Genomic DNA, 57671 nt, shown 5'->3' on the forward strand with positions numbered 1-57671 from the left:
ATCACGCCTTCAAAGGTGTTACTTGCGTTAGTCAACTGAAGTCCGGTGCCTTCCGCGCCGAGCCAAATCACGGCATCTTGTGGTTTACTGATTTCAGTTGTGTTGGTAAAGGCATCTTCAAACCAAGCTTGCCCCGTGCCAGAGGCGTTTACATTGATGGTGTTCGCAACGCCTGTTTCAGTGCTCGACAACATGAAATGCGTTTGACCGTTTGAGCGCACTAATGTGGCGTTGACACCGGGATTGTCAGCATTGTTATTGATAGCACTGACTAAATCAGTCACGGTTGCTTTGCCATCCCCATCGGTATCAACAGTTGATAGATCCAACGTCATGGTTTCGCCATCAATGGTGAATTCCAATGTGCCTGTAGTCGGTATTTCTGTTGTGGCATCCAAATTTGCTGGCATGCCTGTAGAGAGCTGATGTGAGGTCGCGACTTGCTCAACGAAAATTTGGTAGTTGCCCGACATGGCGTTGGCATCGGCGTTAGCCGAGAAGTACCCATCTTGAGAGAGCGTCGCCGTGTTCTTGATGATGCTATTGGTGCTGCTGTTCATCTCATTGACGGCTGTACGGAAATCACGCAGCGCGCTTTCTACTTTTCCTAGTGCTGTCAGTTGAGCTTGGTATTTATCCGCTTGAAACTGGTAGCGTTGTTGAAATGGCTGAACATCTAACGTGGCGAACTGGGTTGCCATGGTGATTGGATCTAATGAACTCATGAGGTCGCTCCCTCTCTCATCTGTATTTGGCGTCTTGTGCCAGTAATAAATGAACAATCGCAAGATGCGTGCCTGTTATTTATTTGTATATATAACAGCATCTTGCAGTGGTTTTTGCTATTTGAGAGGAAGCGCTTTTTCCACCTTGATGGTTCCGCTTTCCCCTTGGTAATTCCCAGGGTTTCCCAAAGAGAAAAGGCGACCAGAATAAGCAAATGATTTAATTAAATAGGAGAGAAATGACTGGCTATGCTGATGTACGCATAGCGAGCAGATTTCGGTGTTTACTGCTAAAGGATTCGGATTTTTCTGACCCTGTCGGAAGGTGAAGTTTTGTTATCTTATGCCCCTGCAATTTTTGTGGTTGCTTACGTCTGGCGATTTCCCCCAATTAAAAATTAAAAGAACGACAGTAATGAATGAATTTGTTTTACGACTGATGAAGTGTGCACGTGCTTACGAGGCATTTATTGGAACCAAACTGCGCAGTAAACAGAACATTAATGCCGAGGAGCTGGCAAGCATCCGTATTGAAGCGGTTTCTCGTTTCCCTGAGTTAAAAAGCTACCAACGTGACCGTGGTGTTGAATCGGCTGAATTGGAGCTGTTTAATAAGGTGCTACATAACACCATGCTCAAAGCGGGTTTTCGTGTCCCAACTGCGAACCAAACCCGTGATGCTAGCGGTATCTATATTCGTCGCTAAGTGTTTGGCATCATTAAGAACAAAAAAACCTCCCAAATACTGGGAGGTTTGACTTTCGGACGGATTAAATCAACAGCCTTATTGGGGGCTACTGAGCTTAATCGTTGATTAACGAAGTAGCGACATTGCCATACCTGGCAATTGGTTCGTTTGAGAAAGAACCGTTGTGCCTGCTTGCATTAGCATTTGGTTCTTCGTCATGTTTGAAGACTCAACGGCAAAATCAGCGTCAGTGATACGGCCTTTCGCAGCTGACGTATTTTCAACCATGTTGCCTAGGTTTGTCATTGTGTGCTCAAGACGGTTGATGTTCGCACCCAATGCTGAACGTGCAGTACCGATTTGACCTAGAAGACCTGCATCACCGGTCGCGCCAGTCAGTGCTGTCATTGCAGTTTGAGCATTTGCTTCAGATGTTAGGTCGCCAACTGCTAGTGCACCAGATGTGCCGATTGAAGCGTTGATTGCTTGCACTTGCGTTGATACGTCAACTTCAAGTTGTTCGCCTGCTTGAGTACCAATTTGGAAGTTAACAGCTGCTGCACCAAATGTACCAGCATCTTGTAGAAGCTTGTTACCACCAAAACTCGTTGAGTCCATGATGTTCGCGAGTTCTTCACCTAGCTGCTGGTATTCCTCGTTTAGTGCCGTGCGGTCGTTTGCCGATACAGAACCGTTCGAAGCCTGTGTTGCTAGGTCGTTCATGCGGTATACGATGTTTGTCATTTCATCCATCGCGCCTTCCGCAGTTTGCATCATTGAAATGCCGTCTTGCGAGTTACGCATTGCAACGCTCATGCCGCGAGTTTGAGACTCAAGACGGGTAGCAATTTGTAGACCTGCTGCATCGTCTGCTGCTGAGTTGATACGGTAACCCGTGCTCAAACGTTCCATAGACGTGTTAAGTAGGTTACTTGTATTGTTCAGCGTGTTCTGAGTTACAAGCGATGCGAAGTTAGTATGCATAGATAAAGCCATCTTGGTCTCCTTAGTTTTTCACTATTCTTTCAGGCTTCGGGATTCTCCCTTGCTCACTAACTAGAGGCGGTCGATTCGTTTTAATGATTAATTGGAAATTTAAAAATTTTATCGAAAAGCGCTAATTTGATGGTTTTTAGTGACTTACATTCCAGAATATTGACTGTTTAAGGTTAATTAGACAGAAAAAAGGGCGAATTCTTGTCTCGGAATTCGCCCTTTTGCTTTTGGGTGGTTTATTCATCATCAAACGATTTAAACGACAATGAGGTGGGAATATCACTGAAATAGCCGAAGTAATAACTCGCACCAAGTAATCGATAGCGGTTGAGTTCACTTTGACTTGCGACTCTCCCGGCAACCCAAGAAATGTGGTTACCCCTTAAAAATCGTGCAATGGGTAGAAATGCATGTTGCTCTTGTTTGTTTTCCATCGTCACGGACAGTTTGATCATATCAGGGGCAAATTCGGTGATGCGCTCGAAGTGTGTTTGATGTGTCGAGACTTCAAACCATAAAGCAAAGGCGTTCTCTTTCAATTGTTCTACCAAAGGAGTCACTCTATCGTGCAGACATAGGGTCTCATCGGCTTGAAGGGAAGGGATAACATGTTGAAAGGCCGCATTATGGAACTGAATCATCTGATTCAAGAAGTGCGCACCAGGCTGCCAGAGCAGGGCATCAATGCGGATGGGAACCACCACATTGCTGATTAAATCAGGGTGAAAGGTTTCGAGTTGGAATTGAGTCTGTCTTAGAGCTAAGTACAAGCTGTACAGATCTAAGCAATATTGCATTTGCTCTGATAACTGAAACTGATAGACACTCTGTTCGCCGCGTAGGCCAAAACGCAATGTGAGGTGTTGGTATTCCACCTCGCCAGTTTTAGTTTCACGGATGGCCTGACAGGCGTGTTGAATGTCGTTGTGCTTGAGTGCATCAAACACCAGTTGGTCGTCGTCCGTGACAATGTGTTGCAGCGCAAGGCCACATAAATAATCGTACATCGCTTTCGTTGATATGAGATTAACCAAGGTTTCCTACCACGTTGATCTGTTTATTTTCTGGGATTTCATTGTAGGACAATACCGCGAGTCCTTGAGTAAAGGTACGAGCATAACGAGCCAACAATGGGCGTAACTGAGGCATCACTAATAAGATTGGTGGTAAGCCCTGTTGCTTGAGTTGTTGACGAATTAAAGGCAAGTTTTGTTGGAACTGACCAAGAATGTTCGGCTCTATCGGGAAACTGTCTAGCATCACGGTGCCCGCAGCTTGTGCTTGTTGCAGAGAGGTCATCAACATTTGCTCTAACTCGTCTGAAAGCGCATAGACATTGAGCTCGTTCTTTTGTCCTGCGACCAAGTTCACCAAGGTACGTTTTAGTGCGCAGCGTACATCTGCTGCGAGTAAAATTGGGTCTTTAGTGTTCTCAGAAGACTCCAACATGGTGTTAGCAATGGTACGAATGTCCTTTAGAGGCACTTGATCAAGCAGAAGCTGACGGTAAACCTTAAGCTGCTGTGCTGGGGTCAGTGCAGCGGCTAAGGCCTCGGCTAATTTAGGAGCTTGTGCCGTGAGTCGTTGAGTCATAGCTTCAACATCGTCATGGGTAAACAATTCAGCCAAATTGGTTTTCATGATTTTGCTGATGTGCGTGGCGATGACAGTACCATCGTCAACGACCTGATAACCCATATTCAGTGCTTTGGCTTTATCTTGATGTTCAATCCAAACTGCAGGCAGTTGGTAGGCAGGGTCGCTGCCCAAAATACCGTCGACTTCACCGTAGGTTTCCCCCACGGCGATCGCCATTAAACGTTCTGGCTCAATCAAGCCTTGCTCAATTACTTCGCCATTTAGCGCGATGGTGTACTGGTTTGGTTTTAGGCTGAGGTTGTCGCGAATACGAACTTCTGGCAGCAGAAAACCCACTTGCTCAGACAGGTTGCGGCGTACACCGCGAATACGCTGTGCCAAAGGGGCGCCTTGCTCTTTGTTTACCAAGTGCACCAAACGGTAACCGAGCGCCAAAGATAGGGTATAGACGTGTGGAATATCATCCCAAGTCAGTGCGGCTTCTTCTTCCTGCATCGCTTGAGAAAGGGCTTCGACTTGTTCTATTTGTGGGTCTTGAACCGGTTGTTTGCTTTGTCGCCAGCCTGCAAACGCCAATACGGCAGCAAAGGTGAAGAAGGCGAGGTGAGGCATTCCCGGAACTAAACCAATCACGGTCATGATTACCGCAACGGTGAACAGAGTAGCAGGTGTTGCTAGAAGCTGCTTGTGCATGGTTTCCGACATGCCGTTATCGCTGTCGTTAATGCGAGTAACGATAATGGCGGCTGCGGTTGCCAGTAATAGCGATGGGATCTGTGCAACTAAGCCGTCACCGATGGTTAGCAGTGCGTAAGTCTTAAAGGCTTCTGATGCTGGTAAACCATGTTCGAACACACCAATGCTGATACCACCAATGATGTTGATGAACAAGATCAGCAAACCTGCGACCGCATCACCACGAACAAATTTAGACGCACCATCCATAGAACCGTGGAAGTCGGCTTCGTTTGCCACTTCTTTACGACGTTGACGGGCGGTTTCTTGGTCAATCAAGCCAGCGTTTAAATCGGCATCGATGGCCATCTGTTTACCCGGAAGAGCATCCAAGGTAAAACGTGCCGATACTTCGGAAATACGCTCACCACCTTTGGTGATCACGACAAAGTTTATGATCATCAAAATGATGAACACCACCATACCGACTACGTAGTTTCCGCCGATCACCACTTCACCAAAGGCTTGGATGACTTTACCTGCGGCATCGCTGCCGTTATGGCCTTCTAACAAGACGATACGGGTAGATGCGACGTTTAACGTAAGGCGAAGTAGCGTGGCGACCAAAAGGATGGTTGGAAAAATCGAAAAGTCGAGCGGTCGCTTCGCCGTGGTGCTGACCAGCAATACCAAGATCGCTAAGACAATATTGAAGGTAAACAGCGCATCCAGCAGTAGTGGCGGTAGCGGCAATATGACCATTGCCAACACCATCAACAAGACGATTGGAATACCAATGTAGCCTTTGGTGGAGGATTGAAGTTGTTTTAACCGGTTAAGCATACTTTCGTGTCCTTGGGTAAACGCGGGTTAATCAGTGCTGCAAATGCTTTGGAATTGAAAAATGAGGCAAAGGCGTCGGCGCTTGTCCGTCGCCTTTACGAAAGGCTTTCAATTGCAAAACATACGTAAGAATGTGTGCAACGGCGATAAAGAGCTGGCTCGGAATAGCTTGCTCAATCGCGGTTGTGTGATAAATCGAACGAGTCAGTGGCGGCGAGTTGATGATCTCGACTTTGTTCTCGCGTGCGATGCGTTGGATGTGCATGGCCGTTTTATCGACGCCTTTTGCGACCACAAATGGGGCGTCTGAAAGTGAAGGTTCGTATTTCAATGCGACTGCGTAGTGGGTTGGGTTGGTGATGACCACATCTGCAGTGGGCACCATCTTGTCGATTTTACGTCGCGCGAACTGTTGTTGAATCTGACGAATACGCTGTTTGACCTCTGGGCGGCCTTCGTTATTTTTGAACTCTTCTTTGAGCTCCTGCTTCGTCATGCGCAGTTCTTTTAGGTGCTCCCAACGTTGGTAGGGAATATCAATCACACCAAACAGAAGTAAGGCAAACCCCATCAGTAATAAGCCTTCAAACAGTATCGACATGACCATTGAAAAGCCTTGGCTAAGCGGCAAGTTTTGCATACCAAGTAAAGGTTGGAGATGATTATCTAAGTAGCCATAGAGAATGCCAAAGATGACCGCGACCTTGAATGTCGATTTCACCAGTTCTACAACTGAGCGGGTTGAGAAAATACGTTTGATGCCCGAAATAGGATTGAGTTTGGAGAGCTTTGGTAACACATTGGCTGGTCGGAACATCCAACCTCCCAAGATCATGCTGCTGCCAAATGTCACGATAATGATGACTGTGAAGAGGGGCAATAGCATTTCAATGATGACCGCCAAACTCTGCCCAAGTTGCTCTACCATTTGTTTTGGATTGTCTAAATCAGCACGGGTTAAGGCCATGTTGTAACGGAATATACCTGTCATGCTTTCCCAAATACTGCTGAGCTGAGAGTAAAAGTACAAGGCGACCGCTAAGAAAATCACGGCGGTGGTGAATTCTTTTGCACGAGGAATTTGTCCTTCCTGGCGAGCTTTTTTGACTTTCTGGGGGGAGGCTTTTTCGGTTTTGTCTTGTGATGACTGATCGCTCATGCGCCCCCCAACATAAAGTTATTCAAGTGGCGAATGGTGTCATGCACTAATGCGGTGTAACGGCTAGGGACACCGGAAACGGATATCAAGACGCTGAACAAACCGAGCAGCATAGTCATAGGGAAGCCCAGAGCGTAAACGTTTAATGAAGGCGCGGCGCGATTCATCACACCAAAGCTAATGTTTGCAAGCAGCATGGATACAATGGCAGGTAGAGCCAAAGCAAGTGAAGAAGCGAACATCCAGCCGAAAATACTGACCACGCCTTTCAGCGAGAGTGCGGTTAACCCAGAGCCAACGGGCCAGACGACAAAGCTTTGTATGACGATGTCGATAACCAACAAGTGCCCCTCCAGAGCGAGAAATAATAAGGTCGAGAAGATTAAGAACATGCGACCAAGAATCGCCACGGAAAGGCCGTTGACCGGGTCATTCATCATTGCCATGCCTAATCCCATTTGCAAAGAAACGATTTGACCAAGCATGGTAAAAACATTAAATAGCATGTGCAGAATAAGGCCAAACATCAGCCCCCATATCGCTTGTTCGAATGCAAGGAACAAGGAAGTCATAGAAAACAGTTCGACTGCTGGCATGGGTGGCATCAGTGGTGCGGTGATCACCACGATAGAGAAGGCGAGTAAGCTACGGACCCAAACTGGAATCAACGCATCGCCAAAGAATGGCATGGAAATAAAGACCGCACCGATGCGAAAAAACGGCCACCAAAGTTGACCGAGAATCACAGACAGTTCTGCAAACGTGATCGCCATTAGCCGATCATTCCCGGAATGTTATGGAACAAGAAATCAAACAGCTCCATGATTTTTCGTAGCATCCAATGCCCTGCAAAAATCACCATCAACAGGGTGACCAGTAGACGTGGCAAAAAACTTAAGGTTTGTTCGTTGATTTGGGTTGCGGCTTGAAATACCGCAATGCCAAGACCGACGATCAATCCCGGAACGACTAAGACTGCTACCATTAAAATGATCAGCCATACTGCGTCAGAAAACAGTGTAACGGTTAACTCAGGTGTCATATTGCCTCCTGCTAACCGAAACTGGCGGAAAGCGTGCCAACCGTCATTGCCCAGCCATCGACAAGAACAAATATCACCAACTTGAATGGCAATGAAATGATCAGAGGTGAAAGCATCATCATACCCATTGCCATCAATACACTGGCAACCACAAGGTCAATGATCAAAAACGGAATGAACAGCATGAAGCCAATTTGGAAGGCGGTTTTCAGTTCACTGATGACAAACGCAGGGAGTACAACGGCGAAAGAAATATCCTCGACGTTTTGGTCGATGGGTTCATTGGCAATGCGTAGCATCTGCTCTAACGAACTTTGATGCGTTTGCGCCAGCATGAAGTTTCTGACCGGTTTTTCTGCAACGGAGAACGCCTGTATCAAGGTAATTTCACCGTTGTCGTAAGGTTGGAAAGCATTATCGTAAATGTCAGTCCAAACCGGACGCATGATGAGCAGAGTGAGTGTCAATGCAATGCCAACCAGCACGCGGTTCGGTGGGCTTTGTTGCAGGCCCAAGGCTTGGCGTAAGATCGCCAAAACAACAATGATTCGCGTGAAGCTGGTGGCCATCAAAACAAAGGCTGGTAAGAAACTGAGTGCGGTCATGAGCAACAGAATTTGGAGCTTAACGCTGTATTCTTGTTGCGTGTCCCCATCGGACACTGACAAAATGGTCAAGCCGTTATCTGCCGCCATGGCTGGGAAGGCAAACAACAGCACGCCAACCAACCCCAATACTAGTAACGGCAAACGACGCTGCCAAACACTCAGACAATTCATTACGCAACCCACCGGAATTTAGCGTCCAACACCGCTCAACGCTGAGTCGTGTACATCAATAAGACGAAGACCATATTTGTCGTTAATGACCACGACTTCCGCTTGCCCCATCAGAGACCCGTTTACTTTTACATCTAAAGGCTCGCCATTGAGTTTATCCAATTCGATCACTGTTCCTTCGCCCGCTTTCATCAAATCCCCCAATGGGATTTCTTTGCTAGCGACTTCCAAGGTCACAGTGACGGGAATGCTTTTGAAAAAGCTTAAATCGCGCTCAGCGGCAGGCTCCGGTTTGAAGGCTTGCTCCGTTTCAAAGTCCTCTAACTGAAAGTCGTCAAAATTTAATTCATCGGCGTCGAATGCTTGGTTCTCTTGCGCTTCGCTCATCGCTGCGATTCCTTATCTGGGTTAAAAATCAATACAAGCTGGCCGTCTTGTTCTGCAACACGACCAGTGAAAAGAGGTTGATTACCGATGCTGACTGGTACGGTATTGAGCAGCTCGATAGGCAGAATATCGTTAGGCTGTAAGCCCGCTACATCACTGAGCGCCATGGTCTTTTTGCTCAGTACGACATTGAGGCGAACAGGCGTCGTTTCCAATGAACGACAAAACGGTTGATAGAGATCAACATCGGTATGAAGCTCAAGCTGCTCAATTAAGGTTTGGATTAATGTGCTATCGAGTTTGAGATGAATGGCACCTTGGTAGTCTTCGAATGTGATCGCAAGCTCCGCATGCAAACCAATTCCGCGCGGCGTTTCGTACTCGCAGGTTTGCCACATCTCTTGGGGGGCAAGCCAGTTGGTAATGATACGGCTGATACGTTCTTGAAGGCGAAGATCACTGGCCGTCAACGTGGTCGAGGCGCGGTCGTTGCTTGCGCCATAAAAGCGGTCGGCGAGTTTGACTAAGGTATGGGCATCACTGTGGATAAAGACCATGCCTCCCTCTTGATGCAGATAGCTCGATGTTTGGTCTTTATCCAACAAGGTTGGTGAGAAGCGATGTAGATCTACCGACGTTAAGGTCGCCTCAATTTTGTTGGAGCTGAGCCAATTTTGTAACTCGTTGGTCAGGCTAGTACAAGATTCTGAAATTAAAATTTCGAGCTTTTCACGAATGATATGAATTGGCTTGCCTAGCAGTTCTACATCAAGCAATTTGATGTCAGAAATAGGCTCATTAACTCTACTTTTCATTTATATTTTACCGTGCCTTAACAAACGAAACTGTTTTAACTTAATTGCGCACAGCATACACAGACTTTTTTAGATTCTTTTAGTTTCAACTTTAAAGATTGTGACTTTAGTTCATATGTTGATTTGAATCGAAGCATAGGCACTTTTAATAAAAATTAAAAAACGGTAGTTTGAACTAATAAATCAGTTATTAATAATTATAACAAGTAGTGAGCTAATTCGTTGTTATTTCAACCAAGTTCAGTCGGTGGTTGTAGAATAAGTTTTAGAGCTTGAGTTTTTTAACTCTTTGTTTTTATGGTGTTAAGTTCGATTTTTTAAGCATTTCTCTAAGCTTTCTTGAACGTTTAATGACCATTTTTTATATTTCAGAATAGGGAATTAATATGATTACCTATGCCGAATCTTCTAATTCAATGGCATTTTTAATTAAATCATCTAAGTCAGAGGTATGTAAGATATACCAAGGTGGAAGGTGCTTAATTATATTTTTAAAAATAGTTTTTCTGTTTGGATTATCATCAACTAATTTCACATTGGCTGGTGAGAGTGTCACAATACCTATGGATATTTCCACTTGGTCATATAAGGGTGATAAATTTGAATGCAACTTAGTGCATTCAACTGTTCCGCAGGGGAAGTTTTATTTCCGTGCAGAGCCAAACAACCGAGTTCTCTTTATTGCTGATGTTCAAGATAACAACAATAAATGGGAAAAGGCTGTGTTAGGAAGTCAGAGTGCTCCGTGGCATAAAGAGCTTTATAGAAAGGAAAAGGCATCGCATACGTTTGCGCAGCCTACTCACCGATTTGAGTTCTTAACTGGTGCAGATTCGCTCATTCTTGAAATGGCATCAGGCAATTGGGTTACACTGTCACTAAGTGGAAGCAATCCTTCCGCCATAGATAGTGTCACGTTGCCAACCATTCAAATCCAACATGCACTAGCGTCTTTCAATCAATGTCGAGAACAGTTACCTAAGCTGTCGTTTTCTCAAGCTCGAGATCTGATTCTTCCTTTTCAGTTTGGCCAACAGGCACTGAACTCATCTCAAAAAAACACATTAGCTGCTTTGCATAGTTATGTTGTTGTTGATGAGCGCGTCACTAAAATCTTAGTTGACGGTTATACCGACAATGTTGGTGCTCAATTAATTAATCTGAAGATTTCACGCCAACGAGCTCAACAGGTCGCAGATGAGCTCATTGCAAATGGCATTGCTCCTCACTTGATTGAAGTTCGTGCGCACGGAGCTCGCTACCCAATTGCAAGCAATAACACCCAAGCAGGGCAGGCTAAGAACCGCCGCGTGACGTTGCGCTTAGTTCGAGATAACGAGCGTGTGATTACCAAAAACGAGTTTGCTAACAACAACTCAGAAGTAAAACAACAATCCCAACAAGAGAAGGTAAAGGTTCAATGATGACGAAAACGGATATTTTGTTGGTTGAGCCAAATGAACGTCTTGCTCAACCGGTACTGGATGTACTGGATGTACTGGGGAGCGCAGGGTATACCGCTAGGCACAGTCGTACTGGGCGAAGTGCATTGCTGGAAGAGCGAGCGAGCATCACCTTGGTGAGCTCAACCTTGCCGGATATGTGTGTACGCGAGTTTGTTGCTTGTCATCAGAAACAGCGTAATTCGGGTGTCGTGATTGCGATTGTAGATCAAGACCAAGGTATTTTGGCCGCAGAGACTATGAAGTCCGGTGCGACTGATTACTTGCTTCGTCCTTTTGAGACCAATCAGTTACTCAATTTGCTCAAGCGTGTTGAGGCTCTGGGTAAACCTTTAGCGAACATTGTTGCAGAGTCATGGCGCAGTAAACAAGTTTTACAACTGGCTCATCGTGCAGCTTGCACCAACGCCAGTGTATTGATCACTGGCGAGTCGGGAACGGGTAAAGAAGTACTGGCTCGTTATGTCCATGAGCAATCTTCTCGCCTTGATGGGCCTTTTATTGCTGTGAACTGTGCTGCGATTCCGGAATCCATGCTGGAAGCCGTGCTGTTTGGCCACGTTAAAGGGGCGTTTACAGGGGCGACCAATTCTCAAAGCGGTAAGTTTGAAGAAGCCAACGGTGGCACCATTTTATTAGATGAGATTGGTGAGATGTCACCTGCGGTACAGGCGAAGTTGTTACGTGTATTACAAGAGCGTGAAGTGGAACGCGTTGGTAGCCACAAAGCCATTCAACTCGATATTCGAGTGATTGCTGCAACCAACAAAGACTTGCGTGAAGAAGTGCAGAAAGGTACGTTCCGCGAAGATCTCTACTACCGCTTAGATGTTTTGCCTCTGCACTGGCCACCGCTTCGTGAACGCAAAGAAGATATTTTACCGATCAGCCAATTCTTTATTGGGAAATATCAAGATGGCAGTCGGTGTCACCTTTCTCAAGATGCGATTGCTGCCCTAAGCCAATATCACTGGCCGGGCAATATTCGTGAACTCGAAAACGTCATTCAACGCGCTTTGGTCATGCGTCACGGTGATTACATCACTGCGCATGATCTGATGCTACCAATTGAATTGCTGACGCCAGTCCCTCGCACAGAGCCAACCTCAAGTTTTGGTCATGTTGAAGCGAAGAAGCAAGCTGAGTTCCAGTTCATCCTCGATAAATTACGTCAGTTTGGTGGAAACCGAACCAAAACCGCAAATGCCTTGGGTGTGTCTACCCGAGCGTTACGTTACAAGCTTGCAGCAATGCGCGAACACGGTATTGATTTACAGTCGGCGCTTGGCTCGGCTGCCTAAAAGGAGAAATGTAGATGGCAAGTCAACCTACCAATGCGGTCTCAGCAGAGCAATTAATGCTGTCGAAAATGGAGGCGATGCGAACGCATGTTCAGCCGCCAGAATTTGTAGTGAGTGCTAACCCTTTGGATCAGCAATCTTTGAATGCACCATTGTCTTTCTCGCAAGCAATGACCAGCGTTTTGGACACGGTTAACCAACACCAATCGGTCGCCAGTCAAAAAATGACAGCCGTTGAGACGGGTAAAAGTGATGATTTAGTAGGGGCAATGGTCGCCAGTCAGAAGGCGAGTCTCTCTTTCAATGCTTTGATGCAAGTGCGCAACAAAGTAGTGATGTCGTTTGAAGATATAATGAAGATGCCGGTGTAATCCATGTCAGAACTTACCACTCAAGTGGCCGGAAATTCTGCGATGCATTCCGGCACGACACAGACGCTTTCATCGAATAATGGGATGAATGATGTCACAAATAAAATCAAACAGTTGTGGTCTAGCAGCCAACGCAATCTGGTGTTGTCTGCGGTTTTAGCCGCGATTGTTGCTGCGATTATCGTGGTTGCGTTATGGAGCTCTTCCCAAAGTTTCCGTCCGCTTTACAGCCAGCAAGAGCGCTTTGATATCGGTGAGATTGTGTCGGTACTGGAAAGCGAAGGCATCAGCTACCGCATGCAAGAGCAAAATGGGCAAGTATTAGTGCCAGAAGGTGAAGTCGCTCGTATCCGCATGTTGTTGGCATCAAAAGGTGTTAAAGCGAAATTGCCTACGGGTTTAGATTCGCTAAAAGAAGACAGCTCTCTTGGCACCAGTCAGTTTATGGAAACGGCGCGTTATCGTCATGGTTTAGAAGGTGAGTTAGTACGCACTATCATGTCGCTTAATGCAGTCGCGAATGCGCGTGTGCACTTAGCGATTCCTCGTCAAACCTTGTTTGTCCGCCAGAATACAGAAAACCCTTCTGCATCAGTGATGTTAGAACTGAAACCAGGTGAAGATCTCAAGCCAGAACAAGTGGAAGCCATCATCAATTTGGTGGTGGGTAGTGTGACGGCAATGAAGGCAGAATTTGTTTCGGTGATTGACCAATATGGCCGACTATTGAGTGCAGATGTTGCCTCTACAGAAGCGGGTAAAGTTAACGCTAAATACCTTGAATACCAAAAGAGTGTCGAGAAGCAAATCATCCAGCGTGCTTCAGACATGCTAACGCCGATTGTTGGCCCAAGTAACTTCCGCGTGCAAGTTGCAGCCGATATGGACTTTAGTCAAGTCGAAGAGACGCAAGAGATCCTCGATAATGCGCCAGTGGTTCGCAATGAACATACCATTCAAAATAACTCAATTGATCAAATTGCTTTGGGCATCCCTGGCTCACTAAGCAATCAACCTCCGGTTACGGGTGAAACGCCAACTAACGATAGCCAAAACACTAACGCGCGCTCAGAGATCAATCGTCAATATGCGGTTGGCAGCAGTGTTCGTCGTACTCAATATCAGCAGGGGCAAATTGACAAGCTAAGTGTGTCAGTCCTCTTGAATTCACAAGCATCACCAGATGGTGTGGCATGGAGCGAAGCGGACAAGTCCCAAATCTCAACAATGATCATGGACGCTGTCGGCATTTCTGCGACTCGTGGCGACAGTTTGAGTTTGATGAGCTTCAACTTCACACCAATCGAGATTGATGCGCCGCCAGCACTGCCTTGGTGGCAAGACCCAACCGTACAGCAACCCTTGCGTTATGTGATTGGCGGGATGTTGGGATTAGCGATGATCTTTTTTGTGCTTCGTCCTTTGATCATGCACTTAACTGGAGCTGATAAACCGTCACAGGAACTGGAGTTTGCTGAACCGCAGGAAGAGCCGCAATATGACAATCTGCAAACGCGTGAAGAGCGTGAACGTGAAGAAGTATTGAATCGCCGACTGTCCGAGAAAGGGATTGCCGTCTCCTCTGGTTTGGACGTCAACAGCGACATGTTACCGCCAGCCGGCTCTCCATTAGAAATCCAATTGAAACACCTACAGCTTATTGCTAATGAAGAGCCTGAGCGTGTAGCCGAAATTTTGAAACAATGGGTAAACATCAATGAACACAGCTCAGTCAACGTCAAAGCAGACGCTTAGTTATGTAGAACAAACCGCGCTCGTGCTGCTGGGCATGGGTGAGGATGCCGCAGCAAAAGTGTTGCAGCACTTCAGCCGTGATGAGACCCAGCGAGTGACACGTGCGATGGCAAAGTTAAATGGCATCAAAAGTGATTCTGCTCGCGGTGTGATTCAGCATTTTTTTGAAGATTTTCGCGAGCACAGCGGCATTCGTGGCGCATCGAAAGAATACTTGTCGAACACTTTACGCAAAGCTTTAGGTAACGATTTGGCAAAAGGTCTGCTGAACAACCTGTATGGCGATGAAATTCGTAACAACATGCAGCGCTTACAATGGGTAGAGGCCGAGACATTAGCGCGATTCATTGTTAACGAACATCCGCAAATGCAGGCGATTTTCTTGGCGTATTTACCAGCAGACAGTTCGTCGGCTGTTTTGAAGCATCTGCCGCAGGACTACCATGATGAAATCGTGTTCCGTATTGCTCAGTTGCAAGATATTGACCATCAGGTTGCGAACGATTTGCACGAATTGGTGGAACGTTGTATCGAGAAAGTGTCTGCAAGTCAAAGCACCCCGTTGTCGGGCGTGAAACAAGCTGCTGACATCATTAACCGATTTGAAGGCGACCGCGCGTCCTTGATGGAAATGCTTAAGTTGCATGACGAGAATGTGGTAAACGAAATCGAAGAGAATATGTTTGATTTCATGGTGCTGGGCCGTCAGCGCGAAGAAACCATGGATGCGTTGGTGCAACAGATCCCATTGGAACTGTGGGCGGTAGCATTGAAAGGTGCCGATATCCTACTGCAACAGGCGATCAAGCGTTCTATGCCGCAACGTATGGTGAAAGCGTTGGAAGATGATATGGAGCTGCGTGGAGCCGTCGTGTTGAGCCGAGTACAGCGCGCGCGTCAGGATATTATGCAGATGGTGCGCGAGTTGGATGAAGCGGGTGAAATTCAGCTGCTGCTCTACGAAGAGCCAACAGTGGAGTAAGACCATGGCAGAAAAAGCAAATAACACCATGCGATTACCACCAAGTGGATACCGCTTACATCGTTTTCCTCCTTTGGCGCAACCTGTGAACATCGAAGACGATTTCGCGATGGAGAACCAAGGCTGGCAAGATACTCAAGCCGACGTTCAACAACAGCTGGAAGCGGGGTTTCAGCAAGGTTTGCAGCAAGGGCATGACGAGGGCATTCGCCAAGGTATTGAGCAAGGCAAGCAACAAGGTCTGCTCGATGGCCAAAAAGAAGGCTTTCAAAAAGGATTTGTGTCCGGAGAGCAATCTGGCAAGCAAGGCTTTGTGGAAGCGGCAAAACCCGTTCATGAGTTGTTCCAAGCATTATCGCGTTGGCAAAGCGAGAAAGAACAACAGCAACGCCATATGATCTGTGAATTGGTACAGAAGGTTGCACAGCAAGTGATTCGTGCTGAGCTGACTCTGATGCCACAACAGATTTTGGCTTTGGTGGATGAAACCTTATCCGCTATGCCGAGCAAAGCAGAAAGCGTTATTGTACATCTGAATCCACAAGACCTAGAGCGAATCACGCAAATCAATGCTGACTTACCAACCGCTTGGAAGCTTGTCGCAAACGCGGAGTTACCCGTTGGTGGGTGTCAGTTAGTGACTGAGGATGCAGAAGCCGATGCGAGCTGTGACTCTCGCTTACAAGCTTGTATGGATAACGTGAAACAACACTTGCTGGATGAAGCCGTATTGCCACAGGTTGATGTTGCACATGAGTAGTACTTCCAGCCACGAGTTATTGAACGAACGCTTGAGTGATGCACTCGCATCGCTCGATTCGATTCCGGTTGCACGAGTGACAGGGCGACTAATCAAAGTTAACGGCTTAATGCTGCAAGCTGTGGGTTGTCGATTCAAGCTTGAACAACGCTGCTTAGTGGAAACCGCAGAAGGCGACATGATTGAAGCGCAAGTCGTCGGCTTTGATCATACAGTTGCTTACCTGATGCCGATTCGTCGTCTAGGTGGTTTGTTTGCAGGAGCAAAAGTGATCCCGCTGGATGGCGATAGCACTGTTCAACTCAGCTCACAATGGCTTGGTCGAGTAGTGAATGGTCTAGGTGAACCTTTCGATGATGGCGCGCCGCTTAAAGGGGGAGATCGTGTTTCACTTGAACCAAAACCGATTAACCCACTTAAGCGACGCCCTGTCGATACTCCGCTGGATGTTGGTGTTCGTGCCATTAATGGTTTATTAACCGTTGGCAAAGGGCAGCGTATTGGTTTAATGGCGGGCAGTGGTGTCGGTAAAAGTGTCTTGATGGGGATGATCACTCAAAACACCGAAGCTGATGTTATTGTTGTCGGCTTAATTGGCGAACGGGGTCGAGAGGTTCGAGAGTTCATCGAACGTAACTTAACACCAGAGGCCCGTCAGAAAGCGGTCATTATCGCCGCGCCAGCCGATGAATCCCCTTTGATGCGTTTGCGCGCGACTCTGCTTTGTCACCGTGTGGCGGAGTATTTCCGTGACCAAGGTAAAGACGTGTTGTTACTGATGGATTCTTTAACACGTTATGCAATGGCGCAGCGTGAGATAGCGCTGTCTTTAGGGGAGCCGCCAGCGTCACGTGGTTATCCGCCTTCAGTGTTCAGCGTGTTACCACAGCTGTTGGAACGTGCAGGTAACAGTGAAAATCCACATGGTAGTTTGACGGCGATTTATACGGTATTGGCGGAAGGGGATGACCAACAAGATCCTGTTGTGGATTCCGCACGTGCGATTCTTGATGGGCATGTGGTGCTTTCACGTCAACTCGCAGAACAAGGGCATTATCCAGCGATCGACATTAACGCATCGATAAGCCGCTGCATGAACGCCTGTACCCATGAAGCGCACAGCACGATAGCGAACAACTTCCGTCAAATGTACTCCAATTATCTTCAAGTTAAAGAACTCTTGCCACTTGGCGGATATCAACCAGGACAAGATCCGGAACTGGATCAGTCGGTTTCTATGTATCCGCATCTTAGAGCGTACTTACAGCAGTCGGCAAATGAGTCTATTGATTACTCAACCAGTTTGACCGCATTGGCACAAATGTTCCAAAGTGAGCAGCAATGAGGTAGCAAATGGAATCAAAACTAAAAGCCGTCGGCAAGTTGCGCCAAATGGAAGAAAAGCAACGGGATAGAGTAGGGGATCAATTAAATGTGATGCGTCAGCGTCACTCTCATCTTGCCGTTCAGTTAGAACAGCTTTCCGCTCTTAAAGTTCATGCGGGACAATCGGCGTTGACAACGCCAGTGCTCAATAGTGCCACCTTGATGAACTTAAATCGTGTCGACCAGATGCTACAAAAGATGTTGCGTCACCATGAGCAAGAACAAGCGGTAATGCAGGCTGAGTGTGCTTCGGTACAAAAGCATCTTGAATACAAACATGCTCGAGTTCAAGGGTTAGACAAAGTCCTCGAACGCTGGCGCAACAAGCAGAACTACGAAAAATTGAAGAAAGAGCAAAAGCTGATTGAAGACATCATAAACTCTCGCTTAAAGCGCAAAATTTTATAGACGAAATCTGATAGCGTGAAGCATCATAATGTGACCGCTTCCGACCTTGTAAGATGTTGTCTCTGTTCTTCGATTTCAAACAATGTATTCAAATAAGCATTCATAGGTAAGGGCTTCGCGACACCATACCCTTGTGCGAAGTCGATGCCTAAGTCTCGTAGAATCCGGCTGTGTGCGGGAGTTTCGACAAATTCAGCGACGGTTTCTAAGTGCATCTCTTTAGCGACAGTCGCAATCGAACTGACGATCAAACGATCGGTCTCGCTCTCTGTGATTTCACGAACGAATGCCCCCTCGATCTTCAAGATATCCAGCGGTAGACGACGCAAGTAAGCAAAGCTTGCGTAACCGGTGCCAAAGTCATCAATTGCGATTTTACAACCGAGTTTACGTAAAAGATTCAAGGTCTCTATAGCTTGTTGTTCATTGATCAATGCTGACGATTCTGTGATCTCAAAACAAATCTTATCTAAGGGAATATCGAAGCTGTGTGCACTCTCAATGATACGAGAAGCAAGGTTTTCCGCGCTTAGTGTTTTAGCCGTAAGGTTAATAGCACAATGCCCTATCGTATCCCAGTTTTTGACTTTGTCGCTCAGCATACGGAAGGTATTCAGAATCACCCAATGATCGAGTTTGATTTCCAATCCGAATTGATTGATCAAAGGAAAAAATGCGGAAGGTGGCAGTACTTTTCCATCTTGCTCTTTTAGGCGAAGCAGCACTTCAAAACTTTGTTTACTCTCTTCAGGCCCTGAAAGTCGCATGTATGGTTGGCAGAACAGTTCGAACTGTTCTCGTTTAAACACTTGCTGAATGTGGTTCAACTTGTCGACACGGTCCATTTCAAAAGATTGCACGTTGACCCAATGAATGCTGCTGTCGCTCTGTGGTGGTTGATCGCACAGAATTGATACGACTTTTTCAATATCTTGCCCTTGGTTAACGACCGAGCAATAAACGGTTGGTGAGACCAAGGCGACAGACGTTCCACACCAGTAAAACTGGAAGCTTTCTAAATATTCCACGACTTCTTGAAGTTCTTGTTCTGCAACATCGGAATAGTGAGTGAAACTTAGCAACCCTGTGGAAAAAGGCGGACGATAGCAACGATTGATGCTTTCATTTCGCGAATATAAAAACTCGCTTAATTGCATGATGAGTTGTGATTTCCCCTCATGACCTAAGTCCGTCAGCATCGACAACGTTGGTGTCAGGTCGAGATAAATCAGCAATGAATAAGACTGATGGCTGATGTCTTCTTTTAATTGAGCGATGTTTGACAGGCCGGTGTACGGGTCAATCCTTTCTGAGCGGATTTGTCGTTGAGTCATCTCGAAGAGCTTCACTGAGTAACCGCCCAACAAATACGCGAGCGTGGTCAATACCGCAATGATGACAAGTAGGCCATAAAACTGGTCAGCATAAATTCGGTCGGCATTGTAGTGACTGATGCCGTCATGAATCACCAACAGAATGAATGGAGAGCCCACAAACAGCGGTCGAATTAATCCGTGTTTGGCTAATCCAATTACGACCAGTAAAACCGCAAAGAAGCTTAACGAGTTGAGCATAAATGAGGATGAAGAAAGAGCGGCGGCAACAAATAAAATGACGCAGCTTGCCAACCAAGCTAAATACTCCCGGCAGCGAGAGTTGGACACCCTAAGCCTTTTATCGAGTGCGAGATAAGATTGAGTGTCTGTATCGGTAATAAGGCTGACCATTACATACAAAATTGGGGTGACGAGTAATTGGGTCAAGTAATTGCCAAGTGTGGCATAAAACAAAAAATCAGCACTCAAAAAGCGCCCGTCAACGAAGGTATTCACCAGCATCATTTTTATGGTATTTGCGAACGGGAACAAGCAGCCTACGATGACAAAAAATAAGCTGATCCGTTGTGCGGCTGGTTGATGAAGTGAGCGGTTATTGAGGTAGTGGAACAAACTCGAAAAAACAAAAGGCAATAGAGGGACGGTGAGAGCGTAGAGTAAGGCATGTTCTAGACTACGCCCCGTTCCGATATAGTAAGCCAATAAACTCAGAATAATGGCAGGCAGTGCACGCCATTGATAGCGCAAGCAGCTGACGATCATCACGGAGCTGACCACAGAGATAAGCTGAAACGCATCTTTCTGGATAACAAACATTTGCGAGAGGGCAAACCCAGCAAAGATGGACAACGTGACGCCGAGAGTCAGGAACAGCATCGCACTCATATGGCGACTCGATGCGGCATTATTCATTAGTTTGATCTGAAAATAGTTGGGTAGCCGATAATAACAGGATTATCGGCATCAAATGAACTGGAATATACGTACTTTTAGAGTTTTTATTCTACAAAGTGTAACTGTGGGTGAAGCTACGTGCTACAAGGGCTGGCGGCGACGTAACCATACGAATAAGCTGCCAAGCGTCAGTAGGCCAAAACCGACAGAGCCACCATCACTGCCATTATTACCGAAGTCATTGCTTGTGGTGTCTTCTGGGTCAAACCCAGAGTCGCCTTGACTGTGATAATCTTCCCTTGCCGCTAAAGCAGCGTCGTAATTTGTCTTCGCCCCAGCACTGGTTTGGGCTTCTATCCAAGGGGTGTAATTGAGCACTTCAGTAAACACGCTTGGAATGGCAGGGGACTCACAAACCGATGAGCCGTAACTGACGATACCGATTTGTTGATAATTACCGCTACCATCTTGATACGTTAACGGGCCGCCTGAATCACCACTACATATCCCCGTGTAAGCTTGGTTTGGGAAGCCGTTCGCACACAAACTTTCTTGAGAGTTAAAACCTGAAACCAGTGAAGAACATTGTGAATCTGTAAGAGGTTGGATTTCTGCCCAGCGCAGGTAATTCGGTCCTGTCGCATCGTTGGTAGAGGTTTGACCAAGGCCAAAGATTTGGAACGCTGACCGGTTACTGTAGTCACCAAAGTCCTGTGGCAATGTGATGGATTGGACGTTGTCTGTGATAGGGCGAGTTAGTTCCAATATCGCGATGTCATTGATCCACAAGTTACTCGCGTTGTAATCGGGATGAATCGTGATAGCGCGTACGTCTTTGAATTCTTCAACAAACACATCATTCATGGTTGGGTTTTTGACTAAAACTCGAAGATCATCGATTGTCCAACCATCGGTAAACACGTCGGATTCGACACAGTGTGCGGCGGTCATGATGTATCTATCATTGACGATGGTACCACCACAGATGTTGGCAAACTGACTCGAGCCAGTACGGTGTAATATCAGGCGAGCAAAGAAAGGAAGTTGATTGGCAGTGGCTTGTTGGCCGCCAATAATAAACGTTTTTAAATCCGAGTCATTTGCACTGACTGCTTGTTCTGCGGAGCTTGTCATTGGCACAATGAGTAAAACGCCACTTATTAAGACATGATACAACCTCATAAAGCCATCCTTGGAGTTCAAAAGTACTTCTTTTACTTTATACCAATTCCGGCATTAATCTATTCATTACAGAAACGAATAAATTTCATAACGCCTATAGACGACGAAACGACGGGCTGCGTTCGAATTAGCTGAACTCTTGCCTCAACCAAGATCTCAACAAATGAAATGCCTCTTGTTTGAGCTTATGGGGTGGGCATACAAAGTAAAATTGTTGATAGGGGTTAGTGATTGGCTCACCCAATTCCACTAATTGTCCATATTTGATGTCGTCTTTCACAAACAAGCGATGTGTTACCAATAAGCCCAGCCGTCGAGTTGTGGCTTGCACAGCTTGAATCGACATGTTGAAGGTCATTGGTTTTTTGTTGGTAGGCCGCAGTAATCCTGTCTCTTCTTCCCAAACTTGCCAGTCGTGCTTTCTGCGATCGTTAGTGACTTCAATAATGGGGTAAGTTGATAGCAGTTGTTGAATGTCTCGATTATCAGGTTGCGCTAGTAACTCGGGGCTGCACACCAACACTAACTCATCTTCGCTCAACTTTTCACAATAGTAATCTTGCCACTCTTGAGGGCTGCCATGCACCACTGCGGCGTCAATGCCTTCCTGCTCTAAACGGAACTGCCCAATCAGATTGGATAGGCGGACATCTAACTGAGGAGCGAAATCTTGCAAGCTTGACATGCGTGGGATCCACCAGTGCAACGCAAGTGAGTTGACCATATTAAGTGTTATCCGTTTGGAATTTTGGTCGTGGATTAAGGCTTCGGTGGCATCAACGATTTGTTCGAGTGCCGGAGCTACTTTTCGGTAGTATTTTTTGCCTTCATTATTGAGGCGAACTTGGCGACCAACACGATCAAATAAAGGTTTGTTGACTTGGTTTTCTAGAGATTTAATGGCTTGGCTAACAGCGGAATGGCTAACAGAGAGCAGTTGAGCCGCCTCTGTCATGCTGCCAGTCTCTGCTACAGCAACAAAGGCATAGATCGACTTCAATGGGACTAATCTGCGCATAGTGTCTTCACTCCTATTACCTTTGTAGTTAGCGGTAGGTTAACTCTCAATCTGTAAGTTTTTCTTACATTAGCGTTTAAAATAACTCGCTATTTATGATTAATGCCTTTGCCTAAAATACTCCATGAATTAAGGAGTATCCAATGAACGTAGAAAACAAACCCATCGTCTTCATGTTGATGTCTACATTAAGCTTATCTGTTACTGGTTTGTTAGCAAAGCAGCTTAGCAATGATTTTTCGGTCACCATGTTCAGTTTTTTACGCTTCTTTACTCCAGCGCTCATTCTGTTAGTGATGCTAAGGTTCAAAAGACTGAGGCTACCGACAGCCAGTACGTTTAAACCCATTTTACTTCGAGCTTTTTGTATTGGGCTGTGTCAGCTTTGTTTTATTGCCTCGTTACAAACGCTAACTCTTGTTGAAGGCGTGGTCCTTTTCGCTACTGGACCACTGTTTATGCCAATCGTCGAGAAGCTATTTATGCGCGGTCAGATACGAATATCGACCATAATGGCACTTGTTATGGCATTTACTGGTGTCATTCTGTTGGCAGGCTCTGATGGTGAGTTTACATGGCGAGTCGACCTGTTATTGGGCTTGGCGGGTGGTTTGTTTAACTCGGGTTCGCAGCTGACACTTTATAAAGCCAGTAAGAGCGGCATGTCGCCACTAGAAATCAACTTCTGGACGTTCGGTTGCGCTGCTTTACTGATATTACCGCTGGTGCTCTTGAATGATTCAAATGTTTTATTGCACTCGCTTTCATTACACGAATTTGAAACACCGAATACATTGCTTGCCTTTTTGATGTCTATTTTGATCATCAATACACAGGTATTTCGTTCGAAGGCGTATCAGTTAGCTAGTAGTGGCTCTCAACTTGCACCGCTTATTTTCACCAATCTACTGTTTACCGCAGTGTGGCAATGGATGTTTTTCGATGACCAAATGAGCCACAGACAAATATTCGGAATAAGCCTTATTGTGCTGGCAACGATATTAAACACATGTTGGGTTCGGTTCTCTGCACGATCGATACCTTCAGGGCGAAGGACAGAGTTATCAAAATCACATTAAAAAACGGCAGCGTCAGTCTGCCGTTTTTATTTAATTGTTTTGGTTTCGATTAAATATGATGACTTGTTTACCTTTCTTGTAGGAAAACAGGTCATTTTTTTATTTTATGAAGATAAATAGATAAGTCTTTTTCTGTCATATAGTTAGATTTTAATCGTGAGTTTACCGGGGCTTTAAGGGTCGTACACTTTCCATTTATAACGTAGGAAACGTCTGAACTGAAGCTGAGATTGTTTTTTCTTTAATTAAATGCTGATAGTTTTACATCATGTCTTATCGGTTACGCCAGATAATATCGACATATAAAATGCAACGAGTTAGCATTTTATAATTAATGTTTAAAAAAGTGCTAATTACCATGTGTTAAAAACTGGAAAATTGTCCGTGAGTTCAAAAACAATGCATGAATTCAGTTAACAAAAATATCTAGTGTTAATTCGGTTTGTTTTCTTTTCAAAAAATAGGATTAAGGAAAGTATTTATTATGAAGATCAATAAATTGGTTGTGATCGTAGGTTCATGTTTATTTACTTCTTCTGTACTTGCTGCATCTGCCAATACCATCACTTTCCAAGGTGAGGTAACAGATGAAACATGTACAGTTTCAGTTAATGGTGAAAATGCTTCTCCAGTTGTGCTTTTGGAAACCGTGCCAAAGTCAGCGCTAGCAAGCAGTGGTGACACTGCTGGTGCAACGGAATTTGAGGTCTCGATCTCTGGCTGTACTGGTAACGCTGCAGGTGTGCCAAACATTTCAACGGTGTTTGTCGGCAACCAAGTAACAGGCAACGGTAACCTCGGGAATACGGGCAGTGCGACGAATGTAGAACTGCAAATTTTAGACACAACTGGCTCTACGATTGACCTTAAAGGCGGCTTTAAAGGTAGCAATGACCTCGCACTTGCCTCCGGTGAACAAGCAAACAGTGCGACGTACAAAGCACAGTATTACGCAACAGGTGCTGCGACGGCAGGTACGGTGAACGCGTCACTTCAATACGCGGTTTCTTACCAATAATCAGTGTTGGGAGAGAGGATTACCCCTCTCTCTAACCAAGCCAAATAACGAGGTGATAATGTTTTTGCGATTTTTTGTTGTCTTTATCACGTTAATTTTCGGCTTCGCTGCCCATGCCAATATTGTCATGACGGGAAGCCGAATTATTTACCCTGAAGGTGAACCCTTCGTTAACGTTTACCTAAAGAACAAAAGCAAAAATGTCTTTATGGTTCAATCTTGGTTTGAGAACGAAGATGGGTCCAAAGCGACACAAAATGATGTGCCATTTGTTGTGTTGCCACCATTGGCGAAAATTGAGCCACAACGGGGTCAAACGCTAAGGATAATCAAAGGGGTAGAAAAAACACTTCCCCAAGATCAAGAGTCAGTTTTTTACTTTAACTTCTTACAAATTCCGTCTAATGCCGCCATCGCTGAAGTGGCAGCAAGCAGCAATAAAATTGTGGTAACAGTAAAGCACAAAGTGAAGTTGTTCTACAGGCCAAAAAAAGTAATTAATTACAATAGAAATTGGAAAAAAGACTTTCAAGTTCAGCTCATAAATTATCAAAATGGAATCGCAAAAGTTAGGCTTATTAATAAGCAGCCGCTGCATGTATCTTTGTCTGGAAATGTTTTTATAGAACATCTAGGAGAAAAGTGGTTATCTGAAGCTAAAATGATATTACCAAATTCATATCAAGATTTTACGTTCAAAAATTTAAAAATTAAAAAAGGTGATAAAGCCGATTTTTTAATAACAACAATCAGTGACCAAGGGGCATTAATACCTAAGCGTTATTCCATTCAGTTTTAAATGTTAAGTTAGCTTTGGTGAGTAATATGTTGTTCGGCAAACGTTCGTATTTTATTTTTTCGCTTGTTGCTGCAATGTCTACTGTAGCGGAAGAGCTCGCTTTTGATCCTTCACTATTCCACGGTGATGTAGATATTCAAAAGCACATGTTATCTGGCGATACACTAAATGGGTACTCGTTTGATGATGGGCACTTAGTTGATTTGTATGTCAATGGTGAAATGGTTCTCCAAGGGAGCGTTGTTGCTGCTCGCATGAATAAAAGAACTGAGCGCAAGGAGCCTTGTTTTTCTGCCCAACAACTCAAATTGATCGGGCTTAAGCTAGATGACAAAGCGAAAGCAAATCTTGGTTGTCAGCTTTTGTCTGACGTTGCACCAATGGTGAAGTGGAAGTATAACGAATCAAGCTTTCAAATGAATTTGGATATCCCACAAGCGGCGATGGAAAGTAAACCTCGTGGTTACATTGACCCTGAAAAATGGGATGAGGGTATGACGGCTTTGTTTGTGCGTCACAACACAAATTACTACCACAATGAGTACAAACACGCAGAAGACAGTGATTACCTTTACAGCAACTTAAAAGTTGGGATGAATCTGGGCTTGTGGCAATTTCGTCACGATGGTTACTTTCGCTATTTGGACAATGAGACAGAATATACCTCGTTGAATACGTACGTTCAGCGTCCTATTTCTTCAATCCACAGTTCATTGTTGCTTGGCGAGTCGTATACCAATGGCTCCATTTTTGGCAGCTTGTCATACATCGGTATTAAGTTATCAACGGATCAGCGCATGTGGCCGCAAAGCCAGTTGGGTTATGCACCGGAAGTTCGTGGTGTCGCTGCCACTTATGCTCATGTAGTGATTAAACAGCAAGGCAAAATCATAAAAGAAACCGACGTACCACCCGGCCCTTTTGTTATCAGTGATTTGAACGATACCAAAAGTGATGGTGAGTTAGAGGTGGTCATTCAAGAAGCTGACGGTAGCGTAAGTTCTTTCAACGTACCTTACTCCTCGGTGCCTCTCTCCGTACGCCCTGGACAAATCATCTATAACACGGTTCTCGGTGATGTTAGAGGGTATGAAGACGTTAGCAATTGGTTTGCTGAAGGCTCTATCCAGCAAGGTGTAAACAACCGGATCACGCTTAACTATGGTTTGCGTATGGGGAAAGATTATCAAGCGTATCTGGCTGGTGGTGTCGTTGCGACGCCAATCGGTGCATTTGGCATGAACAGCATCTATTCATTTGCGCGTGTGTATGAGGAAGAAGAATACCAACGTGGGTGGCAAGTCGAGATGAACTATGGCCGCTCGTTTGATACTGGCACCAACTTTTCATTGCTCGCCTACCGTTATTCTTCAGAAAACTACAAAGAGTTGGAAGACGTTTTGGGCTTGAGAAAACAGCGAAAAAACAATAGCGATGAATATCAGTCTCAAACACTCAATCAAAGAAACCGTCTTACTTTGTCTTTGAGCCAATCATTGGAGAAATACGGTACGGTTAACGTTAGTGGTTCTCTAGTGGATTATTACGATGGTGAAGAGAGTATCGATTACCAAGCTACCTACAATAATCATTGGAGAAATGTGTCTTACAATATCAGCGTAGGACGTCAGTTTTATCACGAAGAGTTTGGCGAAGGTGATTATGAAAATACCGTAGCATTGAGTGTGTCACTTCCGTTCGACTTCTATGACCGTTGGTCGACGTTTGGGTTTAACTATACCCATAGTAAATCGAGTGAATCAGCGACGGCCAATGTATCGGGGACGCTCGGTAAAGATGCGCCAGTTTCTTATTCTGCCTACGGGGGGCGAGAAGGGAATAGCAACACTTACGGAGGAAGTTTGTACACTAGAACTCCTTATGGTGGCGTTTCGCTTTCTTCTGCAAATGGCGATGATTACAACCGTGTTTCAGCGGGTATTTCAGGAACGATGCTTGTGCACGATGGCGGTGTCACCCTAGGTCCTTATACCAATGATTCATTTGCTTTAATTGAAGCGAAAGGTGCGAAAGGTGCCAATGTAATGAATGGACAAGGTGCAAGAATCGATGACTCTGGCTACGCGTTATTGCCTTCGTTGATTCCTTATCGTTATACCGATGTGTCCTTGAAAAATAATGGGTTAAGTACTGGTGCGGAAATTAAAACCGGTAGTCGGAAAGTCGTGCCGTATTCTGGTGCCGTCGTAAAAGTGAAGTTTGAAACGTTGAAGGGAAAAGCAGTGCTGATCAATACCGTGCTCGATAAAGGGGGGATTCCTCCAATGGGCGCAGATGCTTTTGATCAGCAAGGGATAAAGATCGGCATGGTTGGGCAAGCTGGTCAGGTGTACGCCCGACTAAAAGAGACCAATAATGAAGTGATTTTACGTTGGGGGGCAGGGAATGAATGCAGCATCAACTATACCCCGCCGAAATCGGACCGAGTACTTCTCTTAACCGAACAAACCTGCATGATGAGGTAATTATGAAATATTCAATATGGAGCCTTTGCCTATCTATCTGGTTTGTGAGCATGTCTGCTTTTGCTACCTGTACAAAGTTGAACACAACGAACCAAGGTTATTTATCAAGCGAGGCAATCAATGCTGGTTATTATGTAAACAATAACTTTACTGGTGCTGCAGATGGGTACTTTGGAAACTATGGTTTACCTGGGGTAATTAATATCAACAGTGGCAGTCTTTTTCAGCCGGATGGCAGCGTTATTGCGACTTCAACGGCTTCGTTTTTAGGCTCAGCAAACCGAACGCCTTATGGCGATAAGCAGGTTTTATTTCGCTGCGACTTAACCGATAAAAACGATCTTTGGGAGTATTACTCAACAAACGGAGACGACAACTATGCTGGACGAAATGAAGTTCCGAGCATTTCAGGAGCATACTATTCTGACTATCGTTATGCCGCCTTTCGTCTGACTAATCTTGCAACAGGTGAGTACTATTCCCGCTATTGGAAAGCGAGAAAGCTTAACCCTGATGGCATGTTTCAAGACAGCAATTACATCTATGTACACGCAGGAGTGTTCAGTGATGTCAGCGTAGAAGTCATCAAAGTAACCAGCGGGGCGGGTAATTACGGGTTGAACTATGGTCGTTTTTCTCCCACTCGTAACGGTGTACATGGTTATATTGCATTTAAAGGTGGCGGTCGAAGTTCTGGCTTGACTGTCGGCTGTGACCATGGTGGCGGTTGTTACAGTGGATGGTATGGAGATTATCCGGGGGCATGGGGGTGGGCGAATCAGCTTACGTTTATTCGTGGTGCGTTTTGTCAAGTTTCAGATTACACACCGCACGTACTCTTCCCTACGATGACTGTCGATGCGCTAAATAGTGGTGAATCATCAAGGTTGGCGTTTAGCATCGGTTTACTGTGTGAACTTAATGCTGCATCTGGCACCACATCTAACACAAGTACCAGCCTGACAGCGACACGTCCGATTGCGATCGGCTTATTGGTGAACTCTGCCAACGCAGTCAGTAAAGCTGAGCAACTTGGGCTAAAAACATCTGCGGGCGGTTTAACGTATTTGTTAAGCAATGAATACGGCAATCCAGGCGTAGCTCAGGGGGTCGGGATCAGAATATACGATAACTCTGGGTCTCCAATGAATCTGTTGCCTAGTCGTACGACTGGAACGGGTAATGCTGGCGGATGGTATGGCTTTAAAGAGGTCACACAATTGGAATCATCCAATGCATCTTCTGAATCCTACCGAGGTCACTTTACGGCTTCTCTAGAAAAACTCAGTGGTGAAACTGTTACAGCAGGAACTGTGTATGCCCAAGCGCAAATCATTGTCAGCTTTCAATAAGTTCACTTGGTTACTTCTCAGTATTGTTTTGGTTTTTTCGATGTCTTCTGTTCATGCTGCTGTCGATATAGATCGAACTCGTATTGTCATCAATGCCAATGACTTAGAAAGTGACTTTACCCTCGCGAATTCTGGTGAGGATAACGTACTTCTTCAATTATGGTCGGACAAAGGTGACCTCACTGTTTCTCCATCGGATGAGGAGACACCATTATTCGTTATCCCTCCTATTTTTAAAATGGCGCGGGGAGAAGTGCGATCAGTACGTTTGTTACTGAATCGAGCTGATTTAGATTTTGAGGATCGTGAAAACTTACTTTGGTTAAATATCTTTCAAGTGACGCAGGTATCCGAAGAGGCAATCACTGCCAATGCTCAGCAGATTATGTTGCCTTTGAGACTTCGTTTAAAGGTGCTTGTTCGTCCAAAAGGTATCGAAGCCCCAGGAAAAAATGCGTATTCACAACTGCGTTTTGTGCGCGCAGGAGAAGGTTTGAAGGTGGTGAATCCGCTGCCTTGGTTTGCAAATTTTTTATCGATAAAAGTGGGTGACGATACCCATGAAAGAATCACTATTGCACCTTTTTCGAGCGTCACCTTACCGCTAGGTCAACGCCTAAATACACAACAAATACAGTTCGACATCATTGGAGATGACGGAAATACAACAAACTATAAAAGTACCTTAGTTAATTAGCATTTAAGTGGTGGATTTGTGAGTTACAACTTTGAAAGGGAGTTAGCTATTTGGTTAAAAGAAAAATCAATCACGAGGAAAGAACTTATCGCACTATTGCAGCAAGCCCATTATGAGGAGTTTAAAGGGCTAGATGTCATCACCTTAAGTCGATGGTTAAACGGCAAAGTGATCCCACCCTTGTATAAGCAGTTTTATATCGCACGATGTTTAGATGCCGACTTGGTTGAGATAATTCTTAATTTAGATGAAGACGAACACAAGAAGCCTGCGCGACATTCCTCAGTGTTGGCGAGTTTAATAAAAGCGTTTGATTTTTCTTTAACAGCACTCTCTTACTTTAAAGTGCCAGAGTCTATTCGAAGTGAAATTCGTTCACAAACCTATTACGAACACCTTGAGGTTTTTAAAGATTTTTATAGCAATGTTTCTGCCATTGAAGGTTTTGTTGGGGACTTGTACGCGATGAAAACGGATATTAAGTACAAATGTATTTTATTGCAGAATAAACAAGACTATATTGTTGGTCATTGGGCTGGAATTTTGAACTTAGAGAAGCTGAACAATCTACCTTCATTCATTAGTATCCCTGAAAATGAGTTGAAGCAAAGTTGCCTGGTTAAGTTAGGACACGCGATGAACTCTACTCACTTCTTTGAATTAGTAATTCAAGCTATTTGTTATTACTTACTTTATCTTTATAAGACAAAGGATTACGTCTATATCTTTATTGCTGGATATCCGATTCTTGAGTTTGCAAAGAAAGTATTTAATGCAAAAGAGGTAAAGTATTACCCGCCTACAGATAGTAGCCAGAAGGTGGGCTTGTATTTGGTTAAGTTCGATATTATTCGTTCCATTTCCAACCCCATTTTGACTCCAAAGATTAAAAAAAAGCTGCAGTGTTTACAAGAGTGTGATTCTAACGTCTGCAACCTTTGTAACTTGCGTCAGTTTTGCTCCACCCAGTCAAAATCTTGTCCGGTTTAGGCTTATAAGCTCACGGCAAGCGTTTTGTACAAGAAGCCTTGTAGCCCCCAAGCTTGGATACTATTCTCGATAATCTGCATTTGCTCTACCTGAGTTTCGACGCGCTCAATTATTAATTTTGTGCGCGTCTTTTTACTTAACTCAATCACCTTACTGTAATGGTCTGCTTCATTAGAGTGTTCCACTTTAAGAAACTGATAAAAGCCAGATAAAAGTTCTTTTTCTCGAAAATCAGAATCTAAGTCGTAGTCGTCAGCTGCTAACATAACCTTCTGTTTTTGTAGAAACTCAAATCCTTTTCTTATCTCAGAACAGCTTTTACATGAATTTCTTTCTGTAATTTCTACAACTAAGTTAGCTTTTAGCTCCTCTAAGCTCTTCTTGAGAATGACGATATCGCACAGCAGATATTTGTCACAAAGATTACTGCGCTCTAGGTTAATGAATAGATGTTTTCCTTTAAAATCATCAGAGTAACGATTGATGTAACGATCTAGCCTTGCAACTAACGCACGACTCATATGAGGATATTTGATCTCCCTAGAGTATACCTCGTCCGTTGCTTGTTTAGATAGAGTTTTGGGATCAATTAGCACTTCGAAGCCCAAGTTATTACCTTTAATATCAACGATTTCTTGTAATTTATAATTGATATCGATAAGACTTATACCGTTGCTTTTGTTTAAGTAATCTTCAATTAGAAAACACATGTTTTATTTTTCCATTTTCTTGAACATGATGGTGATAAACTCCATCTCTTCATCAGAGATAAGAGGCTCTTCATCAACCAGTTCTTTCCTTCTAAACTCGATAAAGCCTTTAATTTCCCGCAACTGCTCCGGCTTCATTTCATTAATGCATTGTTTTATATATTGAAATTCACCGTTTTTTAAGCCGTTCATGTTTTGTCCGTTGTTAGTGCTTCGCTTTGTTTCTATCTCGATCCATATGGCGAAGTTTAATGAAAAGCACCAAATATTGAGTTGGCAGAGTTGTATTTATTATGCAGCGACTGCTAAATGTCGCCTTCGTGGCTCCTTTGCATGCGAACTTGCCCCATTGATGTCGGGCTTCGCAATTCTTCTTCTGGTTACAACCGAATTGTTTGATTTTTAATCAGGATGAACTAGCGTCAAGAAAGTAGCTAAGGGAGAGAACATGCTGACTTTAAATTATCACGTCGAGATTGCAGCCACGCCGCAGCGCGTATGGAGCGTGCTGACGGATATCGAATTGTACAAACGATGGGCACAAGCTTTTTCACCGCAATCTCAATTTGATGGCGACTGGGAAGAGGGAGGGGATATTACCTTTTACGACCCAGACATGGGGGGGACTCGGGCAGTAGTGGACACTGTTTTGCCACTGCATAAACTTGAGTTTCATCATGTTGCCATCTTCAACCCAGACAATAGGCAGCAATTAGACGCTGACTTGGCTTCTAAGTGGATCGGATCACGGGAGATCTACCAGATCGATGTGCTGCAAGATCGCTTGTTGCTCAGTATCACCATTTCTACCCATAGTGATTTTGTGTCGATGTTCAATCATGGTTGGGAGAAAGCATTGCCGCTGATTAAAACGATCTGTGAGGAATAAGATTAGATTTCGTCCCAATATTGGGCTGACGATCACTGACATGTGGGTATACAATAGCCGCCAATTTGCGCACCAAGAGAGTTGATGATGGAATTTAAGGTTGATACCCACACGCACACGTACGCCAGTGGCCACGCTTATAGTACGTTGATTGAAAACGCTAAATCGGCAAAAGAGAACGGGCTGGATATGTTCTGCACGACCGACCACGCGGAATCAATGCCGGGTGCGCCTCATTACTGGTTCTTCTCTAACCAGAAAATTCTGCCTCGCTTTCTTGAAGGCGTTGCCATTATTCGCGGTGTTGAATCTAACATCATGAACACCAAGGGTGACATCGATATTCCAGATAGCGTTGATCGCAACTTGGATTGGGTGATTGCTAGCTTTCATGAGCCAGTGTTCCGCCCAGCAGATAGTGCTACGCACACTGAAGCTCTGTTGAACATCATCAAAAACGGTCGCGTTGATGCGCTAGGCCATTTAGGTAACCCCAACTTTGACTTCGATTTTGAAGCTGTACTGAAGTGCGCTAAAGAGCACAATGTCGCGATTGAAATCAATAACACCACATTGAAAGGTAACAGCCGTGTTGGCAGCGTAGACCGTTGCCATGAGATTGCCCAAATCGGTAAAGAGCTCGGTGTCTTCTTCACCACAGGCAGTGATGCGCACTTCTGCCACGATGTGGGTAACCTGAGCTTGGTGGGTGAGTTAATGGATAGAGTCGGCATCGATAGTGGTAAAGTTATTACGCACTCAGCACAACAATTCTTAGCCTTCTTAGAGCTGCGTGGCCGCACGCCAATTGCAGAGTATGACGAGATTCGCAACGCATAAACTTGATTACATTTTTGGTTATGCAAGTGTTAAGGGATTGCTTTACACTGCTGGCATTAAAAAGCCGGCTCAGAATTCGGCATTCAATGGAGAAGTGAAGATGTTACGTCCTTTAGTGTTGGGGTGTGTCATTGCGTTAGGCTCAACGTACGCAATGGCAGAAGCCGTCGACTTAAAACAAAACATGAAGCAGATGAAGATGGAATTCAAACAGGCGGCAGAAGCGTCTGATGTTGAAACCATGAAATCTGCGATTGATAGTTTGCAAGCGATCGTTGAACAATCTAAGCGTGGTAATTACCCACCAGAGAAGTTCGATATCTACTTAGAAGGCTTTAACAAGCTGACGGTAACGCTTGATAAGATTGAAGCGGATCTTGATGCAGGCAAGCTAGAAGAAGCGAAAGACCAACTGCGTGAAATCGATAGCCTTCGTGAAGAGTACCACGACAAACGCAACCCAAGTATCTGGAGCAAACTGTTTAGCTAACCGTTTATCCAACTTGAAGAAATGACCATCAGCCTGCCACTTCGGCGGGCTTTTTTGTGCCTGTCAATCGAGGTATTCAAGAAAACCTGTGAGGTAGCAGCCACTTATTGATCCTGTTTTTGAGCTACCACTCAGAATTGGTTACGCTGTGTGAAATTTGTTAAGTCACCGTTATGCGTAGATTAATTCCTTTTTACCGCTCGATGTTATTTGCTAGTGCTCTCAGTTGGGTGCTAGTGACGCTGATGCCTGTTATCAATGCTCATGGTAACAGCATGGGCGTGTGGGCGACGCTATGTACGCTTAACGGTTTTGAATTGGTTCAAATAGAAGAGGGTGACAACTTTGTCAGCCACAAAGGTAAGCCTTGTCCGTTTAGCCACTTCTCGACTTTTCATCACGATACACTTCCAACGACACCGATACTTTCAAGACAGAGCTTGGTGATTTCTGACAGCTACGCTTTTTTGGCTCTAAGTGTGCGATTTGAAACACCAGTTCCTCGAGCGCCGCCAGTTTCTCTTTTCTCATAACAAAAACCATTACACGATACCCAAGTAACCTCGAGATGCTTGGTTCAGCGAGAATGACTTGGTTTGTAGACGCGGCGGCGATTTAAAGGTCTAGTGGGTCTAAATCAAGATATCGACAACAAAGTATACAAGCCAAGGCAACTCGCCCTTCGGGAGCGTGTCATTGCTCCGATTGCTGCTTCAAACAACTTGGAAAGAGTTGTCTATTACACAGCGTTGTTTTCTTTGCACTCGAATCAATGACAACGCTCTGAATCCAGCATCTTGAAGTCACTTGGGTATATAGTCAGCAACACTGCCACTTCGAGCAGTGGTACTCCCGAATCTAAGTCAAATAGCGCCGCATACGAATGCGTATGTGCAGGATGCGTTTGGCTGAATTTGGGTGTTCAACAATGAAAAAAGGAAAATACACATGTTGAGAAACTCGGCAAAGCCTCAACTCAAGGAAGCCTCACGCGCAAAATCCATCTACTTTATGACGTGGCGATGGCACTTTTACGCAGGTTTGTTCGTCATTCCATTTATGCTCATTCTTTCCCTCACGGGGTTGGTGATGTTGTTTGATGATGAAATCGAACTGGCTCGATACGAAGCGACATTACAAGTTTCACCACAAGAGCAAATGGTTCCTGTCTCTGCACAATTGGAAACCGTAAAGCAGGCGTATCCCGATTTTAATGTCACTCAATTTGTACCTGCTAAAACGGCCGATATTGCCAACCGATTCTCGATTCAAAACCAAGAAGGCAGCTCGCTGATTGTTGCAGTAAATCCTTACACAGGAGACGTACAAGGCACCATTAACCGTAGTGATAGTATCTATGAACTGATGAACAGCATTCACGGCACGTTGCTCATCGGCGACCTAGGCGACCGTTTAATTGAAATCGCCGCAAGTCTGGGGATTTTGCTGTTGGTGTCTGGTTTGTTCCTTTGGTTACCGAGAGACAACGCCAGCCGCGCCGGCTTTTTGAAAATTCGCCTTAACAATGGCCCTCGAATTTTGATGCGTGACCTGCATGCGAATTTAGGTGGTGTGCTGTCGATTGTTTTGTTGTTCTTTTTGATTTCAGGTTTGTCGTGGGCAGGGATCTGGGGCGCGAAAATGGTGCAAGCTTGGAATACCTTCCCAACCTATTACACATGGGGTGAGAAACCGGAATCCACACTGACACACAAAGATCTTAACCACGGTGCTTCAGAAGAAATGCCATGGAACTTAGAGCTTGCTGCTGTGCCAGAATCGAAAGATAAGCCTGCTCATGATCATGCCAATATGAAGGAAGAGGTGGCATATGCAGGCAGCCATGATGCGCTCTCTATTGATGATATCATCCTCAAGGCTGAAATGATGGGCTTTACTGGCTATAAGCTGTTTTTGCCACGTTCTGAGACGGGCGTTTATACCGTTGCAGCTAACTCTATGGGCGGCGATATTTCCGACCCGAGGCAAGATCGCACCAGTCACTTTGACCAATATTCCGGTCGCTTGTTGGTGGATGTAACGTGGCAAGATTACAGTTTGTTTGCCAAGTTCATGGCGGCAGGTGTGTCACTGCATCAAGGTGATGTCAGTGTGCTTAACAAAGTGCTCAACGTAGTGTTCTGTTTGGCGCTCATCTTAATCTCAATCACAGGCGTGGTGATGTGGTGGATTCGTCGTCCTAGTCGCAGTGCTGCATTGGGTGCGCCATCTAAGTTTCAGCAAGACGGTATTTGGAAGCTTGGCTTAGTAACGTTGGTGATATTGTGTCTGGCGTTCCCGATGGGCGGTTTGGCGATTGTTACCGTTCTCGCACTGGATTGGCTGTTGTTCAACCGCGTTGAGAAGCTGAAAACGGCGTTGAATTAGTAACAGACAAAGAATGGAATAGTAAAAGAGCCAGGGACGTACTGGCTCTTTTTATTTCTGGTAAATCTCTAGCGGCAAGCCATCTGGATCTTGGAAGAAGGTAAAGGCTTTGCCTGTGAATTCGTCAATACGAATTGGCTCAACTTCAACGTCATTCGATTCTAGGTAGGCTTTCACTTGTTCAACATCATCAACCAAAAACGCGAGATGTCGTAGCCCTTGTGCTTCAGGAAAGCTCGGTCTCTCTGGTGCGCCCGGAAAGCTAAACAGTTCCACTTGGCTGCCGTCAGGTAAAGCGAGGTCAAGCTTGTAGGAGTCTCTGGTTTCACGATAGTTTTCAGCAATGACTTTCAATCCCAACACTTCAGTGTAAAAGCGTTTTGACCTGAAATAATCGCTGCAAATGATCGCGACGTGATGAATGGCATTAAACATGGTTAGCCTCCTCGGAGACTAAATGCTCCTTAACGAAGTCGATAAACACGCGCAGACGAGCAGGCATGTATTTGGTTTGTGCATACTGCATCGCGATAGCACCGTGGTAGTTACTCTTGATCATCCAATCCGGTAGCACCTCCACCACTTCACCTTGCTCTAACGCGTCTTTGATCACGAAGTCATGGAAGATCCCAATTCCCAAGCCAGACTTAACCCCGTTCAAGCGCATTTGAGAGTGGTTGACGGCATAACGGCCACTCACAGCAATCGAATGGAACGCTTCTTCTTTAAAGAACGACCAGATGTTGTCTTTGTCGTTTTCTGCAAGGTAAATACAGTCGTGCTGTTCAAGCTCGGTTGGGTGAGCTGGCATACCGTGCTTGGCGAGGTAATCTGGAGAAGCACACAACACCAGATTGGTCTTGCTGATCTCTTTGAGTACCAGATTCTCATCGGGCTTGTCGGTGAGCTTAAACGCAACATCGATGCCTTGGCGAAACAGATCAATCTCACCATCGGCAGCACGCAGTTTGAGCTGTATATTTGGGTAGCGGTCTAGAAATGGCAGCACAAATGGCTGAAGCACGGAATTAAGAAAGGCTTCGGGAGCCGCCACTGTGAGAGCTCCAGTGGGCTCAGCATGATCTTCCGCAGATAGCTCAACGGCTTGCTGCGCGGCATTCACCATTGCGATGCTTTGGTCGTAAACCTTTTGCCCAGCTTGAGTGATGATCAACTTACGAGTCGTGCGCTCAAACAGTTTGACCGAGAGGGCTTGTTCCAACCGTGTGATCAACTTACTTAAAGCCGATGGCGTTACGCCGAGTTGTTTAGCAGCAGCGGTAAAACTGCCTTCGTTTACCACCAAGATAAACGAAGCAAGATCAGGAAGTAGGGCAATGAGTTTTGGATTAACCATAATTGTTCAGTTCTGCGCAGCGGAATAACGATATTGTCTGGTACGGTTTCACGAGGTTCAAGTGTCACCGTCTCGCTTTAACGATATTTTGCCAAAAATGCATTGAGTGCAGGCAAGCCAGATTCACCAGTATGGTATTGCTGCCAACAGTGATAAATGGCCGTTTCGTGGTCTGCGATCAACTCGATAGCTTCTCGTTCAGCGATTGAATACTGCTGTGAAGCTCTCACTTCTTCATGCCACTCTCGATACTTGACCTCATAAGGTTCTACCCACTTCAGAAGAGTCGTCACCAACTCTTGCCATGGTAAACCAATCCACTTGGTTGCATCTGCTAAGCCTTTATCCAGCATCTCTTGGTGTCGACTTTCGATATCCATGCCATCTGTTAGCAGTACAGGTTTGAGCTTTTCTGCGGTGAGCTCTTCCACTTCAATCAAGGTTTGCCACAGCGTTTGTTGTTCACTTTGGGCGTAATGGCTCAAGTAGTGGTTGAAAAAAGCGATGCCGTAGATTTCGCCATAGTAGGCAGACAGAACGTTATCAATCATGGTGAGAATCGTGATTTAAACAGAGAATACCGCATTGTAGGAGGGGAGCACACGCAGTGTAAATAGCTGATTAACAGTAAAAATCGCTGCTGACAGAATTCGAACAGAACTTGTGAGAATTTTATGAGAATTCGATGAAGTTGCTGATAGATTTACTCTTCATTCTTAGAGGCAAGAACGCAAAACGTTCGAAACGTAATGCTTAACCTACTCAAGTCACGAACAAAGAAGTACACATGGGCTTGGGTAGTTCAACCCTCATTAAAGGATGGAATCACAATGAAAAAACGTACCCAACTCGGACTCGTCATGACTTCAGTCGCTATGGCACTAGGCTCTGCATCAGTGAATGCGGCGGAATTGGAAATCACCGTGACAAACGCAACCAAAGGCATCTACTTTACGCCTCTTATTGTTGCTGCACATGGCTCTGACCTTCAAATGTTCAGAACGGGTCAAGCAGCAACACCAGAACTAGAAGCAATGGCAGAAGGCGGTGATATCTCTGGTCTTGCTAGTGTGATTGGTAACGCTGGTGGTGCGGTGGTTGAGAATCCTGCTGGTGGCATTTTGAATCCGGGAGTTGCAACCACCTTCACCTTGGACAGTGGCGACCACGGTTATCTTTCTTTGAGCGCGATGCTGCTGCCAACCAATGACGGTTTCGTCGGTCTAGATAGCTGGAAGATTCCAACGGAAGCGGGTACATACCGAGCAACGCTAAGAAGCTACGATGCCGGTACAGAAGCGAACGATGAACTTGCGTCTAGCATGCCAAACCCACCTTTCATTACCTTTGGTACTGGCGGCACAGGCGTTGAAGCAACGGTAACTAACGACAAAGTTCACGTGCATCCGGGTAACCTTGGTGATAGCGACCCAACCGGCGGCATCAGTGACCTAGACAGCAGCAGCCATCGTTGGTTAAACCCAGTCGCAACCATCACAATCGTTGTGAAGTAAGGGGGATGTATGAAATACAGAATCTTACTAGTAGCAGCTTCAGTCGGCTTGCTCGCCGGTTGTCCAAGCGATGATGATAATGACGTAGTGAAATCGTACCGTTACACCGTCAACGTGGCGAACTTGACTGCGAATCAACCTATGTCTCCGCTTGCGGTACTCACTCACAATGGTGACTACCAACTGTTTGAAATTGGCCAAGCGGCATCTGTTGAACTTGAGCATCTTGCCGAAGGCGGTAGTAACGCCGAGCTGATTGAATTGATGAACAGCAATGACAGTGTCTATCAAGGTATTTCGGGTAATGGATTGGTGTTGCCTGGCGCATCGGACGAAGTCACCATCACGGTTGACCCTAGTCGTTACGGTTACTTGTCTGTGGCGTCTATGTTCGTGAATACCAACGATGCCTTTGTTGGCGAAACGGGGCTATCGCTCAAATCGCTCGCAGTGGGTGAAAGCTATGAAATGAGCATGAACGTTTGGGATTCGGGTACAGAGCTAAACGATGAGCTTGCCGCAACCATTCCGGGCCCAGCAGGTGGCGGTGAGGGTTTCAATGCCGCTCGTAATGACAGCAGTGACGTTGTTGCCTTCCATGCGGGTGTTATTAGCCAAGATGATGGATTAGCAAACTCAGCACTCTCTGCGAACCATCGTTTCTTGAACCCAGGTGCGAAAGTCACCATCACTCGAGTCGAGTAACACAGGCTCCGATGACGTCTCCTTTCCAAAGCGCTTGTAGCCGAGCGCTTTATCCCTCATAGCGTCATCGGAACCTTTTTTGAAAGAATTTCTAATTTGTTCCGGTCATGTGCAAAGTGAGGATACTCGAAGGCAAGGAAAGGACCATGGAACAACAGGCAATCAATTTAGTCGCGAACATCTTGTTGGTGGAAGATGACGATGATTTGGCAGAACTGGTTCAGATGCATCTCAAGTTTCAAGGACACCAAGTGTCGCGAGCCACAAATGTCGCTGATGCGAAAGCGCAATATCAGCAACAACCCTTTGATTTATTGATCCTTGATCGAGGTTTACCAGATGGTGATGGCCTAGATATCTGCCATTATTTGCGTCAGCAACAAGATTGGAGCCCAGTGCTTATGCTGACAGCCAGAGACGGTGAAATGGATAAGGTTGACGGTTTAGAAGCAGGCGTTGATGATTACATCACTAAGCCATTTAGCGTATTAGAATTTCAAGCACGAGTGCGAAATGTGCTACGCAGAGTCAGCCAAACCGTAGAAGCCAAAGTAGCAAATGAAGTCCTCGATGATGCGATGGATTTTGGTCCGCTGAGAATTATTCCGGAGTTGCACCAAGTATCCCTAAACGACAAAGACGTCACTCTTACCGCGACGGAGTTTACTTTGCTGCAGTTTCTCGCGACTCGTCCGGGTAGAGTCTACAGTAAAGATGAATTGCTCGATCACGTATGGAACACCAGTCATTCTGGTTATCACCACACTGTGTGTAGCACCGTAAATCGCCTACGCAGTAAGTTGTCTTTGTCTGACTCTGAGCATCACTTTATTCAAACGGTCTGGGGCGTGGGGTACAAGTTTCAGCCACGACAATAACTTTTCTCTTTCAGTCATCAGTGCTGTTTAAGGAGGCGATAGGATGAGCTTCAAATCTCGCTTAGTGGTATTTACTAGCTTGTGGTTCTGCCTCGCAGCGGTGGTGATTGCACTGACTTACAATTGGCAAAAAGAAACCATTGAGTTACGTACTAAGCAAAGCCTGCATAAAGATCTAGCTAGCCACATGCGTGACGACAATCCGCTGATGATCGGGACGGATTACAACCCTAAAGCGCTCAAGTCGATCTTTCATACGCTCATGCAGATCGGCCCTGATTTTGAAATCTACTTCCTCGATAGCCAAGGTAACATCACCACTCATGCAGCACCAGAAGGGGCGGAGATCATGGGAGCGGTGGATCTCAATCCCATTAAGCAATTCTTAAATGACCAACCCTTTCCTATTTTGGGTGAAGACCCACGCAATCGTGGTGAGTACAAAGTCTTTTCTGTCGCGGCGATAGAGGAATTAGGCTCTACGGTCGGTTATCTCTATGTGGTGATTGGCAGTACCCGACATGACGCCATTGCCAATGCTCAAGTCGATACCCCTTACATCGCGCTGGCAGGATTGGTCTTAGTTTCCATTTTAGGCTTTGCTCTTGGGGCTTATGTGCTGGTAAAACGCAGCTTACTGAATCCCATTGAGCGCGTAACCAATCAACTTGAACAACAAGCCGAGCATGACTTCCGCCTACAACCTGATTTTACTCGCCAAGTGCCAGAGCTCGTACCGATTGCGCACTCTTATCAGATGATGGCGAAGCACATTCAGCAGCAGTTTTTACAGTTGGAGTATCAATCGTCTCATCGTCGTCAAAGCTTGTTGCAACTGAGTCATGATCTGAAAACGCCGTTATCGAGCGTGCTTGGTTATTTGGAAACGTGGCGCTTGCAACATCCGGAATCCGATCCTTTGATTGACGTCGCTTTCCGAAATTGTGAGAAGCTCTCTACCCAATTGCATTCGTTACTTGATGCGGCAAGAAAAGAAGCGCCAATGCCGAATTATGAATATTGCCCTGTCGAGCTTAGCGCTTTAATGGCCGAATGTGCTGAGACAATGCAAAGCCAGTTTTCACGAAAAACGGTAGAACTCAAAGTTGAAGTGGAAGATAAGATTGAAACTGTCGGCGATAAAGGGTTGCTAGAGCGTTTAGTGCTTAACTTATTGGAGAATGCACTCCGTCACAGCCCAATTGGTTCAGCAGTGCATTGCCAAGCACATTTGAGTGAAGATAAGACTCGAATTCATTTTACCTTCATTAACCATATCGAAAAGAATGCTGAAGGTGGCTCTTTGGGCATCGGCACGAAGATTGTGCAGTCTATTTTGATGCTGCACCATAGTTACCTAGAAACCAGTGTTACCCCTTCTCAGTACCAACAGCGATTTACCTTGCGAGCCGTATCACTTCCGTCTTCGGGCGCTTAGCTTAAAAGCGCCTTACTTTCATCGACCTTCTTTATCCTGCTATCTTTTGGCGTGCATAGTGGCCTTATTTATTTCTCGGACAATGATTCAATTGATTTGTTATTTGGATGGCACTTTAATAATTGTAATGAATGAACCTGAATTTGTTACAGATTTAACGTATTCAATTTAAATATTAACCTTGGCGCCCAAATTGTGATGAAAATATTACAACGTTTATTTTTGCGCGATTCAAAGATTATAAAATGCGCCATCTTTTATGTTTGTGATAAGTGTTTCAATGAATATTTTATTATGCTCATAGTTGTTTATTGTAAAGGGGTTAAATTGTTGCTTATATCATCATATGAAATGAAAAAGTGGAACTAAAGTCACTTAATGGCAGCTGAAAGATCTAAACTATCGGGTGATGAGGTAATAATGGTTTAGTAACAGATAGTTACGGATTCATAATTAATAATATGGCTAAACTTCCGACAAGGATCGAAAAGATGAGCGACAAGGAATCTATTCAGACTAATCGCAGCCGCCGCAATTTCTTAAAAGGTGCAACTGGTGCAGTTGTGGCTGGCGTCAGTGCTTCCGCATTTTCCGGTACAGTTCAAGCAAAAGAACCGAAAATTGATTGGAGCAACAACGGACTAGGTAGAAAAAACGACAAACGCTTCTGGCGTAAAGTACAAAAGCAGTTCGTATTGGATAAACGAACGACTTACATGAATATCGGCACGACAGGTTCGATGCCAAAACATGTTTTAGAAGGGTACGAAGACAACAATAAAATCGTTGCTAAGTACCCGTGGGACATGAAAGACAAGTTTGGTGCTTGGCCTCATGTTTCTGAAATGGTGACGCAAGTTGCGCCGGGCTTTGGTGCTAACCCAGATGAAATCATTCTAAGCCGCAACACCACCGATGGCTTATGTTCTATCATCAATGGCCTGCATTTTGAGCCAGGTGATGTCATTCTAACGACTCACCATGAACACGTTGCTGCAACGTCACCAATGAACGTGGCAAAACATCGCTTTGGTGTGGACGTGGTAGAAATTCAGCTTCCGGTTTTCACTGGTACAGAAAACGTCACGGAAGAAGATTACATTCAAGCCTTCCGCGATGCGATTGAAACCCACCACAATGTGCGCCTTATTGTGTTCTCTCATATTACCTACAAAACCGGTACGACTCTCCCTGCTAAAGCTATCTGTTCTTTAGCAAAGCAACACCGCATCCCAACGTTAGTTGACGGCGCGCACACTGTTGGTATGTTCGACCTAGATTTTCACGATATGGATTGTGATTTCTATGCAGGATCTGGCCATAAGTGGCAGTGTGGTCCAGGTGCGACAGGTATCTTGTATGTACGTGATAACGGTAACCGTTTAAATGAGTACTGGAGCGATCGTGAAAATCCATTGTGGTTGATCAACTCATCGCTTTCTCATGCTGATTACCTAGGCAAACAGCTACAAATGCAATACATTGGTAACGATAACTATCCGTCAAAACAAGCACTTGCTGATAGTTGTAAAATGTGGGATGAAATTGGTCGTGACCGAATTGAAGCACGCATTTTAGAATTGAGTGACCAATGTAAAACGCTGCTTAGTGAAGCGTTACCTTATGCGAAGATGTACTCACCAAACGTGGAAGGACTAACCAGCGGTCTGACGACCTTTAACCCGTTTGATGATGTGACGGATGAGGAACGACTAACATTGTTCCGTGATCGTCTTCGCGAGGACTATGGTTACATCATTCGTACGACAAGCTTCAAGTTGTACAAAGACGATTCGTTTGAAACGCATGCGCTGCGTATCTCTACTCACTTGTTCCACGATGAGAGAGATGTAGAAGGGTTAATCGAAGCGATTGCAGACCTGTACTACTCGTTCTAACGCTGTTGTTAAGTATCAAAGCGCCCTTAATTGGGCGCTTTGTGAAAGAGAAGGATATTCATCATGTCAGTGAAAACAATTAAGCAAACCATGACCACTCTTGCGATAGGGATGGTCACGCTGCTACCGATTCAGACCTTTGCTGGCGATCTGCAAGACATTAAGGACAGTGGCGTGTTACGCCATATTGGTGTGCCTTATGCCAACTTTGTTTCCTACATCGATCAAGGTGAAATGCAAACATTGACGGGGTTGGATGTCGATATCATCAAGGGATTTGCTAAATCGCTTGGCGTACGTTACCAATACGTCCCAGCCCAATGGAACAATGTGGTTGGTAAACTGACTGGGCAGCAAGTTGAATACAAAGATGCGCAATTGATGGTTGGTGAAAAGATGGCGATTGAAGGCGATTTGATCGCTAACGGCGTCACGATTCTTGATTGGCGAGCACAAATTGTTGATTTCTCGGAGGACTATTTCCCATCCGCAGTCTGGCTAGTAGCACGCACTGACTCTTCATTAACTCCGATTAAGCCAACAGGTTCTATTGATGACGATATTTCAATGGTGAAGTCACTCATTAAAGGCCGTGAAGTCTTAGCGATGGAGCATTCTTGTCTCGACCCGAACTTGTATAACCTCTATGACACCGGCGCAAAAGTGATTTTGCCGGATGGTCAGCGCCGATTGAACGAAATGGTGCCTGCCATAATGAAAAACGATGCGGAAAGTACGTTGCTTGATGTTGCAGATACATTGATTGCACTTGAAAAGTGGCCGGGGGAAATCAAAGTCATTGGCCCAGTATCAGAAAACCAAAAAATGGCGGTTGCCTTCCGTAAGGACTCTCCTGAATTAAAAACCGCGTTTAACCAATACTTAAATTCAATTAAGCAAGATGGGACGTACCAAGCCTTGGTCGAGAAATACTACCCGTCTATTTACTATTTTTATAATGACTACTTTTTAGAAGATAGTAAGAAAGATATATGAGAAAGTCTGTAAAAAAAATATCAAGTCAGAAGATCATCACAGTCAGTGCGATATTGGTGTCGCTCTATTTGGCGATGATTATTACGGTCACCAGTTTAGGTCAACATAAACTAAAAGAATCACAGCATCGAGAACTCGATCTAAAGGTGAAAAGTTATGCAGGTACCCTTGATAATTTATTTACGATTGCCAGTGAAGATATAGACCATTTATCGACCGATAAAACGGTACAAACCTTCTTTGCCAACCTCGCTTCAGGCATGTCGATGGAGTATGGTTTAGGCGCAAGTTTGATCAATCTAAAACGTAAACTGCAAGAGAAATCTGAAACCAAAATCGTCAATAATCAATTGATCTACAATCAGTTAACTTTGATAGGTCTTGATGGCTCGACCATTATCACAACAGGTCAAAAGTCCGATCATCGTGTTGATACTTCGCGTTTATTGAATGATCACGACCACAGTGAAGAAGTCAGAGCGGTGCGTGAAGATGGCAAAGTACTTATCCAGGTGATAAAGCAAGTCATGTTCTCAGGCAAACCTGTCGGCTATTTGATTGCGGATATCAACGAGAAGGTAGTCATTTCCCAATTGACTAATCAGGAGCATGAAGACAGTTACAGTCGCATGGTGCTGAAGATCAATAATGTGGAAATGGAAGTATGGGATTCTATCAGCCGTAAGTTGGAACAGGAAAACATCACTGAGCCTGAAGCACTGGCTCAAGAGCTAAAAGAGAAGATCTATTTCGAAGTGCCAATCGAGCACCATCACTTTAAATTGATGGCTTGGTTTGAGTCACTTAGCGAACGCGATATCTACACGTCTCGAATATTTATTTCCGGATTAAGTATCCTCGCAATTTTGATTGTGTTTGGCTTGTTGTATGCGTTCAACCTTAATAACACACGTGTTGAGCTGAAGATCAAACTGGAAGAAGAGAAGAAGCGCAAAGACTTCTTATCTCAGCAAAACCAACGTTTAACCAGTGAGATAGAGCGTCGTAAATCGTCAGAAATGGAGTTGGCTTACCAAGCCAAGCACGATGCATTAACCGGTTTACCAAATCGAGTTTATGGTTCTGAACGCCTTGGTTTAGAGCTGTCACGCGCTGAACGCACAGGCTCTAGTGTACTGGTGATGTTCATCGACCTTGACCATTTCAAACAAATCAATGATTCGATGGGACACTTTGTTGGTGATGAGATCCTCAAACTGAGTGCTGAGCGGCTTCATCAGGCGGTGCGGAAAACCGATTTGTTGGCACGAATTGGCGGCGATGAGTTCCTATTGGTGATTCCAGACTTAGACAATGCCGACAGTGCTAAGCGCTTTGCCGCAACTGTATTGTCTGTGTTTAACGAGCCGTTTGTTTGGCAAAATCATGAATTCTTCTTGTCCGCTAGCGTAGGTATGTCTGTTTATCCAGAAGATGGCGATAATTCAGAGCAGCTACTCGCTTGTGCTGATATGGCGATGTACCGTGTGAAGCAAGACGGCCGTAATGCATTCTGCTTCTATGACCACAACATGAACCAAGATTTGCAGCGTTTCTTAGACTTGGAAAGTCGCTTACGTCATGCTATTTCTCACGATTTGTTAGAGCTTTATTATCAACCAATCATTGATCTCGACAGCGGGGCGATTGTTGGAGCAGAAGCCCTGATGCGTTGGAATGACGAGAAGTTTGGTTTTGTGAATCCAGAAGAGTTTATCTCGATTGCTGAGAAGAATGGTTTGATTCATCAACTGGGTGAGTTTGCCATTCGTCAAGCGTGCCAACAAGCGGCAAAATGGCAGGACGTTACACCTCTGTTTGTGTCGGTAAACTTCTCAAGTGTGCAGTTTAGATACTGTGATCGACTTTTCGAACAGATCAAGCAGCACATAGAAGAGTCGGGGTTGTCTCCAGAATTGTTCGATGTAGAGGTGACAGAGAGCTTGTTGTTTAACCACAGCAGCGACCTGATGGAGATGCTAGATAACTTACGAACTCTGGGCGCGAAGCTCACCATTGATGATTTTGGTACCGGTTATTCCGCATTAAGTTACTTACAGAAGTTCCCGTTTGATCGCCTTAAGATCGACCGCAGCTTCTTGCAGAATATGTTTGAGAATGAGTCCGACCGTGAGCTTGTGAACGTGATTATTGCGATGGCGAAAGCGCTCAACCTTAAGATCGTTGCAGAAGGCATCGAAGAACAACGCCATGTGGATTACCTGAAAAACCTAAACTGTGAGTTCGGACAAGGTTTCCACTATAGCCGACCATTACCCGCTAAGGACTTTGAAGCACTTTTAGCTAAGCCGACTTGGCTATAATCCCTTTCATTACAACCTCATAGAAAAGCATTAACTGGATTCGTGCCTCGGATTCATTAATGCTTTTCCACCTTGAGGGATAATCGTTTTTCCTTCCTTGAATTACACTACACTTAATTGATAAGTAATTGCCTGTGATGCCCGTCACATAAAGGCTCAACCTAATTCTAATCGAGTAAAAACTCGACACTATAAACAGGAAGGAATTGCGAATGTCTTCTGCATTTTACCAACAGATTGAACAGCAAATTGAAGAAGTAAAGGCGGAAGGCCTTTACAAAGCAGAGCGTATCATCACGTCTCAACAGCAAGCGGCGGTTAAAATCTCTAGCGGTGAAGAAGTGCTTAACTTCTGTGCGAACAACTACCTTGGCCTAGCTAACCACCCAGCGCTTATCGAGGCAGGTAAAGCAGGCATGGATGACCACGGCTTTGGTATGGCTTCAGTACGTTTCATCTGCGGTACTCAAGACATCCACAAAGAGCTTGAGCAGAAGCTTTCTAAGTTCCTAGGTAAAGAAGACACGATTCTTTACACGTCATGTTTCGACGCAAACGCGGGCCTATTTGAAACTATCCTAGGTAAAGAGGACGCAATCATTTCTGATGCTCTAAACCACGCGTCAATCATCGATGGTGTTCGTCTATGTAAAGCGATGCGTTTCCGCTACTCGAACAACAACATGGAAGAGCTAGAGCAACAACTGATCGCTGCGAAAGAAGCAGGCGCTCGCCACATTCTTATCGTAACGGACGGCGTGTTCTCAATGGACGGTGTAGTAGCAAACCTACCGTCTATCTGTGACCTCGCAGAGAAGTACGGCGCATTGACGATGGTTGATGACTCTCACGCTGTTGGCTTCATGGGGAAAACAGGTGCAGGTACGCACGAGCACCACAACGTGGTTGACCGTATCGACATCATCACTGGTACGCTAGGTAAAGCAATGGGCGGCGCTTCAGGCGGTTACACGTCTGGTAAAGCGGAAGTAATTGATTGGCTACGTCAGCGTTCTCGTCCATACCTATTCTCTAACTCTGTTGCACCTGCAATCGTAAGCGCTTCTATCCGTGTTCTAGACCTACTAGAAGAGAGCGGTGACCTACGTGACCGTCTATGGGAAAACGCAGCACACTTCCGTACTCGTATGGAAGACGCTGGTTTCACAATGGGTGGTGCTGACCACGCAATCATTCCAATCATGCTTGGTGACGCAAAAGTAGCAGCAGAATTCGCAGAGCGCGCTCTAGAGAAAGGCATCTACGTAATCGGCTTCTCATTCCCTGTTGTACCAAAAGGTCAAGCGCGTATCCGTACTCAAATGTCTGCAGCGCACTCTCGTGAGCAACTAGACCGTGCAATCGACGCGTTCATCCAAGTTGGTAAGGACATGGGCATCATCTAAGTTTCGTTTCCTCTTCCTAGCCTCCTCCTAAAACTGAGGGGAGGGGTTAGATTAGAAGAAGAAAAGCGCTTACGTTTAAAGATAAAAAGGCTTTCCCAACTCTTCTGAGTCGGCTCATGGGCAAAGCCTTTATTTCTTCTTTAAACGCATTAGATGAAAGAATTTTTTGTCACGCATAGAGCGGGGCAATGTTTGGTGAATACTATGAAAATTAAAGCATTATCAAAGCTAAAGCCTGAAGAAGGCATCTGGATGACTGAGGTTGATAAACCTGAAGTTGGCCATAACGACATTCTGATCAAAATTAAGAAAACCGCTATCTGTGGTACAGATGTACACATCTACAACTGGGACGAATGGTCACAAAAGACAATTCCAGTACCTATGGTTGTTGGCCACGAATACGTGGGTGAAGTGGTTGCGATTGGTCAGGAAGTTCGTGGCTTTGAAATCGGTGACCGCGTATCTGGCGAAGGTCACATCACGTGTGGTCACTGTCGTAACTGTCGTGGCGGCCGTACTCACCTGTGTCGTAACACGATTGGTGTGGGCGTTAACCGTGAAGGTGCGTTCGCTGAATACCTAGTGATCCCAGCGTTCAACGCGTTCAAGATCCCTGAAGGCATCTCTGACGATCTAGCGTCTATCTTTGACCCGTTTGGTAACGCAGTACACACCGCGCTTTCTTTCGACCTAGTGGGCGAAGACGTGCTTATCACAGGTGCTGGCCCAATCGGTATCATGGCAGCGGCAGTAGCAAAACACGTTGGTGCTCGCCACGTAGTGATCACAGACGTGAACGAGTACCGTCTAGAACTTGCTCGTAAGATGGGCGTAACACGCGCAGTAAACGTTGCTGAAGAGAAGCTAGAAGACGTAATGGCTGAGCTAGGCATGACAGAAGGCTTCGACGTAGGTCTAGAAATGTCTGGTAACCCAGCAGCATTCAACTCAATGCTAACCACAATGAACCACGGTGGTCGTATTGCACTACTAGGTATTCCACCATCAGACATGGGTATCGACTGGAACCAAGTTATCTTCAAAGGCTTGGTGATCAAAGGTATCTACGGCCGTGAAATGTTCGAAACTTGGTACAAGATGGCTTCACTGATCCAATCTGGTCTGGATCTATCGCCAATCATCACGCACCACTACAAGATTGATGACTTCCAAGAAGGCTTCGACGTAATGCGCAGCGGCATGTCAGGCAAGGTTATTCTTGGTTGGGAATAAGGTCGCGATAAAGCAACCTAAAACCTCTTGATATAAGATTAATAAAAACGCCCCAAGTTAACCTTGGGGCGTTTTTGTTTTATCGAGTTGGTTTGAAACTCGCTACTGCTTATTTTCTATTAATTCAGCCTTAGCGGTTTATCGCGATGGTTCCGGTTTCAACTACGCGAGATTCCTTCGAAACCATGACTTTTACAGTGTGCTTTTCTGAGGAGAATAATGTTTTAGCCGAAGTCGTTGGCCGCCCAAGTGCAGGCGCATGCTCTTGCTTTTGATAATGGATTTCCCAATGACAAGCTTGAATGTTGTAGCGCATAAACGCAAAGCCATTCACACTCTTGATGGTGGTGTTCCCTTTTTGGTAGAAACCGTAGTCGCGAAAACTCATATAATTGATTAAACCGTTGCGATGGTCCTTTACGTCATTGTATTGCTTATCTTCTTTGCTGCCTTCCACGTGATAAACCCTAATTAGATCATCACTCCAATCATCAACAACAAAAGAGCAGCCGCTGAAGTTTGGTGTGAAAACATACAAATGATCGCGATGAGGATCAGGGTGTTTAGGTATATCGAGATACTTGCCTTGCGCGACCCAGTAGGCCATCTGTGATGTTTTTTTGTCGGGTTGTTGCCCTGCAAAGGTATCAATGACTTCGATAGTGCCTACTGTTCCATGTGCGTGTTTATATTGCATGCCACTGAAAACAAGCTCACCACTTTCTTCTACTTCTTTCTTTGTCGCTGGGCTGAGAGATGTCATCTGGTGAGCAACGATCTCAGCGCTGACGCATTGGTTATTAAAGCTAGAGCCTAGCAAGTCTGACGGCAGCACACGTGTTCCGGTCGCATCGATCATTTCCTTTCTTGATGTCGGCATCGGTGACAGAATTGCATCGGGAAACTCACGTTCTTCGCCTACGTGAATATGGTTGTTCTGCTCTTCTACTTTACGGTCCGCGACTACTTTATCTCGATTATCATTCCAGCGCTTATAGTCGCTTGATGAATAAGTTAATTCAGCTCTGCGTTCTTGCTGCTGTCGCGCAGCTCTTTCTATTGTTGTTTCTTGCGTTTCTTCAGTATTAACAGGTGCTGATTGATATCGCATGGTAGGCATTCCAATAAGAAATAAATAAGAGAATACCAATGATTGTCGATATATCAGTAGGTGACTGTATAAAAGGTGATATTTACTAATAAAAAGCTCAAAATGAAATTGTATTTTAAGTTTTACTATGTGATCAGGTTTGTTTTTGATAGGTTAAAACACTAATAATAATATTTTATGTGTCTCTTTTGATTTATTTTAATTATTAATATATCAATGGGGGTATTAAGATAATAAAAGAAATAGCACATGAATATAATCTTGTTATTTATATATCTAGTGGTGTTTTAATGGTTTAATCGCTGTTGTAATTTTATATTCTTACGTATTCTAAACGTAGGTTAGGGTGATCTTCTGCTGTGACATTTTTGTACGTAGCCGTACCTTTACGCTCTCTAATCGTCGACTTATCAATTACATAAAATGTAGAGATCATTTCCAAAATTAGCAGGTAAACATAGATTACACCGTGCTAGCTAATCCAATTCTGTCATTCCTTTGCTAATACTGCATGCGATGAACGTAGGTATATAAAAACGGTTCATTAATCAATAATCAAAAAAAAGGAAATGAAAATGAGAAAGTCACTGACAGCACTTGGTTTAGCATTGGTATTTGCAGGCTCAGCAAACGCGGCAAACTGGGGGTATGAGGGTGAGCACGGCCCTGCAAATTGGGGGGAGTTCGCTTCTGAATGTGCGAAAGGTCAAAACCAAAGTCCGATTAATATTGAATCAGCGACTGAAGCCAAGCTAGAAAAACTGGATTTTGATTACGAAGGTAAGGCAATTTCACTGCTGAATAACGGCCACACTTTACAGACCAGTTTAGAAGGCAAAAACACGCTCACTATTGATGGTAAAGAGTTTACGTTAAAACAATTCCACTTCCATACGCCATCTGAAAACCATGTAGATGGTAAAGAATACCCACTAGAAGCACACTTTGTGCATGCCGATAAAGCAGGCCATCTGGCTGTTGTGGCGGTGTTCTTTAAACTGGGTGACGCGAACCCAGATCTCGCTAAGCTGCTCGCTAACATCCCAACTAAAGATCAGGATGTAGCCATCCAAGTCCCATTTGATGCTGATGCCCTAATCCCAAGTGATAAAGACTACTACCGCTTCAATGGTTCTCTAACCACGCCACCGTGTTCTGAAGGTGTGCGTTGGTTGGTGATCAAAGAGACACAAACCATCTCCCCAGAACAGGTGAAAGAGTTTGCGAAAGCAATGGGGCAAAACAACCGTCCAATTCAACCGTTGAATGCACGTACGATCCTCGCGCAACAATAACGGTTGATATGACCAACTAGAAAAAGCCCGCTTTTAAAAGAGCGGGCTTTGTGATTTTTAGACTTTGACTTTATAAGTGGTGGTCTTCTTGTGCTTTGGCCATTTGAATTGGGTCGAGCTTGAGTGTTTGTGTTGGGAACGCAATATCTGCTTCGTGCTCTTTAATGATCGTCATGACTTGCAGGAGAACATCTTGCTTCACTTCATGGTAGCGAACCCAGTTCACCGTTTTGGTGAAGGTATAGATGAAAAAGTTGAGTGAAGATGGACCAAACGCATCAAAGTTTACGATCAACGTTTGGCGCGTATCGATGTCTTTGTGGTTTTTGAGCATATCGCGAACCGCATCAATGATTGCGGGTACTTTAGCGGCATCGTCGTAACGTAAGCCAATCGTCTCGAAGATTCGACGGTTTAGCATGCGTGATGGGTTTTCTACCACAATGTTACTGAATACAGAGTTTGGTACGTATAGTGGGCGCTTATCAAAAGTGCGAATGCTGGTCATACGCCAGCCGATACGTTCTACCGTTCCTTCTATTTGACGGTCGGGAGAGCGGATCCAATCCCCAACCTTAAATGGACGGTCGAAGTAAATCATCAAACCACCAAAGAAGTTTGATAGAAGATCCTTGGCTGCCAAACCGACAATCAAACCACCGACACCACCGAAAGTCAGTAAACCCGATAGGCTAAGACCGAACGCCTGCATAACGGTCAATACACCGATGATGATAAAGAACAGGCGAGCGACTTTAGCCACGGCTTGTACGGTCGTCTCGTCACGGGTTTTCTGCTCCAGCACGTAGTCTTCGACGTTAGTGATAAGACGCATCACAATCCAAACGAGAATACTAATAACCAGAATAAGCTTCAGCGTACTTAACCAGTTGAATTCATTTCCTAATTCACTTTGTAGCACAATGCCAAGCGAGACGGTTGCTGGCCAGCACCATATTAACGTACTGATTGGCGTCTTAAGTGCTTCCAGTAATAAATCGTCCCAATGAAATGGGGTTTTCTCAAACAGGATTGCTAAGCGAGAATATAAAACGCGCCAAGCGATCCAAGCGAAAAAACTGGCAACAGTGATGAATAATACACTGCTGCTCCAGTCTTGGTGGTTGGCCATGACGTAATTTTGAAGTTCGGTAAACCACTGCGGCATAGTTGAATTTTCTTTTTATATAACAATGAGTGAAAGGTAGCAGAGTTTACATGTTCGCCCTAGAACAAATGATGCATGTTGCATGATGTGTTTTCGTCGATAAAAAAGAGGGAGAAGTCCGTTCGCTGTTTAGAGTTGCATTAATGACTTATATGTAATTACAAGGGTTTGAATCCTAATGCTAAATGTGAATAATGTATTATTCCCTTTATTCGGGTGTGATGAAACTCGAAGTTTGAAAGAGAACCGCTATCATTCGAACCGTCAATTGTAGGTTCTTTGACTCATCGCTAACATTTATCAAGCTCAAATATGAGACTTTAGTGTCACTTTGACATACGGAGATAAACCATGGAATTCACAGAGCTAGATAGAAATGCGCTCTACGACATTTGGATGTCGCAAAAAGCAAAAATGCACCTCACCCAAATGGAGATGGCAAAGCGCCTAGGTTTAAGCTTGCATGAGTTCTCTGCTTTGTTACGTGGGAATGCTCCGCTAACACTTGGCTTCGTGAAGCAACTTTGCGAACAATTGCACGTTCGTCCTGGTCAAGTGATTCCATCTATGAGCAAACGCGATATTTCTTCTTCGGGCTCCGTGTACCTACAAAACCGTATCACCGTAGATGGTGAAATCCGTAATGTCTTCATTGAAGGCAACCAAGTTGTGATCGAATACGAACACACGGTGAACTAACCGATCCATCCGTGTATTTTTTGTCGTAGACAATTTATTCACATCTCTACTGATAAAACTAGCAGCCATGATGTCCCTTTGAATGAAAGGAATGGCTGTGAAGACTTTTCTCCGTAATTTCGATAAACAACGTCGTCGTTTGACGCACCAACTTGAGCCTAAACTTGCAGGTTGGTTGAATGACGACTCTCTCACTGTTCACGAACCAATGCCGCACGATCAGGTGAAACGTATTTTGATCGTGAGAAACAACAGTCGTATCGGAAATATGTACTTCCTGCTTCCGTTTGTTCATCAGGTTCTGCGCTTATACCCAAATACGAAAGTTGATCTATTGTTGAATTCACCTTGGCAAGGTGAAGTCTTCAAGAATCTTGGCATCAATCAGATTCATTACTCCAACTTGTCATTCAAATCGCCAGATAAAGCACTTGCGACCATCCGTCTGTTAAAGCAAGAGAAATATGACTTGTTGTTCGCACCGACGGCGGGTGCGTGCGACACTTTTCTTTCCGCTGTGATTCCGGCGAAGAATAAGATCGCTTTTAAGAAAGTTAAAACAGAGCAAGTATTTACTCACTCCTCGGTCACCGATTCGCCTTTTCGTCACGGTGCCTACAAGCCACTTTCTATCCTTGAAGCGATGGGACATGAACTTGATAACACCTTAGATCATCATATTGTGTTTGATTCAAAAGAGCTTTCCTCTGGTATTCAGCAAGCACGTAAATTACGCGAAGAAGGCAAGCCAACGTTTGCTTTCTTCCGTGGTGCGCGAGGCAAGAAAAAGCTCAGTGACCATGCTTGGTTAAACATTCTGGCCGAATTTGAACGCAAACAAGGACAGAGAGTGAATTGGGTAGAGGTATTAAGCCCAGATATCCAGAAGCCACTATTAAAAGGCTCCCGCACCTTGGCATGCAAGGACCTGCGTCAATTGGGTGCAACGTTACGTTATCTTGATGGCTTTCTTTGCTGTGATACGGGGCCGTTGCATTTAGCGGATGCCGCAGGTGCAACTTGCTTTGGTTTTTATACGGAAACGTGCCCACAGCGATTCGGGTTGATGGGCGAGAAATGCCATGCGATTCGATTGTTTCTTTCGGAGGAACAAGCCGAGTTCGAGCCTGTGTTAAGAATGGCGTAACGCCGGATGAAATGAAAAAGTGACAGCCAATTGTGCTGTCACTTTTTGTATGAACATGGTTTAGGGCGATTTGCCTAAGGAATCTTCACCAAAGAATCACGCGATAAGTCAGAGATGGTTTTCGCTCCTGTAAGCGTCATTGCTACGCGCATTTCCTTATCGTAAAGGTCAAGCAAATTCTCTACGCCAGCACCGCCTTGTGCTGCGAGTGCGTATACAAAAGAGCGACCAAGTAGCGTACAGTCTGCGCCAAGTGCCAGCATGCGCACGACATCCAAACCAGTACGAATACCTGAATCGACGAAAATCTTCAGGTCGCCTTTTACGGCATCTGCAATACTTGGCAGCGCTTTTGCTGTCGAAAGCACGCCATCAAGCTGACGACCACCGTGGTTCGATACAACAATACCATCAGCCCCGAAGCGAACTGCGTCTTTTGCATCTTCTTCATCCAAAATACCTTTGATGACCATCGGACCGTCCCAAAAGTCTCGAATCCACTCTAGATCTTTCCAAGAGATTGAAGGATCGAAGTTTGCGCCTAGCCAGCCAATGTAATCTTCCAACTTAGTTGGTTCGCCACGGTAAGTTGAGATGTTACCTAAGTCGTGAGGTTTACCTAATACGCCGACATCCAACGCCCAGCTTGGATGGCGCATCGCTTGGAATACACGGCGCATCGCGGCATTAGGGCCACTCATACCAGAGTGCATGTCACGGTAACGCGCCCCCGGCACTGGCATATCTACGGTGAAGACCAGCGTTGTTACACCAGCGGCTTTCGCGCGCTCAAGTACGTTCTTCATAAAGCCACGATCTTTTAGAACATACAGCTGGAACCACATTGGGCGTTCAATCGCAGGTGCCACTTCTTCAATTGGACAAACAGATACGGTCGACATGGTGAAAGGAATGCCTTTCTTTTCTGCCGCTTTTGCTGCTTGAACCTCACCACGTCGTGCGTACATACCGGTCAGGCCAACAGGCGCAAGAGCGATTGGCATTGCTAGCTTCTCGCCGAAGATTTCCGTTTCTAGGCTTAGATCGCTCATATCACGCAGAACACGCTGACGCAGTGCAACATCACCTAAGTCATCGGTGTTGCGCTTTAATGTACGCTCGTCGTATGAACCGCCATCAATGTAATGGAAAAGGAATGGAGGCAGCTTGGCTTTCGCAGCAGCGCGGTAATCTGTAGAAGCAGAGATAATCATATTCGTGTGTCCTGGCTGTTATTCTAAGATTGCGTCCTGAGTCAATGAGCACCTGCTCTGTCAGTGTTTCACTGACTGCCATCCTTTCGGCAGTCGACATCAGAATAGAGTATAGATAAGTGATTGAGCTGTGAGACATTCCATACACGGAACAATCAATTATCTGCACTGAAAAAGACTGGCACATCGGTCGGGGGATTGATGCAGCAAGCCACACCAAAAGTGTCGGGGTAGTAGTGCTGACCGCTGTGCCAGAGAAAGTGCAGGGCGGGGGAGACCCTGCGTAAGTGTTACTTCATTAAGGCGTCTGTAAGTTGGAATCCGTAAATCAGAATCAGACCGATGATGCCTGTGACCACCAAGTAGTAGAACGTTGGGATAACAGTCTTACGCAGCGTTGCACCTTCTCGTCCTAGCAGGCCAACCGTTGCAGAGGCTGCCACAACGTTGTGGATGGCAATCATGTTACCGGCAGCAGCGCCAACCGCTTGAAGAGCAACCACAATGGCACTTGAGATAGTCAGTGTCTGCGCTACTTCGAACTGGAACTGGCTGAACATCATGTTCGACACGGTATTAGATCCGGCGATGAATGCACCAAGGGCACCAACAGTAGCACTCAACGCCGGGAATGCTGAGCCAACGAGGTCTGCTGCAAAGTTTGCCGTGGTTACAGGCATACTTGCTAGCTCGGCGCCGTTGACACCTGAGTTAATAAAGATACGAACCATAGGGATGGTGAACACGAGAACGAAACCTGCACCGACTAGTGTCTTGCTTGATTCGCCAAACGCTTTGCCTAGTGACTTAGCGCCGCCACCTTGCAGAAGGACCGCAAGTAACGCAACGAAGACTAAGATGCCACCCGGAAGGTATAAAGGTTGAATTGCCGTGCTGATACCTGTTTCGCCAAGAATATTACCAAACGATAGGCTTACACTTTTAAGCAGACCTTTGAATTCAGGGCTTACGCGGCTTGCTA

Annotated in this window: 55 protein-coding genes (2 of these 55 running past the window's edge); 33 read left to right on the forward strand and 22 right to left on the reverse strand. The window is 45.2% G+C overall.

Translation table 11 applies throughout. The features are described from left to right. Positions 1-725, reverse strand: partial view of a flagellar filament capping protein FliD gene (fliD, locus tag ATB76_RS00875; RefSeq protein WP_061034410.1) — the 5' portion only. It extends 613 nt beyond the left edge of the window; the window shows 725 of its 1338 coding nt (coding positions 1-725); its start codon is at positions 723-725; its stop codon lies off the left edge, out of view. A gap of 415 nt (positions 726-1140) precedes the next feature. Here fliD and ATB76_RS00880 point away from each other — a divergent pair, with 415 nt between their 5' ends. Further along, on the forward strand, positions 1141-1431 hold the full coding sequence (locus tag ATB76_RS00880) for a hypothetical protein (protein ID WP_038868358.1): 291 nt from the start codon (positions 1141-1143) through the stop codon (positions 1429-1431). Positions 1432-1539: 108 nt separating this feature from the next. Here the strand turns inward: ATB76_RS00880 and lafA are convergent, their stop codons facing one another. The 9 genes from lafA to ATB76_RS00925 all read right to left on the reverse strand — a co-directional run bounded on the left by lafA (position 1540) and on the right by ATB76_RS00925 (position 9708). Continuing rightward, on the reverse strand, positions 1540-2409 hold the full coding sequence (lafA, locus tag ATB76_RS00885; protein WP_038868362.1) for a lateral flagellin LafA: 870 nt from the start codon (positions 2407-2409) through the stop codon (positions 1540-1542). A gap of 236 nt (positions 2410-2645) precedes the next feature. After that, positions 2646-3416: an EAL domain-containing protein gene (locus ATB76_RS00890; protein WP_045407487.1), complete on the reverse strand. Its 771-nt coding sequence runs from the start codon at positions 3414-3416 to the stop codon at positions 2646-2648. Between the two features lie 19 nt (positions 3417-3435). Further along, positions 3436-5526, reverse strand: a complete 2091-nt coding sequence (gene flhA / locus ATB76_RS00895; protein ID WP_061034411.1) for a flagellar biosynthesis protein FlhA — start codon at positions 5524-5526, stop codon at positions 3436-3438. 31 nt (positions 5527-5557) lie between these two features. Continuing rightward, positions 5558-6685, reverse strand: coding sequence for a flagellar biosynthesis protein FlhB (flhB, locus tag ATB76_RS00900; RefSeq protein WP_061034412.1), 1128 nt, complete (start codon positions 6683-6685; stop codon positions 5558-5560). Next, entirely contained in the window at positions 6682-7458 is a 777-nt protein-coding gene (gene fliR, locus ATB76_RS00905; protein ID WP_038868371.1) for a flagellar biosynthetic protein FliR, read from the reverse strand. The genes flhB and fliR overlap by 4 nt, the downstream gene beginning before the upstream one ends. Continuing rightward, positions 7458-7727: a flagellar biosynthesis protein FliQ gene (gene fliQ / locus ATB76_RS00910; RefSeq protein WP_038868373.1), complete on the reverse strand. Its 270-nt coding sequence runs from the start codon at positions 7725-7727 to the stop codon at positions 7458-7460. Before fliQ ends, fliR begins: the two co-directional genes overlap by 1 nt. 11 nt (positions 7728-7738) lie before the next feature. Further along, positions 7739-8506, reverse strand: coding sequence for a flagellar type III secretion system pore protein FliP (gene fliP, locus ATB76_RS00915; RefSeq protein ID WP_042604855.1), 768 nt, complete (start codon positions 8504-8506; stop codon positions 7739-7741). 18 nt (positions 8507-8524) lie between these two features. Further along, a complete protein-coding gene (gene fliN / locus ATB76_RS00920) occupies positions 8525-8893 on the reverse strand; it encodes a flagellar motor switch protein FliN (protein ID WP_038868377.1) in 369 nt (122 codons plus the stop codon). Continuing rightward, positions 8890-9708, reverse strand: a complete 819-nt coding sequence (locus tag ATB76_RS00925) for a FliM/FliN family flagellar motor switch protein (RefSeq protein ID WP_061034413.1) — start codon at positions 9706-9708, stop codon at positions 8890-8892. The genes fliN and ATB76_RS00925 overlap by 4 nt, the downstream gene beginning before the upstream one ends. 386 nt (positions 9709-10094) lie before the next feature. Between ATB76_RS00925 and ATB76_RS00930 the strand changes: the two genes are divergently transcribed. Genes ATB76_RS00930 through fliJ form a run of 8 tightly spaced genes read left to right on the forward strand, consistent with a single transcriptional unit; the run spans position 10095 to position 18134 of the window. Further along, positions 10095-11132, forward strand: coding sequence for an OmpA family protein (locus tag ATB76_RS00930; RefSeq protein WP_038876419.1), 1038 nt, complete (start codon positions 10095-10097; stop codon positions 11130-11132). After that, positions 11132-12472, forward strand: coding sequence for a sigma-54 dependent transcriptional regulator (locus ATB76_RS00935; RefSeq protein ID WP_061034745.1), 1341 nt, complete (start codon positions 11132-11134; stop codon positions 12470-12472). Before ATB76_RS00930 ends, ATB76_RS00935 begins: the two co-directional genes overlap by 1 nt. A 14-nt stretch (positions 12473-12486) precedes the next feature. Further along, positions 12487-12843: a flagellar hook-basal body complex protein FliE gene (gene fliE / locus ATB76_RS00940; protein WP_038868386.1), complete on the forward strand. Its 357-nt coding sequence runs from the start codon at positions 12487-12489 to the stop codon at positions 12841-12843. Positions 12844-12846: 3 nt separating this feature from the next. Further along, entirely contained in the window at positions 12847-14598 is a 1752-nt protein-coding gene (gene fliF / locus ATB76_RS00945) for a flagellar basal-body MS-ring/collar protein FliF (RefSeq protein WP_039975789.1), read from the forward strand. Beyond that, on the forward strand, positions 14561-15580 hold the full coding sequence (locus ATB76_RS00950; RefSeq protein ID WP_038868389.1) for a flagellar motor switch protein FliG: 1020 nt from the start codon (positions 14561-14563) through the stop codon (positions 15578-15580). Before fliF ends, ATB76_RS00950 begins: the two co-directional genes overlap by 38 nt. Before the next feature lie 4 nt (positions 15581-15584). After that, positions 15585-16340, forward strand: a complete 756-nt coding sequence (gene fliH, locus ATB76_RS00955) for a flagellar assembly protein FliH (protein ID WP_061034414.1) — start codon at positions 15585-15587, stop codon at positions 16338-16340. Beyond that, on the forward strand, positions 16333-17685 hold the full coding sequence (gene fliI, locus ATB76_RS00960) for a flagellar protein export ATPase FliI (protein ID WP_038876415.1): 1353 nt from the start codon (positions 16333-16335) through the stop codon (positions 17683-17685). The genes fliH and fliI overlap by 8 nt, the downstream gene beginning before the upstream one ends. Positions 17686-17693: 8 nt before the next feature. Beyond that, positions 17694-18134: a flagellar export protein FliJ gene (gene fliJ / locus ATB76_RS00965; RefSeq protein ID WP_038876412.1), complete on the forward strand. Its 441-nt coding sequence runs from the start codon at positions 17694-17696 to the stop codon at positions 18132-18134. Between the two features lie 23 nt (positions 18135-18157). Here the strand turns inward: fliJ and ATB76_RS00970 are convergent, their stop codons facing one another. From ATB76_RS00970 to ATB76_RS00980, 3 genes are all read right to left on the reverse strand, one after another. Beyond that, positions 18158-20383: an EAL domain-containing protein gene (locus tag ATB76_RS00970; protein WP_061034415.1), complete on the reverse strand. Its 2226-nt coding sequence runs from the start codon at positions 20381-20383 to the stop codon at positions 18158-18160. Between the two features lie 123 nt (positions 20384-20506). Continuing rightward, positions 20507-21547, reverse strand: a complete 1041-nt coding sequence (locus ATB76_RS00975; protein WP_061034416.1) for a serine protease — start codon at positions 21545-21547, stop codon at positions 20507-20509. A 127-nt stretch (positions 21548-21674) separates the two neighbouring features. After that, positions 21675-22565 carry a LysR substrate-binding domain-containing protein gene (locus tag ATB76_RS00980; protein ID WP_061034417.1) on the reverse strand — a complete coding sequence of 297 codons (891 nt, stop codon included), beginning with the start codon at positions 22563-22565 and terminating at the stop codon, positions 21675-21677. A gap of 143 nt (positions 22566-22708) precedes the next feature. On the opposite strand from ATB76_RS00980, the gene ATB76_RS00985 reads away from it, so the two are divergent. The 7 genes from ATB76_RS00985 (at position 22709) to ATB76_RS01015 (ending at position 30986) form a co-directional block, all read left to right on the forward strand. Further along, the gene (locus ATB76_RS00985; protein ID WP_061034418.1) at positions 22709-23644 is read left to right on the forward strand and encodes a DMT family transporter; all 936 of its coding nucleotides are present in this window, start codon (positions 22709-22711) and stop codon (positions 23642-23644) included. A 484-nt stretch (positions 23645-24128) separates the two neighbouring features. Continuing rightward, complete coding sequence (locus ATB76_RS00990) at positions 24129-24662, forward strand: fimbrial protein (protein WP_038868397.1); 534 nt, start codon at positions 24129-24131, stop codon at positions 24660-24662. A gap of 58 nt (positions 24663-24720) precedes the next feature. Next, positions 24721-25461, forward strand: coding sequence for a fimbria/pilus periplasmic chaperone (locus ATB76_RS00995; RefSeq protein WP_042601226.1), 741 nt, complete (start codon positions 24721-24723; stop codon positions 25459-25461). Between the two features lie 26 nt (positions 25462-25487). Continuing rightward, complete coding sequence (locus tag ATB76_RS01000; protein WP_061034419.1) at positions 25488-27947, forward strand: fimbria/pilus outer membrane usher protein; 2460 nt, start codon at positions 25488-25490, stop codon at positions 27945-27947. Positions 27948-27949: 2 nt separating this feature from the next. Beyond that, the gene (stbD, locus tag ATB76_RS01005) at positions 27950-29299 is read left to right on the forward strand and encodes a fimbrial usher protein StbD (RefSeq protein ID WP_038868400.1); all 1350 of its coding nucleotides are present in this window, start codon (positions 27950-27952) and stop codon (positions 29297-29299) included. After that, complete coding sequence (locus tag ATB76_RS01010) at positions 29265-29996, forward strand: fimbria/pilus periplasmic chaperone (protein WP_038868401.1); 732 nt, start codon at positions 29265-29267, stop codon at positions 29994-29996. The genes stbD and ATB76_RS01010 overlap by 35 nt, the downstream gene beginning before the upstream one ends. An 18-nt stretch (positions 29997-30014) precedes the next feature. Then, positions 30015-30986, forward strand: coding sequence for a hypothetical protein (locus tag ATB76_RS01015; RefSeq protein ID WP_042601225.1), 972 nt, complete (start codon positions 30015-30017; stop codon positions 30984-30986). A gap of 2 nt (positions 30987-30988) precedes the next feature. On the opposite strand, the gene ATB76_RS01020 is transcribed toward ATB76_RS01015, so the two are convergent. Both ATB76_RS01020 and ATB76_RS01025 read right to left on the reverse strand, forming a co-directional pair. After that, complete coding sequence (locus ATB76_RS01020; RefSeq protein ID WP_061034420.1) at positions 30989-31696, reverse strand: EAL domain-containing protein; 708 nt, start codon at positions 31694-31696, stop codon at positions 30989-30991. A 3-nt stretch (positions 31697-31699) separates the two neighbouring features. Beyond that, on the reverse strand, positions 31700-31888 hold the full coding sequence (locus ATB76_RS01025; protein WP_061034421.1) for a hypothetical protein: 189 nt from the start codon (positions 31886-31888) through the stop codon (positions 31700-31702). Between the two features lie 256 nt (positions 31889-32144). On the opposite strand from ATB76_RS01025, the gene ATB76_RS01035 reads away from it, so the two are divergent. From ATB76_RS01035 to ATB76_RS01055, 5 genes are all read left to right on the forward strand, one after another. Then, positions 32145-32585 (forward strand): SRPBCC domain-containing protein, encoded by a 441-nt coding sequence (locus tag ATB76_RS01035; RefSeq protein WP_038868406.1) that lies wholly within the window; start codon positions 32145-32147, stop codon positions 32583-32585. A gap of 87 nt (positions 32586-32672) precedes the next feature. After that, the gene (locus ATB76_RS01040; RefSeq protein WP_038876396.1) at positions 32673-33425 is read left to right on the forward strand and encodes a phosphatase; all 753 of its coding nucleotides are present in this window, start codon (positions 32673-32675) and stop codon (positions 33423-33425) included. Between the two features lie 100 nt (positions 33426-33525). Further along, a complete protein-coding gene (locus ATB76_RS01045) occupies positions 33526-33915 on the forward strand; it encodes a cytochrome b562 (RefSeq protein WP_005436021.1) in 390 nt (129 codons plus the stop codon). A 173-nt stretch (positions 33916-34088) separates the two neighbouring features. Further along, entirely contained in the window at positions 34089-34448 is a 360-nt protein-coding gene (locus ATB76_RS01050; RefSeq protein WP_081094880.1) for a hypothetical protein, read from the forward strand. 415 nt (positions 34449-34863) lie between these two features. Beyond that, positions 34864-36303: a PepSY domain-containing protein gene (locus ATB76_RS01055; RefSeq protein WP_061034423.1), complete on the forward strand. Its 1440-nt coding sequence runs from the start codon at positions 34864-34866 to the stop codon at positions 36301-36303. Between the two features lie 51 nt (positions 36304-36354). On the opposite strand, the gene ATB76_RS01060 is transcribed toward ATB76_RS01055, so the two are convergent. The 3 genes from ATB76_RS01060 to ATB76_RS01070 form a co-directional block, all read right to left on the reverse strand. After that, positions 36355-36738, reverse strand: a complete 384-nt coding sequence (locus tag ATB76_RS01060) for a VOC family protein (RefSeq protein WP_038876390.1) — start codon at positions 36736-36738, stop codon at positions 36355-36357. Beyond that, entirely contained in the window at positions 36731-37660 is a 930-nt protein-coding gene (locus tag ATB76_RS01065) for a LysR family transcriptional regulator (RefSeq protein WP_061034424.1), read from the reverse strand. The genes ATB76_RS01060 and ATB76_RS01065 overlap by 8 nt, the downstream gene beginning before the upstream one ends. Positions 37661-37737: 77 nt before the next feature. Then, complete coding sequence (locus ATB76_RS01070) at positions 37738-38211, reverse strand: hypothetical protein (RefSeq protein WP_042601220.1); 474 nt, start codon at positions 38209-38211, stop codon at positions 37738-37740. 279 nt (positions 38212-38490) lie between these two features. Between ATB76_RS01070 and ATB76_RS01075 the strand changes: the two genes are divergently transcribed. The 9 genes from ATB76_RS01075 (at position 38491) to tdh (ending at position 50055) form a co-directional block, all read left to right on the forward strand. Further along, the gene (locus ATB76_RS01075; protein WP_005384002.1) at positions 38491-39174 is read left to right on the forward strand and encodes a spondin domain-containing protein; all 684 of its coding nucleotides are present in this window, start codon (positions 38491-38493) and stop codon (positions 39172-39174) included. Positions 39175-39183: 9 nt separating this feature from the next. After that, a complete protein-coding gene (locus tag ATB76_RS01080) occupies positions 39184-39879 on the forward strand; it encodes a spondin domain-containing protein (protein WP_042601219.1) in 696 nt (231 codons plus the stop codon). A 146-nt stretch (positions 39880-40025) separates the two neighbouring features. Next, positions 40026-40757 (forward strand): response regulator transcription factor, encoded by a 732-nt coding sequence (locus tag ATB76_RS01085; protein ID WP_061034425.1) that lies wholly within the window; start codon positions 40026-40028, stop codon positions 40755-40757. Positions 40758-40800: 43 nt separating this feature from the next. Continuing rightward, the gene (locus ATB76_RS01090) at positions 40801-42195 is read left to right on the forward strand and encodes a HAMP domain-containing sensor histidine kinase (RefSeq protein WP_061034426.1); all 1395 of its coding nucleotides are present in this window, start codon (positions 40801-40803) and stop codon (positions 42193-42195) included. 491 nt (positions 42196-42686) lie between these two features. Next, positions 42687-44093, forward strand: a complete 1407-nt coding sequence (locus tag ATB76_RS01095; RefSeq protein ID WP_039975774.1) for an aminotransferase class V-fold PLP-dependent enzyme — start codon at positions 42687-42689, stop codon at positions 44091-44093. A gap of 63 nt (positions 44094-44156) precedes the next feature. Next, on the forward strand, positions 44157-45089 hold the full coding sequence (locus ATB76_RS01100; protein ID WP_038868423.1) for a transporter substrate-binding domain-containing protein: 933 nt from the start codon (positions 44157-44159) through the stop codon (positions 45087-45089). Further along, a complete protein-coding gene (locus ATB76_RS01105; protein ID WP_038868426.1) occupies positions 45086-47413 on the forward strand; it encodes an EAL domain-containing protein in 2328 nt (775 codons plus the stop codon). The genes ATB76_RS01100 and ATB76_RS01105 overlap by 4 nt, the downstream gene beginning before the upstream one ends. 212 nt (positions 47414-47625) lie before the next feature. Then, positions 47626-48819, forward strand: coding sequence for a glycine C-acetyltransferase (locus ATB76_RS01110; protein ID WP_061034427.1), 1194 nt, complete (start codon positions 47626-47628; stop codon positions 48817-48819). A 204-nt stretch (positions 48820-49023) separates the two neighbouring features. Further along, positions 49024-50055, forward strand: a complete 1032-nt coding sequence (gene tdh / locus ATB76_RS01115; protein WP_061034428.1) for an L-threonine 3-dehydrogenase — start codon at positions 49024-49026, stop codon at positions 50053-50055. A 130-nt stretch (positions 50056-50185) separates the two neighbouring features. Here the strand turns inward: tdh and ATB76_RS01120 are convergent, their stop codons facing one another. After that, entirely contained in the window at positions 50186-51166 is a 981-nt protein-coding gene (locus ATB76_RS01120; protein ID WP_061034429.1) for a hypothetical protein, read from the reverse strand. A gap of 575 nt (positions 51167-51741) precedes the next feature. On the opposite strand from ATB76_RS01120, the gene ATB76_RS01125 reads away from it, so the two are divergent. Further along, positions 51742-52461, forward strand: coding sequence for a carbonic anhydrase (locus ATB76_RS01125; protein ID WP_038868445.1), 720 nt, complete (start codon positions 51742-51744; stop codon positions 52459-52461). Between the two features lie 70 nt (positions 52462-52531). Here ATB76_RS01125 and ATB76_RS01130 read toward each other — a convergent pair whose 3' ends face one another. Continuing rightward, positions 52532-53629 (reverse strand): mechanosensitive ion channel family protein, encoded by a 1098-nt coding sequence (locus ATB76_RS01130; RefSeq protein WP_042601212.1) that lies wholly within the window; start codon positions 53627-53629, stop codon positions 52532-52534. Positions 53630-53980: 351 nt separating this feature from the next. On the opposite strand from ATB76_RS01130, the gene ATB76_RS01135 reads away from it, so the two are divergent. Together ATB76_RS01135 and ATB76_RS01140 are read left to right on the forward strand one after the other, a co-directional pair. Beyond that, complete coding sequence (locus tag ATB76_RS01135; protein WP_005439037.1) at positions 53981-54328, forward strand: helix-turn-helix transcriptional regulator; 348 nt, start codon at positions 53981-53983, stop codon at positions 54326-54328. A gap of 91 nt (positions 54329-54419) precedes the next feature. Further along, on the forward strand, positions 54420-55475 hold the full coding sequence (locus tag ATB76_RS01140) for a glycosyltransferase family 9 protein (protein ID WP_061034430.1): 1056 nt from the start codon (positions 54420-54422) through the stop codon (positions 55473-55475). Positions 55476-55549: 74 nt separating this feature from the next. Here the strand turns inward: ATB76_RS01140 and lldD are convergent, their stop codons facing one another. After that, positions 55550-56689 (reverse strand): FMN-dependent L-lactate dehydrogenase LldD, encoded by a 1140-nt coding sequence (lldD, locus tag ATB76_RS01145; protein ID WP_005439035.1) that lies wholly within the window; start codon positions 56687-56689, stop codon positions 55550-55552. A gap of 290 nt (positions 56690-56979) precedes the next feature. Then, on the reverse strand, positions 56980-57671 hold the end of the coding sequence (locus ATB76_RS01150; protein ID WP_061034431.1) for an L-lactate permease. 1000 nt of this gene lie beyond the right edge of the window; 692 of the gene's 1692 nt are visible here — the last part of the coding sequence; the start codon falls outside the window, past its right edge — the gene reads right to left on this strand; its stop codon occupies positions 56980-56982.

Origin of the sequence: Vibrio sp. MOR3 (genome assembly GCF_001557775.1) — a bacterium.
GTDB lineage: Bacteria > Pseudomonadota > Gammaproteobacteria > Enterobacterales > Vibrionaceae > Vibrio > Vibrio jasicida.

Excerpts from the sequence above, each read along its gene's own strand:
- ATB76_RS00880 (WP_038868358.1), top strand. The coding sequence starts at position 1,141 with ATGAATGAATTTGTTTTACGACTGATGAAGTGTGCACGTGCTTACGAG.
- lafA (WP_038868362.1), bottom strand. The coding sequence starts at position 2,409 with ATGGCTTTATCTATGCATACTAACTTCGCATCGCTTGTAACTCAGAAC.
- ATB76_RS00890 (WP_045407487.1), bottom strand. The coding sequence starts at position 3,416 with ATGTACGATTATTTATGTGGCCTTGCGCTGCAACACATTGTCACGGAC.
- flhA (WP_061034411.1), bottom strand. The coding sequence starts at position 5,526 with ATGCTTAACCGGTTAAAACAACTTCAATCCTCCACCAAAGGCTACATT.
- flhB (WP_061034412.1), bottom strand. The coding sequence starts at position 6,685 with ATGAGCGATCAGTCATCACAAGACAAAACCGAAAAAGCCTCCCCCCAG.
- fliR (WP_038868371.1), bottom strand. The coding sequence starts at position 7,458 with ATGGCGATCACGTTTGCAGAACTGTCTGTGATTCTCGGTCAACTTTGG.
- fliQ (WP_038868373.1), bottom strand. The coding sequence starts at position 7,727 with ATGACACCTGAGTTAACCGTTACACTGTTTTCTGACGCAGTATGGCTG.
- fliP (WP_042604855.1), bottom strand. The coding sequence starts at position 8,506 with ATGAATTGTCTGAGTGTTTGGCAGCGTCGTTTGCCGTTACTAGTATTG.
- fliN (WP_038868377.1), bottom strand. The coding sequence starts at position 8,893 with ATGAGCGAAGCGCAAGAGAACCAAGCATTCGACGCCGATGAATTAAAT.
- ATB76_RS00925 (WP_061034413.1), bottom strand. The coding sequence starts at position 9,708 with ATGAAAAGTAGAGTTAATGAGCCTATTTCTGACATCAAATTGCTTGAT.
- ATB76_RS00930 (WP_038876419.1), top strand. The coding sequence starts at position 10,095 with ATGATTACCTATGCCGAATCTTCTAATTCAATGGCATTTTTAATTAAA.
- ATB76_RS00935 (WP_061034745.1), top strand. The coding sequence starts at position 11,132 with ATGACGAAAACGGATATTTTGTTGGTTGAGCCAAATGAACGTCTTGCT.
- fliE (WP_038868386.1), top strand. The coding sequence starts at position 12,487 with ATGGCAAGTCAACCTACCAATGCGGTCTCAGCAGAGCAATTAATGCTG.
- fliF (WP_039975789.1), top strand. The coding sequence starts at position 12,847 with ATGTCAGAACTTACCACTCAAGTGGCCGGAAATTCTGCGATGCATTCC.
- ATB76_RS00950 (WP_038868389.1), top strand. The coding sequence starts at position 14,561 with ATGAACACAGCTCAGTCAACGTCAAAGCAGACGCTTAGTTATGTAGAA.
- fliH (WP_061034414.1), top strand. The coding sequence starts at position 15,585 with ATGGCAGAAAAAGCAAATAACACCATGCGATTACCACCAAGTGGATAC.
- fliI (WP_038876415.1), top strand. The coding sequence starts at position 16,333 with ATGAGTAGTACTTCCAGCCACGAGTTATTGAACGAACGCTTGAGTGAT.
- fliJ (WP_038876412.1), top strand. The coding sequence starts at position 17,694 with ATGGAATCAAAACTAAAAGCCGTCGGCAAGTTGCGCCAAATGGAAGAA.
- ATB76_RS00970 (WP_061034415.1), bottom strand. The coding sequence starts at position 20,383 with ATGAATAATGCCGCATCGAGTCGCCATATGAGTGCGATGCTGTTCCTG.
- ATB76_RS00975 (WP_061034416.1), bottom strand. The coding sequence starts at position 21,547 with ATGAGGTTGTATCATGTCTTAATAAGTGGCGTTTTACTCATTGTGCCA.
- ATB76_RS00980 (WP_061034417.1), bottom strand. The coding sequence starts at position 22,565 with ATGCGCAGATTAGTCCCATTGAAGTCGATCTATGCCTTTGTTGCTGTA.
- ATB76_RS00985 (WP_061034418.1), top strand. The coding sequence starts at position 22,709 with ATGAACGTAGAAAACAAACCCATCGTCTTCATGTTGATGTCTACATTA.
- ATB76_RS00990 (WP_038868397.1), top strand. The coding sequence starts at position 24,129 with ATGAAGATCAATAAATTGGTTGTGATCGTAGGTTCATGTTTATTTACT.
- ATB76_RS00995 (WP_042601226.1), top strand. The coding sequence starts at position 24,721 with ATGTTTTTGCGATTTTTTGTTGTCTTTATCACGTTAATTTTCGGCTTC.
- ATB76_RS01000 (WP_061034419.1), top strand. The coding sequence starts at position 25,488 with ATGTTGTTCGGCAAACGTTCGTATTTTATTTTTTCGCTTGTTGCTGCA.
- stbD (WP_038868400.1), top strand. The coding sequence starts at position 27,950 with ATGAAATATTCAATATGGAGCCTTTGCCTATCTATCTGGTTTGTGAGC.
- ATB76_RS01010 (WP_038868401.1), top strand. The coding sequence starts at position 29,265 with ATGCCCAAGCGCAAATCATTGTCAGCTTTCAATAAGTTCACTTGGTTA.
- ATB76_RS01020 (WP_061034420.1), bottom strand. The coding sequence starts at position 31,696 with ATGTGTTTTCTAATTGAAGATTACTTAAACAAAAGCAACGGTATAAGT.
- ATB76_RS01025 (WP_061034421.1), bottom strand. The coding sequence starts at position 31,888 with ATGAACGGCTTAAAAAACGGTGAATTTCAATATATAAAACAATGCATT.
- ATB76_RS01035 (WP_038868406.1), top strand. The coding sequence starts at position 32,145 with ATGCTGACTTTAAATTATCACGTCGAGATTGCAGCCACGCCGCAGCGC.
- ATB76_RS01040 (WP_038876396.1), top strand. The coding sequence starts at position 32,673 with ATGGAATTTAAGGTTGATACCCACACGCACACGTACGCCAGTGGCCAC.
- ATB76_RS01045 (WP_005436021.1), top strand. The coding sequence starts at position 33,526 with ATGTTACGTCCTTTAGTGTTGGGGTGTGTCATTGCGTTAGGCTCAACG.
- ATB76_RS01050 (WP_081094880.1), top strand. The coding sequence starts at position 34,089 with ATGCGTAGATTAATTCCTTTTTACCGCTCGATGTTATTTGCTAGTGCT.
- ATB76_RS01055 (WP_061034423.1), top strand. The coding sequence starts at position 34,864 with ATGTTGAGAAACTCGGCAAAGCCTCAACTCAAGGAAGCCTCACGCGCA.
- ATB76_RS01060 (WP_038876390.1), bottom strand. The coding sequence starts at position 36,738 with ATGTTTAATGCCATTCATCACGTCGCGATCATTTGCAGCGATTATTTC.
- ATB76_RS01065 (WP_061034424.1), bottom strand. The coding sequence starts at position 37,660 with ATGGTTAATCCAAAACTCATTGCCCTACTTCCTGATCTTGCTTCGTTT.
- ATB76_RS01070 (WP_042601220.1), bottom strand. The coding sequence starts at position 38,211 with ATGATTGATAACGTTCTGTCTGCCTACTATGGCGAAATCTACGGCATC.
- ATB76_RS01075 (WP_005384002.1), top strand. The coding sequence starts at position 38,491 with ATGAAAAAACGTACCCAACTCGGACTCGTCATGACTTCAGTCGCTATG.
- ATB76_RS01080 (WP_042601219.1), top strand. The coding sequence starts at position 39,184 with ATGAAATACAGAATCTTACTAGTAGCAGCTTCAGTCGGCTTGCTCGCC.
- ATB76_RS01085 (WP_061034425.1), top strand. The coding sequence starts at position 40,026 with ATGGAACAACAGGCAATCAATTTAGTCGCGAACATCTTGTTGGTGGAA.
- ATB76_RS01090 (WP_061034426.1), top strand. The coding sequence starts at position 40,801 with ATGAGCTTCAAATCTCGCTTAGTGGTATTTACTAGCTTGTGGTTCTGC.
- ATB76_RS01095 (WP_039975774.1), top strand. The coding sequence starts at position 42,687 with ATGAGCGACAAGGAATCTATTCAGACTAATCGCAGCCGCCGCAATTTC.
- ATB76_RS01100 (WP_038868423.1), top strand. The coding sequence starts at position 44,157 with ATGTCAGTGAAAACAATTAAGCAAACCATGACCACTCTTGCGATAGGG.
- ATB76_RS01105 (WP_038868426.1), top strand. The coding sequence starts at position 45,086 with ATGAGAAAGTCTGTAAAAAAAATATCAAGTCAGAAGATCATCACAGTC.
- ATB76_RS01110 (WP_061034427.1), top strand. The coding sequence starts at position 47,626 with ATGTCTTCTGCATTTTACCAACAGATTGAACAGCAAATTGAAGAAGTA.
- tdh (WP_061034428.1), top strand. The coding sequence starts at position 49,024 with ATGAAAATTAAAGCATTATCAAAGCTAAAGCCTGAAGAAGGCATCTGG.
- ATB76_RS01120 (WP_061034429.1), bottom strand. The coding sequence starts at position 51,166 with ATGCGATATCAATCAGCACCTGTTAATACTGAAGAAACGCAAGAAACA.
- ATB76_RS01125 (WP_038868445.1), top strand. The coding sequence starts at position 51,742 with ATGAGAAAGTCACTGACAGCACTTGGTTTAGCATTGGTATTTGCAGGC.
- ATB76_RS01130 (WP_042601212.1), bottom strand. The coding sequence starts at position 53,629 with ATGCCGCAGTGGTTTACCGAACTTCAAAATTACGTCATGGCCAACCAC.
- ATB76_RS01135 (WP_005439037.1), top strand. The coding sequence starts at position 53,981 with ATGGAATTCACAGAGCTAGATAGAAATGCGCTCTACGACATTTGGATG.
- ATB76_RS01140 (WP_061034430.1), top strand. The coding sequence starts at position 54,420 with ATGGCTGTGAAGACTTTTCTCCGTAATTTCGATAAACAACGTCGTCGT.
- lldD (WP_005439035.1), bottom strand. The coding sequence starts at position 56,689 with ATGATTATCTCTGCTTCTACAGATTACCGCGCTGCTGCGAAAGCCAAG.